Consider the following 42929-nt stretch of genomic DNA (forward strand, 5'->3'; position numbering starts at 1 on the left):
GAATTTTGAAAAGGCCTTTGAATATCACAAACTGGCGCAGCGTTACGATAGGGAAATTTCCAAAGAGCGAAACATGCGCTATGTGAACGATATGATCGTACGCTACGAGGCGGAGAAGAAGACCAACCAGATCGAGGTGTTGGCCATGGAGAACGAAAACGTTAAGCTGAAATTGCGCAAAAACGAGACCTTGATCTTGATCAGTGGTATCGCCCTGGCATTGCTGGCCGGTATCTTTTACATTTTATACCGCCAGTATCAGTTAAAGAACGAAAAGAAAGTGCTCACCTTGGAGCAGAGCATGCTCCGCAGTCAAATGAACCCCCATTTTCTTTTCAATTCGCTGAATTCCATTAAGTTGTATATCATTAACAACGAGCAAAAAAATGCGGTGCACTATTTGAACAAGTTTTCAAAGCTGGTGCGCAAAATTTTAGAGGCGTCCTCGGTCAAGGAAATTCCCTTGGCAGAGGAGTTGGAAACGGTATCGTTGTACATGAACATTGAAGATATCCGATTTTCCAACGAAATCGATTTTCAGATCAAGGTGGAGGAGGGTATCGATACCCAGCAGGTGAAAATCCCTTCGCTAATTTTGCAGCCGTTTTTGGAGAACGCGCTTTGGCACGGTCTTTCCTCAAAAGAAGGATCTAAGGAAATTTTGTTGCACGTTCGCCGCGACGGGGAGGCCTTCATCATTATCGAAATCCGCGACAACGGTGTAGGCCGCGAGGCCGCCGCAAAAATTAAGGAAGGTAGGGTACTGAAAAGAAAATCGGTGGGCATCGATATCACCAAGGAGCGTCTGGCCAACTTTTCCAAAGATTTTGAGCACTCTTTCGAAATTGCCTTCGTAGACCTTTACGATGCCGAAGATCGGGCCGCAGGTACCAAGGTGGTACTCCGCATCCCTACGATTTAAGGTGTTCTTCGGCCACTTGCTCCAGTTCTTGGTACCAGGCTTTTCCGAACTTCCGTTCCAGGGCCTCTTTCACAAATTTATAGATCGGTACCTTTAGCTCCGTACCCAAACTACAGGCAGGGTCGCATATTTCCCATCGGTGGTAGTTTACCGCGGTCAGTTCGGTATATTCCCGAACGCGGACGGGATACAAATGGCAAGAGATCGGTTTTTTCCATGATGTGGCGCCCTTTTCGTAGGCTTCTTCCAAACCACATTTTGCCGTGCCGTTTTCGGAAAAGATAACATAGGCGCATTCACTATCGTTGACCAAGGGTGTTTCCCATTCCCCATCTTCCCCTTTCACGAAGGTCCCTTGCTCCGCAATGGCCGCTTTTCCCTCTTCGCGCAAAAAGGGTTTTACCTTCTCGTAAATATCCAAAAGAATTTCGGTCTCCCCATCTTCCAAAGGTGCGCCGGCGTTTCCGTCCACGCAACACGCTCCTTTACAAGCGTTGAGGTTACATACAAAATCGGTATCGATAATTTCCTCCGAAACAATGGTTTTTCCTAACTGAAACATAGCGTTGTATTACAAGTTCAAAGATACTTTTTTAGTGCATTTCCCAGGAGCATCATTTCTGATAAAAAGCACTGAAAACACCGTTTGAAACTGTAATTTTACAAAAAAAAAGAGATGGATCTTCACTTTGATCTAAGGGAAATCACAACGGCCACTATGGTGCTGTTCGCGGTTATCGATATTTTGGGCAGTATCCCTATTGTTATCGGCCTTCGCAATAAAGTAGGGCATATACAATCGGAGAAGGCTTCGATCGTTGCAGCATGTTTGATGGTCGCCTTTCTATTTTTGGGGGAAGAAATTTTAAAGCTTATCGGTATCGATGTCAATTCCTTTGCGGTTGCCGGGGCGTTTATCATTTTCTTTCTGGCCATAGAAATGATCTTGGGTATTTCCCTTTACAAGGACGATGAGGCCGAGAGCGCTTCGGTAGTGCCCATTGCATTTCCGCTTATTGCCGGTGCGGGAACGCTCACCTCCTTGCTTTCCTTGCGGGCCGAGTACCATGTGGAGAATATCATTGTTGCCATCATCTTGAACATTATTTTTGTGTATCTTGTATTGAAGTCGTCCGTACGATTGGAAAAGGTATTGGGAAAGAACGGTGTAAGCGTTATCCGTAAGGTTTTTGGGGTCATTTTGATGGCCATTGCGGTGAAGCTGTTCACGACCAATATCAGCGGACTCTTAAATTAATAAATTTCAATTTATCCTATGAGCAAAGCCCTTTCCATTATACTAATGATCTTGGCCATTGCCTTAATTTCGTACAACGTTACCCTTTTGGATTTCGATAACCTTTTGGAGGGCGATAGTGTAGTCGCTTTGATCGGTATCGTCGCCTCGTTGTGCGCAATGGTCTTGCTGCTTATTTTTATGACCTCAAGAAAAATCCAGAAAAAGGTAAACGAAGATTAATCTTCTTCGGTAAAGGTTTCCCCCTCCTTCGCTACGGCCCTTTCCAACGTTATAATTTTTTGGAGCATGGCATCGTCCTCGCCGATAATTTTGGCATGCAGGTTCGAATCGAACAGTTGGTCCGCGATGGCCGCTTTCAAATAACGCTTTATTTTGTCCTCAAATCCATAAAAGTCCATCTGAAAACCTTGCTGTAGGCAAAAATCGATAAACTTCTCGAAAAGAATATCATCCGGTGTAAAATCGTTCAAAAACGTCTTTTTGGTATAATCGCGGTACCGTGAGCGATCTTCGTCCAAATGGCCAAAAGCGAAATAAGAGAAGAGTCCCGAACTTTCCCGAACATTGATCACCTCTTCCTCGTTCTTTCCAATGGGTACGAACACGTCCGGTATAATTCCACCACCGCCATACACTATCTTTCCTTTGGGGGTAGTGAATTTGAGGGAATCGGCTACTTTGATGCTGTCCACCGAAATGAGCTCTCCGTTATGGTAGCGGTCGGTAAATTTTTGATAATAGTCCTTATGGCCGTTCTTGTACGATTTTTGAATGGAACGTCCCGTAGGGGTGTAATATCTAGAAACGGTAAGCCGTACCGCGGACCCATCGCCAAGTTCCATTTCGCGTTGTACCAAGCCTTTTCCGAACGAACGGCGGCCCACGATGGTACCAACATCATTGTCCTGCAGAGCGCCCGCAATAATTTCGCTTGCGGAGGCGGAGCGACCGTTGATGAGCACATAAATGGGTTGGTCTTCAAAAGTGCCCTTTTCAGTGGCATACACCTTGTCTATCTTCCCTTTTTTGTTCTTGGTGAAAAGAATCAATTTGCCGTCTTTTAGAAATTCATCGGCCATTCGCTCGGCAATATTTAAATACCCTCCAGGATTGTCCCGAAGGTCCAAGGCAAGTTTTTTGGCTCCTTTGGACTGAAGCTCCTTCAGGGCCTTTTTAAACTCTTTATAGGTAGACTCCGCAAAACGGTTTACCTTGATATAACCGATGTCGTCGTTCAGCATAAAATAGGATGAAACGCTTTTGATGGGGACCACATCCCGGGTGACGGTTACCGAAAAGGTGCGGTCTTCCGATTTTCGATACACTTTTAGGCGTACGGAGCTTCCTTTTTTTCCTTTCAGTTTTTTTATGATGGCCTCGTTGCCCATATCCTTTCCGTACAGGGTGTCCTTGTCCGCCATTAAAATACGGTCCCCTGCCAATATGCCCTTTTTAAAACTGGGGCCTTTGGGAATGGTTCGGATTACCGCAATGGTATCCTTTATCGGGTAAAAATTGATGCCAATGCCCACAAAATCGCCTTTCATGTTTTCGGACACCTGCGACATTTCCCTTTCGGGAATGTATACCGAATGGGGGTCTAGCTTTTCCAGAATATTGTTCACGGTGACATCGACAATACTGTCGGTATCGATTTCATCGACATATTCGTAATCGATATAGTCGATCAAACGGTTCAATTTGTCCTTTTTGGAATTGGTGGTGAACAATTTTTCCGGGGAGTCGTTAAAATTGAGCTTGCCCCCCAAAAAAATACCCAGCCCCAATGCGGCGGCAATAACGGTAGGCCAGAGAAATCGAGCTATTTTATTCATATGTTAACGCTTTGGGGCTAGACTTTCGATATCGGGCATGGCCACGAGCGATACGCCGGCTTTTTCTAAAAAGGCCAATCCGGAAGTATCTTTGTACGCCGTTTTATATACTACACGTTTTATGCCACATTGGTGGATCAACTTACTACATTCCTTGCAGGGCGATAACGTAATGTATAGGGTTGCCCCTTCGCAGGATTGCGTGGAGGCCGCTACTTTGCTGATCGCATTGGCCTCTGCATGCAATACGTACCATTTGGTGTAGCCCTCATCGTCCTCACAGTAGTTTTCAAATCCGGTCGGCGTACCGTTGTACCCGTCGGAGATGATCATACGGTCCTTTACAATGATGGCACCCACTTGTTTTCGCTTGCAGTACGACAATTTTCCCCATTCCTGTGCCATCCGCAAATAGGCCTTGTCGTATTTTGTTTGCTTGCTCTCGTTCATATGCGATCCCTTGGAACTTTTGATTTCCCGAAGAACCACTAATATACCCGCTTTACCAAATTCCTACAACGAAAATGGGTTAATATTGCGTGAAATGCTACCCGGGAAAGGTCGAGATCATCATCGGAATGGTCAAAAAGATAATGAAAATGGAGGCCACCACCGTAAAAATCGGATGTCTGACCTTTCCGATCGATTGAACGGCCCATGAGAAGAGTAAAACCGTTAGTACGATCAACACCTGTGAAACTTCAATACCTGATGCAAAACCGAACAAAGGCGATAATTTGTCGGTTTCTTCGGCCATCAGCATTTTAAAATAGTTGCTAAAGCCGAAACCGTGGATCAATCCAAAAAATACGGTAGCAATACCATGCAGCACCAGGCTTTTTTGACTTTTATCGGCTTTGGCGTACGACAGGTTAAAGAGGGCGGTAAGCGCGATGGTCACCGGAATTAAAAATTCGATCCAGGCCACGTCCATCACCAGCACATCGTAAACCGATAAGGCCAGGGACGAACAGTGAGCAATGGTAAAAAGTGTGGCCAATACCAAAACGGGTTTCCAATGTTTGAAGGTAAAGGGTACCGCTAGGGCCGATAAAAATAAAATATGGTCATAGGCGTTGAAATCGAGAACGTGTTGTAGCCCAAGGGTCAGATAGAAGAAAAAATCCTGCATGTATACCGTTTTAGCGAAAACCCCTCAAAGATACAGTGAAAATTGAACCGGCAGGAAACATCCCTTCGATAATTTGTGGGAGCGGAAGCATTTTTCGGGCGGATGGCCTGGTTTTTGATTGGTGTTGGTGGCCCTGTCCAAGGGAACCATTTGCGCGGATCGCTAGGGTAATACCAGAAATGGTATAAGGCACTTGTTCCCCGAGGGGGCACGCCCGAACGGACCCTACGGATAATGGGCGGTTTGGAGTTCAAATGGTATTAGTATCTTTAATACCAGATATGGAACTCATTTAGACTTTTTTAATTGGCTAAAAAATTGTCCTTTACAGCCCTGTTTTTGCCTTTTTTTCCTCTCGTAGCCCTGCTATGAAACTCAAAAAAGTCTTCAACAGGCCTTTAAATCACTAATTTTCGCTTCAATCCAAAAAGTCTAAATGAGTTCATGGTATACTAAGTTAAATTGGTTCAATTTGTTTACAAAGTTCTCTTTACGGTCGCGGATCTTTATCTCCATGATCCTGCTGGTGTTGATCGCTTCGGTATTGATCGCGGGGATTACCGTATACCAATACCACGAACAAAACCGAGACTACCACGATAACCGTCTGGAGCGAAAGGAAGATCAAATAAAGCAGAGCATCAACTACACCTTAAAAAAAACGACCTATCCCCCAACCACCGAAAACCTGGAATATATTTTTAAGGATGAGATCTATGAAATTGCCGATGTACAAAACGTAAACTTCAATATATACGATTTGGACGGGGAGTTGATCAAAAGTTCGCGACCAAAATTCGAGAACGATTCCATTTCCAACTGTTTGGATGCCGAAATCCTCAATAATTTGGCGCAAAGTGCCCGCAACCGTTATGTGGAAGAAAATTCGGCGGCCGGGGATCGCTATCAGGCCTCCTACACCTATATTACCGATGCCAAATTTAAGCCGATAGGAATTTTGAATTTGCCCTATTTCGAGGACAATACCTTTAACGATAGGGAGCTTCGGGAGTTTTTGATGCGCTTGGTAGGAGTGTATTTTTTGATGCTGTTGCTGGCAATCGCACTGGCCTACTTTATTTCAAAGTACATTACCCGATCGTTGCACACCATTTCGGATATGCTGGACAAAACAGATCTGACCGGGAGAAACGAAAAAATATTTATTTCAGAACCGGGAGAGGAAATCGGAAAGCTCGTAAAGTCGTACAATAACATGATCGACGAGTTGCAGCAAAGTGCCGCAAAGCTGGCCCGGAGTGAAAGGGAGCAGGCTTGGCGGGAGATGGCAAAGCAGGTGGCGCACGAAATTAAAAACCCGCTTACGCCCATGCGGTTGAGCGTGCAGAGTTTTGAGCGAAGGTTCGACTCCGATGATCCCGATATCGATAAAAAAATGGCCGAGTTTTCGGATACCTTGATACAGCAGATTGATACCATGAGCAATATTGCTTCCGCTTTTTCCAACTTTGCAAAAATGCCCGCACAACAGAACGAGACCCTGAACGTGGTAAAAATAGTGCGCTTGGCCCTGGACATTTTTAATGAGGACTATATTCATTTTATCAGCGAGGAGGAAGAGATCATTGCCAAACTGGACCGAACACAACTCATCCGGGTGTTGACCAATTTGGTGAAAAATGCCATTCAGGCCGTTCCCGAAGTTCCCTCGCCGCGTATTTTGGTATCGGTGGCATCCGAAGGGGCATACGTAAAAATTTCGGTGGCCGATAATGGAATAGGCATTGCGGATAAGCATAAAGAAAAGATCTTTGAGCCTAAGTTTACAACCAAATCCAGCGGTATGGGACTAGGGCTGGGAATGGTAAAAAATATTGTGGAAACCTATAACGGTCAAATCGATTTTACCTCAAAAGAAGGCAAGGGAACGGTGTTTACCGTTCTTTTTCCAAGGGAGACCACGGAAAGCGGTCAGTTGCCCAAAATTGCTTAATGTAGGTGCCGCTGTTGTGGCAATGGCTTGGTTCTGCTTATCATCTTCTTAGGATATCTTGTAATTCGTTTAAACCTTTCCGAAAACCCATCTTTCCCAGCAATTCACGCTATAACAGCGCTCGGTTTACCGACCTGAACACGGTTTCGGTAAGGACCTTTGAGCAATTTATTGCCTACAAATTTGCGTAACTAAAAAGTTACGCATATATTTGTAACCTAAAAGTTACATAAAAACAATCGACATGGCATTAGGACCAAAACAAATGGGGGAGGCCATCCTCCAAAATTTAGAACGTAAAACTGGCAAGGATATCTCCGCTTGGACGACAATCGTGGCTAAAAGTGGTTTGGAAGCAAAAAAGGAAATCATAGGGTTTTTAAAGGTCGAGCACCAACTAGGTCATTTTCAGGCCCAAAAAGTGTATGAGGTGTTTTCCGACAAGGACCCTTATTCGGGGGCATCGAACTTTGAAAAGGACCTTTTTACATCCGAAAACGCAAGGAACATCTATGAAACCTTAAAAACCGCACTTGGCAAATTGGGGAAGGACGTAGTGGTGCGGCCCTGCAAAACCTATATTCCCTTTTACCGCAACAATCGGTTTGCGATTACCAAAGGAAAAGGGGAGGCGGTGATCGTTGCCATCAATTTAACTACCCCGGCACCGGGTTTTACCGCCGCAACAAGCTTTAAAGGGTCCGAACGAATGAATTTTGAAACGGTACTTCGGTCCACTTCCGATGTGAACGATGCCCTAATGGCGACCATTAAAAAATCATATCTCCTAAACTGATGAAAGATCACATTACATTAAAACGCACCTATGCCTGTACCGTGGATCGGCTATGGCGGGCACTCACCGATCCCGAGGCCATGAGCCAATGGCTGATGCCCTGCGATATTGCACCTGTAATCGGGCACAAATTTCAGTTCAGGACCGAACCCCAAAGGGGTTTCGACGGTATTGTGCATTGTGAGGTGCTTGAGGTATTACCCAAGAAAAGATTGGTGTTCAGCTGGTGCAATGGTAAGTTGGATACCAAGGTCAGCTTTGAACTGAAGGATAAGGGCGACACGGTGGATCTTTATTTTAAACATTCCGGGTTTAGCGGCATTTTTGAGCGGGTATTTGTCCGCCAAATTTTGGCGAACGGATGGCGAAAGAAGATTTTAACAAAGAACCTGGTAACTTATTTACGATCATAATGGATGTATTTAAAGCGATTGCCGACCCTACAAGGAGGAGTATTATCGATTTGGTGGCGCGTGAACCGGTAAACATCAATGCCATAGCGGAAAATTTTGATATGAGCCGCCCTGCGGTATCCAAACACATAAAAGTATTGCTCGACAGTGGTTTGGTGGGTGTGGATCAGCAGGGAAGGGATCGTTTTTTATACCTACAGCTCAAGGCCCTGAAAGAAGTACAATTTTGGTTGAAAAAGTATGAGTATTTTTGGAACGATAACTTAGACCGTTTGGGCGAATTTTTGGAGCAATAAGCGGTTTCCAAAACAGCAATGATGCAATTCAACACCTTACTGATGGCCCAAGAAGGGCATACCTCCGTTATAACCATTAACCGGCCGAGCAAACTCAATGCGCTCAATCGGGAAACCATTCAAGAACTGCACGAAGCCTTCAAACAGCTAAATGCCGATGCCCGGGTAAAAACGATCATTCTTACCGGAAGTGGGGACAAGGCCTTTGTAGCGGGGGCCGATATTTCGGAGTTCGCCAATTTTTCGACGGAGCAGGGGAGTGAATTGGCCGCCAAGGGACAGGCACAATTGTTCGATTATGTGGAAAACTTGGCTACCCCGGTAATCGCGGCGATCAATGGGTTCGCGCTCGGTGGCGGACTGGAACTGGCGATGGCCTGCCATTTTAGGGTGGCCTCCCAAAATGCCCGTATGGGGCTGCCCGAAGTCTCGTTGGGGGTAATACCGGGTTATGGCGGTACCCAACGATTGCCACAGTTGATCGGTAAGGGCCGCGCTATGGAACTGATCATGACGGCCGGAATGATCGAGGCCGACCGGGCCCTGGATTACGGTTTGGTAAACCATGTAGTGCCGCAAGCGGACCTTTTGGCCCGCTGTAAAAAAATAGCGGCCAAAATAGCGAATAATTCTACCGTTGCCATTGCTCAGGCAATAAAAGCGGTAAATGCCGGTTTTAAGAGTACTAGTAACGGATACGAGGCCGAGATCGAAGCTTTTGGTGCCTGTTTTGGCACTGCGGATTTTAAGGAGGGCACTACTGCTTTTCTGGAAAAACGCAAAGCGGATTTCCCCGGCAATTAGCGTATCCCAAAAACCTACTTATGAGATTTCAAAAGCGCCATGCCCTGTTGCTCTTTTGGTTGGTCGCCCTGTGCGGCAACGCCCAAGAAATGCCCATCCATTACGACCTGGGCGAGAATTATTCCGACCGGTATAAGTTCTCCACCGTACTATCTATCAATGGTTCCGACGAAAAAACCGTAATGGTCCGCACCTATTATGGAGGAATGCCGCTACGGCCCAAGGGGCATTTTATAGCGGTATACAATGCCGATATGAACCTCGAAACCGACTACAATTACAAGTATGCCGGAAAGCATATGGTAGATGGTTTTGTGCGTAACGGGCAGCTATACCTTTTGGAACTCAAGTACGATGATCGCTCCGAGGCCTATACCTATGTAGTGCACCAAAGCCCGCTGCACGATTTTAATTTTACCGAGCGCACCATACTTTCAGTGCCCTCCAAAGCGGTGTTGAACCCCCTGGCGGTAAACAAATACAATCGAAATTTTGGAAACGGTTTTTCAACGGCCACCTTCTTTAACGACGACCGTTCGGCCTTCGCCATTACCGTTCACCATCGGGAAGGCAAAGCGGAGAAATACCATATGTATCTCTACGGTACCGATTTAAAGCAACAAATGGTCTATGATTTTTCAGATCAGATTGTAGAAAAAAACTATGCCTTTGAAAATATTGCGGTTTCCAAGGATTTGAAAACGCTTTATCTAATGGGAAAGGCCTACTTCAAAAAAAGGCGATTCGATGCAAAGGAACGTCGTTTTCAATACGAATTGGTACGGGTGACCAATAGCGGGCACCAAACCCAGGAATTCAATGAGGGAGGGCGTTTTCCCGAGGCCTTGAAACCGCTATTGAGCGATGGGGAGCTTACCGCGGTAGGCTTTTACGCCGACCGTAAGGACAAGCGTTACAACGGGCTGGTGTATTTTAAGTTGGATGCCAAAACCCTTGCGCTGCAAACAAAAAAGTATAATCCGTTCTCCGAGCAGTTTATGTTGGACAAGTTTGGCCGAGAAGTGAACGCCGAAATAAAAAACCTCATTTTTAAGGATGTACATATCACCGAAAAAAAAGAGATACTGTTCAGTGCCGAAGAGTATTTTGTTACTACCGGAAACGACATTGGCGACAGCAGTACCCGAAAAGTGGAAAACTACCATTACAATGATATTGTTTGTGCCAAGTTGGCCGCCGACGGCACCATGGAATGGGCCCGTAACATCAATAAAACCGAAGTGACCCGTGGCGATGAGGCCTACGCCTCCTATACGGCCTTTGGTAAGGACGATTCCATGTACTTTTTTATCAACTCCGGGGAGCACCCACAAAAGCTGGGCAGAAACCGAATTATATTCAAACAGGGATACAGTAAAAATCCGAACATGTTCGTCATTCGGCTCAACGGTTCCGGAGAAATGGATTACCAAAAGCTCATAGATGACAAGGAGGTGCGCTTGCCCATCATGGTTTCCAGGCCGTTGATCGATAAAGAGCGCGGGCAGTTGTTGTTCTATGCCAAAAGAGGAAGTAAAAAACAGCTGGTGAAGGTTGGTTTTGGTGTTCCCAAAACGACCAAAGAAGGCAAATAGGAAGCAACATTCCTATGTCCGTTATCCTTTTTAGCATTTTAACTTTGAAATAGCACGACTAAATGGTCCCTTTTCCTCACCCAAACGGCCGTTTGCCTCATTTAGGGTTTTACCGTTGTACGGACCGCGTTAGTTTAGCAGTATAAAATAGATATCATGCGTTACAAGATTACGATACCGACCCCTTGCCACGAAGATTGGAATACGATGACGGCCACCGAAAAAGGGGCTTTTTGTAGTAGCTGCTCCAAAGAAGTGGTCGATTTTACCGCTAGCTCCAAAACGGAGCTGGCCCAAAAAATAGCCAAAGGAGCCAAATTGTGCGGGCGTTTTACCCCCGAACAGTTGAACGTTCCGCTGCCTTCGGTGTCCCGAAACCAATTTAGAAGAAGTGCGTTCCTTCTGGGGTTTACCTCGGTATTGGCCCTTGCCAATCCTGTAATGGCGCAAGAAAAGCCTGAGAGAAAACCTAGGGTCGAAGTACCCCGGACCGACGTACTTCTTGGAAGGATTGCGACGCCGCAGGTGGCCGAAGAAACGACTTTGATCAAAGGAAAGGTGCTGGAAATGAACCATCCCGTGTCCGGAGCCCATATTGTAGTAAAAGACACCGATATAAAGGTGGTTACGGACGAACAAGGGAATTTTTCCATTGCCGTACCCACAAAACTGTTCGACAACCCGCAAAGCCTATTGGCATCCCGCATCGGATACGAAACTTCGGAAACGAGCATTTGTGTGGATACCGCTTATATTGAGGTACAACTGATTTCCAACGAACACATTCTGGGAGAAATTGCCGTGGAACCCTATTAACCGGAGTTCAGGGCAGTGGATGCCATTTTAACTTTAAAATGGTATCAATTGAATTCCAGCAGTCCTTTATACTATGAAGATGGTTTGTCGGTGGAACAACTGGTTATCGGGTATCGATACCGCTTCGAAATGCTCCCCTATATTTCTTTGTTTTCGTAAAACGATGATTCGCTGATTTTAATACGCTATGGCTTGGATCCCGTGCAGCAGTTCCCATCCCCATTGTAACAAATAGGGGAAATTTGCTACCCATAAATAAACTAGAATTTATGGGCTATGCAGGACAACCGATGAAGAGTGTTAAGGCCAATAGGGCCTTGCTCAAAAAAAGAAAACGAAAAAATATACAGGAATTGTTATTGGAAAACGGAGATACTACCGAAGTGGATTTTAAAACGTTTACGGCGGAACAGGTGGCGCGGGCAAAGGCCCGTATTCGGGCCAAGGCACGGCGCAATAGGCTGTTCAACTATCTGTTCTATGCCTTTTGTTTGTTTTTGGTACTATGGAGCTTTTATTGGATGTTTTCTCCAGGTATTTTTTAGGTTGAAACAAATGCAATGCCTTGATCGGCCCCCTTGCCGGTGGGGTGTTATCAGGGGTATACCACAAGTGGTTGTAACGGAAGCCCTTTTTTTACTACCAATACTATAAACGATTCAAATGACACAGACCAAGGAATTGACCATTGAGGACGAACTCGCGCTAATGAACGCCAAACGCAAAATGGAACAGGTGCATTGGACCATGCAGGGACTCAATAAGCTTGGAAATGTTATTGAAAACCGTATTGCACTCTTGCCCAAAAAACAACAGCAGTGGCTACAAAAACTCAGTTATAAGGTATTGCACGGGGTGGTAAAGGCCAATTTGGCCTCCATGAAAAAAAATGACGGCCCCCCGGCCCCATTGAACAAGACCTATAAGGCCTTGGTTACCTCTTCCGGTTTTATTGGTGGTGCCCTAGGGGTTTCCGCTTTTGCAGTGGATCTTACCCTAGCCACCAAGCTGATGATGCGGTCCATTATGGACATCGCCCGCAATCATGGCGAGGACTTGTCCGAACTCGATACCCAACTGGCCTGTTTACAGGTATTCGCCCTGGGCGGTAATACCAAACACGACGACAGTTTGGAAACGGGTTATTATGCTTCGCGGGTGGCCCTCGGTTCCACCATCAAAGGCGGGACAAAAGCCTTGGAAGGGTTGCTCAGGGGAAGTGCCAATCCGGTACTGCAATTTATCGCTTCCATAGCGGCCCGTTTTAGCATTCAGGTGTCCGAAAAATTTGTGGCCCAGGCCGTCCCGATTTTGGGTGCGGCGGGCGGGGCATCCATCAACTTGGCCTTTATCCACCATTTTCAAAATATGGCCGAGGCACACTTCTCCATTCGAAGGCTGGAACGCCAATACGGGGCCAAAAGGGTACAACGGGCATACGACGGCCTGTAAACCGTTTACTGCTGTGAGGGCCCGCCCTTGTCAGGCCGAAGACTGACGTCTGTTTGTAAATGGGGTACGGGAACGGCACGAAAAAAATTTCACCGAAAAGATTGCCAAACGTTTTACAATTGGAGATCTTTCATTTACATTTGTTAGGTACGGTAGGCGTTTGTAGGAAAATCCTACAAGTGTTGATATGTGTTGTATATGTTTCACTAGCACTCGTTGAACGGCATGGGTAGGACTATAAATTTGGGGCGTTAAAAACCTTAAATTTTATAGTTATGAAGTTACAAAAGTTAGTGTTTACCCTAGTGGCAACAGGTATGATGGTATTGGGAAGTTCTTGTACAAAAAGTGATATTGCGGAGGAAGACATAATCGTAGATTCAATTGGCACAGAAGAAATGGATGAAGACGACACTTAAAGAATTGCTGGTTGTGGTCGGCATCATTTTGGTGTCGACCATGCCCTATTTTCACGATGTCATTACGGCAAAGGCGGTAGGTGTAAGACCTTGGATTCCTCAAGTTGGATTACAAGAATTGTTGACCAATTCGAACGGAAGGGTAGCAGGCTTTAGTTCTTACAGAGTATTTTTATACAACTTGTTCATCCATTTGTTTGCGCATATAGGATTTTTGGGCTGGATGATGGACGCCAAAGGGAAGTACTATCGCATAGCGCTTCTAGTGCCGGTCATCTTAAGCGGATACACTATTTCGATATTTTTGTTGAACGCAAAGGTAACGGACTATAATGATACTAGTACAAAGTTTTACATTACCATAGCGGCGACAATCGGCGTTTTTGTATATTATTTTTTAGACAGGAGAAACAAGTTGAATAGTGAAAAAAGCAAACAGTTAAATGAAGGTGCTTCGGGGGATTTTTAAAATGTTGGGCAAGGCAAAGGAAGGGTTATGGGACTTTTTCGATGCGTTTAACGAGGATCGGTTACATGTGGTAAAACCGTCCGATGTATTACAGAAATACGTGGATTTCAACATTGACGATATTGAGGAATTTGCCGCTACCTACACCTACGATTATCACGATACCCATCGTATTTTGGACAACAAGAAAAGCAAGTCCAAAATGTACCAAGAGGTTTATACCATGATGAAACTGCTCGAAGATCGCGGAAGCTTGGACCGCTAGAGCACGTCTACATATTTTTCCATTTCATTACCGGACTTAAAAATACGCTTGCGCAGCAATATGGGCTCTTGATTGCTGGTTTCCGGTTCTTTCAAATATTCCAACTCTACAAAAAAGGTGTGTATCGAATACAGCGCGAAGGAGCTGGTTTTGGTGTGCAAATGGGTAACTAGGGTACCGCTGACCATAATTTTGGCCATCTGTTCCTTGGTGTCCAACATTAAAAAATCGTACAAGGTCATCTGCAACAACATTAGCAAGATAGGGAAACAAAAGTAGGGGAAAATTTACATGTCGCAAATTTTATCGTTACAATGCAGTTCTTTTTTTTAGAAGGCTTCTTTTAGGGGGTATTCTCCTTAAATACTACCCCATAAAACACCCCTTACAATCGTGTAGTTGTCCTGAGGGTTTTGACCAGTGGGACCGATTATAGGTTCGGCCCGGTATTATACGACCGGTACGTTCAAGGTCCTTTTTATTTCCCTTCGCAAATAAAAGCCCGTTACCAGGGTGGCCAGCACATCGGCAATGGCAAAGGAGGTCCATACCCCAAGTTCACCGTAATACTTGGGTAGGATAAGGATCAAGGGAATAAAAAAGAATCCCTGCCTCGTAAGAGTAAGTAGCAGCGCCGGAACGGCTTTCCCGATAGCTTGAAAATAGGCGGCCCCGATCAGTTGTAAAGCAATTATGGGCGTTGCCGCAAAAACCCAGCGCATGGCCAAGGGAGTATGTTCCAGTACAAAGGCGTTAATGGCCAGTTCGCTTTCGGGCAGGCCCTCCTTGGAACTCAGAAAGAGCGAGGCGATTTCCGCAGGAAATGTAAAAAGCCCGACAAACACTACGGTTGCCAACAGGGCGGCATATAAAATGGCCATATTGATGGTTTTGCGCACCCGATCATATTTTTTTGCCCCATAATTGAACCCGGCGATGGGCAGAAAACCTTGGGTAACCCCAAATACCGGAAACAGGGCAAACATGAGCATTCGACCGATAATGGCGTATACGGCCACCATTGCCTCGCCACCAAGTCCGAACAAAATATTGTTCATTAATAGATACACCACACTGGTAGTCGCTTGGCGCGAAAGGGTAACGAACCCCAACGCGCCGATTTCCTTGATAATGGAAAAACGCAGCACAAAACAGTTCGGGCCTAATTTTAGTTCGGAATGTTTCGACCTAAAAAAGTAGAAGATGTAGCTGAAGCATAGCACATACCCAATAGTGGTCGCCCAGGCCGCACCTTCCATACCCCAGTCGAAGAGGTAGATAAAAACATAGTCCATAAGAAGGTTGCCCACGGACGGGATGATCATGGCGATCATGGCGAACCTGGGTTTGCCTTCGGCGCGGATAACGGTATTCCCCATCATGCACAACGCTAAAAAAGGAATCCCATAGAGCACGATAACATAATAGATCTTCGCCGGTGCAAAAATATCGCCCTTGCCCCCAAATGCGGGAATAAGGGAATCAACAAAAAAAAGGCCCAATACCACCATGGAAATGGTTACCAAGAGGGTAAGGGTTATTTGGTTCCCAAAGGTATTTACCGCCTTTGCCCTGTCGTTCGCCCCGAGCGCACGGGAAATAATGCTGGACCCCCCGATGCCGATGGCCATGCCGAGCGCACCAATAAAAAAGGAGACGGGCAGCACCACGTTGATTGCGGCAATGGCGATACTTCCGATCCAATTGCCTACAAAAATGGAATCGACCAGTACGTTTAGCGACATGACCAATATCCCGATCGAGGCGGGAACGGCCTGTTTAACCAAGAGCTTCCCTATGGGTTCCGAACCTAGTGCTGTTGCCGAAACGTTGGCCATTTTTAAAGGTTTAAGGTGTAGGTCGCCCAAAGAAATTTTGAACAACGAGGACAAAGGTACTCCGTTCCTTTGGGAATAGATGCAAAGCGACCGTTGAAAAGGACGACATTACCTTTTCCGGAACAAGCTGTAGCGTATGTTCAAGGGTTTGATACCGATTACCAGTTAAAATGGTATAAGGCAAATTTTAACTAATAATTGATGTAAAAGGTGAAACGTTTAACGAAATGAAAAAAAAACCGAAAAAAGGAGCAATATTTTTTTCATTTTAAATTATTGAAAAACAGCTAATTAGAATTTAGACTAAGAAAAATTTAAAAAAAGCGTCTTTTTTTTCAGGAGTTTATGAAGATGGATTGTTTTATATACAGATACCAAATCTATAATACCAAAAACCTATGAAAAATACCAAAACGACCCCCGCCCTACCTTTAGACCATAATATGGAAATAGAGAAATTATATTCCAATCAGGCCACATTACTATATAGCCTTATGGTCCTTACATCGACTATTTTTGCAAGTTTGCTCATAATTGTATAGTTTAATGTTCCAAATCTTTAGTACCTACTTAAGAAACTGCGCTTTTCCCCCGAAAGCGCAGTTTTTTGTTTTTAATGATCTTGCGAAACGACGGTAGCCTTCAATCGATCTGAAACCGTAAAGAGAAGTTGGGTGTGAGGCCCAGCGATAGTTGTTCACGCCGTATGGGAGTATCGGCACTGTTGGCCGCAAAGGTGGTATTCAGCACATTTTTACGGTTCAGCACGTTCCAAATTGAAAATGCCAAGCGCAGGGAGCCGATTTCTTTGATATCCATTTTGTAGCTGGTGGAGATATCCGTTCTAAAAAAGGGCTTTTGGCGTTCCTCATTGGCCGCATTATAGTTCAAGCTGCCGTCCGTTACCGGTTCCGTTTCATTTAGTCCGGTAAACGGTTTTCCCGAGCGATAATTCATGCTGCCCGCCAAACGAAATTTGCCTATTTCCTTGTTTGCACCCAGGCAAAGGGTATTGGTAATATTGAAATTACTTTGGAATTCCGTTTCCGGTAGTTCGTCAAAAAAATAGGTGCTGTTCAAAAAGGTATAGCATGCCCAAACCGCACTTTTTTTGAATTCTTTACGCAATAGTACATCCGCACCATAGGAAGCATAATCCCCTGAAGTTCTGGCAAACTGGTACAGGTCGGTAAACCCTTGGCTCTGTGTGGTGATGCCGTAAACCTTTTTGTAATAGCCGGCAGTACTGGCCAACCAGCCACGGTCGTTAAAATTGAGGCCCAGAGATACCTGTCTACTGGTAATTACGGGTACCGATACTTCATCGGCAAGCTGCCATCGGCGTTTTTCCAGACCCAAAAAGTCGGTTTGAAAATTGATCAGTTGCGAGGTACTTTGGTGTTTGAACTCCCCAAGCAATTCTGCATCAAATTTTTTGGATATTTTGTGATTGATTCCGATCCGAGGTTCTATCAGCTGTTTTTGAAACTTGTCCAAATAATTGTAGCGAAGGCCTATATTGGCGCGGGTCTGTTTGTTGGGGGGAAGGAGCGACAGTTCCGACCACAGGGCATACGTGCGTAATACATTCCCTTGAAGGTCTATAAAGCGGGGTTCGTCCACATCGTCCAGGTTGGTGACCTTGGTTTCGAACAACTGTACCCCGTTCGAAAAACGGGAGTTTTCGCCCAGCGCCGATGATATGGAAAGTTTGGCGCCGGTTTCCGACACCGTATTTTCCTGAAGGAAACGTTGGTTTCTTTCCACGTTCGCATTCACCGCGCGCAAACGGTAATCGGTATTATAGATTTCGATATCGGTATGTACGGACCGGTTCCATTGCCGGGTGTAAAAAAGGCCAAAACCTAGGCTGTTCTGTTCGGCCATACTCTCCCTTCCCTGTCCAAAACTGGAGGTCATCGGGTTTTCGGTAAAGTTCAATTCGTTGCTCACGTAGATTACATTGGCCCTTATTCGATCTTTTTCCGATGGCCTGTAGAGCAAACGCAACGCGGTATCATAATAATCGAAGCCGATATCGGATTCTCCGGAAGCGTTTTCTTCGGCATTGGATACTTCCGTATTTTGTGCAATGCGATCAAAATAGGATGAAAAGGTTGGGGTGTCCACAAAATCACTGATCGATTTGCGGGCCGCTACCTTTAGGGAACTTTTAGAAGATAGGGCAATATTGGAAAAACCCGCGGCATCCAAAAGATTGATGGAAATACCGCCCTTGGTGTCCGGATCGATATAATTTTCGGTAGCCATGGCGATGGTGCCGGAAACCCCATCGGTCATCCCGGCCGAGCTTCCATTTTTTTTGAGGGATACGTTTTTGGTGATGTACGGATTGTACATGGAGATGAGACCAAAGAAATGTCCCGATTGGTACATTTTAATGCCGTCCCAAAGAAACAGGTTTTGATCGTTGCTCCCTCCCCTGATGTTGATGTTGGACACCGTTTCGTCCACACTCTGTATGCCGGGAAGTACTTGTACCGTTTGCAGTACATCGTCATCGATGAGTCCGGGAAGCAGTCCCATTCGCTTAAAATCGATATCATAGGACCCTTCGCTCGATTTGGCCATACCCCGTATAATATAATCGTAAATAATGACCTCTTCCAGCTCCTCGGGTCGAGCGATCAGATAGAGGTCCGCACAATCGTTTTTGCTCAGGAAGGCGGTACTTCGGTAAAGACTTCGATGTCCGATATGGTGTACCTGCAGTTGACGTGCCGTTTTGGGAAGCTCCATTTCAAAGTACCCCCCCTCATCGGTAATCGTACCTTTTTTCTCGGTCTGCACCGTAGCATAGGGAAGCGGCTCCCCGGTATTCTTGTCCAGAATGCGTCCACAGATCGTTGTTTTTCTAAAGATGGAAATGACCGTTGGCGAAAGAAATTCAAATCGAAGGTTGAGTTTTTTTTCAAGATATTCTAAGGACGGCCGTAATTTTAAATCGCTGTCAGGGGCTGCCAGTACTGTATTTTCGGCAAGTTCCGAGGCATAATTGAACTGTACTTCAAAGCGGTTTTGTAAGTCTTGTATGATAGCACTAAAATCCCTTTCTTCTCCAGATTGGGAGAAGAGGGATGGAACAATGAAGCATATAAGTAAGGCTTTTAGTACGTTCTTTTTACTCACGAGTACTTAAACGTACCATATCGGGCTTTAGTATTTCATACTCGAGGTCCAACGGTAGCGTTACGGCCTTCAGTGCCGTTTCAAGATCATTGTGATCGAAGCCTCCGGTGAAGCGCATTTCGGAATCGATGGCATCATGATCGATGGAAACCCCGAACTGACGTTCCATTTCGGCAAATACGACCGTTGCCTTGGTGCGTTCAAAAACACTTTTGTTTTGTGTCCATTCCGGTGTGGTGGCCGTATGGTTTCCAAGAACGGCCTTGGTACCGGTAAGCTGTACGTTATGGCCAACCTGCAAAATTTCGGTGACCGCACCGCGTTGTACCCTTACGGAACCTTCATAGCAACGTACCTCAAGAATGCCTTCCCTTAAGCGCACATTGAACTCCGTTCCCAGTACACTAACGGTACCGTTTTCGGTAACCACATCGAACTTGGAACCTTTTTCAACATCAAAATATGCCTCTCCGGTAAGGGTTACCGATCTTTCGGTGTCCCAATCATTTTCGTTGAACGCCAATGAGGAACCGGCATTCAAGGATGCGATACTGCCATCGGGCAAGGTGATTTCGGTTTTTTCGGCCATTCCGGTAGCGATATCAGTGCCGTTGTTTATGAGGAATAGGTAATAGAGGCCAAAAAGAATGACGAATACGCCGGCAATGCGCAAGAACCGTCCTCTCCAAAGAGATCTAACCGGTGTCGGTGCCGCCTGTGGCATTCGCGTTTTCTTGAAACTGGCAAAATCGGGAGTCTCAGAAAAATCGGCCGCCTTAAAGGCAGCGGCATCCTTTACGATGTTTTCGTAAAAGTCGGCATCCTCTAAAGCATGGAACGCTTTGGCCTCAGTTTCTTCCAACGTTTCTAAAAGCCACTTTTTTTCTAAGTCTTCCTGATTCATAATTCGGTTACTTTGATATAGAACAACCTAAACTTGAAAACTCCTGATTATTTTACACGAAAATTTTCAAGATCTTTTTTCAATAACGCAAAAGCCGAGTAAATACGGTACTCCACCACCTTTTTGGTGACGCCCAACATTTCGGCAATTTCGCTATGTTTTTTTCCCTCTACCTTACTTAAGAGAAATGCGGTGCGCTGTTCCTCGCTCATTTTGGCGAGGCAATCTCGATACTTTTTATAGTATTCTTGTTGCTGCAACAGGTACTCCGGATTTTCATTGGTACGGTCGTTAGTGGGTATTTTTTTATGGGCCAACACAACTTTTTGGTGCTTTACCTCGTTCAACATCATATTATTGGCAACGGTAAACAGGTATGATTTGGCTTTTTCGAAGGTGACTTTGGAGCAGTTTTCCCAAAGTTTTACAAATGCTTCCTGCATCTTGTCGGCAGGGTTGAGGTTGTTACCGTATTTATAATACAGGAAATCCTGAAGGTTACGGGCGTGTTGGTTGTATACTTTTTCGAAAAGCGCCTCTTGGCAAATATCGGTGTACAGGGGTTTTTCCAAAATGGTGGTAATTTCCTTCAAAAGTACGGAATGCGGGATTTCAAATTAAATTATCGGGATTTTTTTTAGTTCGGTTGTTCTATAGGTGACAACCGATAAATAACAAAACATGATCAAATTTTTACAATTGCTGCGAAACCTGTGTTTCCTTCTACTATTGGTCCATGTTTCCTGTAGACAGGAAGAAACGATTTATGAAGGAACGGAACCCGAAGAACGTTTGGTCGCCGATTCCAATGTTGCCCGTTTGCTTACGGCCATTGCCGCTCCCGATACCGTTTCGGACGATATTCTTGACGGCTCTTCCTGTATTTCGATCGTACTCCCGATCTCGATAAAGGTAAATTCCGAACATTTGACCATTTCGGAACCATCGGATTATGACCGCATTCAGGAGCTGCTCGACTTTTCCGATGATGATGAAGATATCATTCTTATCGATTTTCCAATTAACGTTATGGTGTCCAACCTGTTAACAAGAAGTGTGGAGAACCAAACTGCCTTTGACAATATCGTTGTTGACTGTAACGAAGAAACTGCCGCTGCGGAAAGGATAACCTGTGTGGACATCCAATACCCGATAACGTTCAAGGTGTTCAATCGGCTTACCGAAAACCTTACCGATATCGGTATTCAAAACGATGCAGACCTACTGAGCTTTATCGCAAAAATCAACGAAGATCAAATTGTAGAACCGGTTTTTCCCCAAATTTTTGAAATAGGGGAGGACACCGAATTTGAAGCGAACAGTTTGGAAGAAACGGAAAAGTTTATCACGGAAAACCAAGATGTCTGCCAGGATGAATTATTGGAAGACGAGTATGACGACGATTACGAATAAGTTGGATTAACGGCCCCGATACCGCCCTGCCCGGCTTGTATTTTTTGCGATAAGCGCTACCACCTGTCCCAAGTCCCAAGTTCCGAACAAACCCTCGTTATTTAAGGTAATAACACTTCGCTCCGTTGCCATTCGTTTACCCAATTGGCCATAACGGACACCCAAGCGTCGCTATCGTTAAGGCAAGAAATATGTTTATAGGATTCGCCACCGGCCTCCATAAACTGTTCTTTGCCTTCCATGGCAATTTCTTCCAAGGTTTCCAAACAATCACTGACAAAGGCTGCCGTGACCACTGCCAGCCGTTTTTTTCCTTCTTTGGCCAGCCGTTCAAATTCATAGTCCGTATACGGTTTTAACCATGGGTCTCCCGCCAAACGGGACTGAAAGGAAGTACTCGTTTTTTCATCGGACAATCCCAAATGTTCCTTTACCAAAGCGGTGGTTTCATATACCTGATGTCGGTAACAGGTATTGTGCGCTACTGAGTTGATGCTGCAACAACTCCCGTCTATTTTACAATGAAAGCGGGTAGGGTCCGATTTGCGGATATGTCTTTCCGGAATACCATGGTAGGAAAACAAAATATGGTCGTATTCGAAATCTTTTAGCCCTTCCGCTATACTTTCCGAAAGTACTTTTATATAATCGGCATTTTTGTAAAAGGCCGGCAAGGTGGTAATTTTCAGTTGTGGGAAGTGTTTTTGGGATACTTCCATGGCCTTGACCACTACGGTTTCGTAGCTCGACATGGCATAATGCGGATATAGGGGCACCAACAGTACTTCATCCACATTTTTCTGTTGTAGCTCCTCGAATGCCTTGTGGATCGACATGCTACCGTACCGCATTCCCAAAGCGACCGGCATTTCGGTATGCTGGCGCAGTTTTTCCGTAAAACGTTCCGACAACACTACCAAGGGAGAACCTTCGTCCCACCAAATTTTGGCGTAGGCCTTGGCCGATTTTTTGGGACGCGTTTGTAAAATGATTCCGCGAACCAGTAGGTTGCGCAACAGCACCGGAACGTCGATGACCCGTTCGTCCATTAAAAACTCGTCCAAATATGGTTTAACGTCCTTTGCCGTAGGACTGTCCGGCGAACCTAAATTTACAAGTAATACCCCTTTCATGCACAACGTCGTTTTGAAATGCAAAAATAAGCCTTAGACACCTTTTCGAATATGGATTATGGAAAATAGTTTTCAATGACGGTATAGTTTGTATCAATGTAATGAACGGATGCTCGGAAAACTATGGCAACTACTTTTTATAGGAGTTTGTTGTGGTGTCGTATAAAAATAGCGTTCCTTAAAAAATATGATGGTCATTCTATCGTTATACCAAGAACCCTATGGCATTTTAACGGAAAATAGGGAGTGCCGATACTTCTTTTTTGGTGTTCTTTGTATACCTTGATTCCTTTAAAACTAGTCGGAACAGAATGATATTGATGCGTACATTACAACTCCTTCTCCTTTTTATTTTTTGCGGTAGCATCACTGCCCAAGAAACCAATAGCCTACTTTGGGAAATTTCAGGAAACGGACTCGACCAAACCTCTTACTTGTATGGCACTATGCACGTGAGCAGGCGTATCGCATTTCGTTTGGACGATGTGTTCTACGAGGCCTTGGACAAAAGTGAGGTGGTCGCCCTGGAGTCGGATCCCGGCACTTGGTTGGAAAACGACGACCTTATGGGGCTGGGCGGTTATGGTTCCCAAAACGGTTTTTATACCAAGGGCTTTTACATGTATCCCTTTCGCGTCGAGAACCCTAGAAAGGACGAAATGGCGGCCTATTTGGCGTTCAACGATAGCCGGGTCAACGGCATTTTGTACCGGAGCAATTCGTACGCACAGGATTTTGAGGAGGAAACCTATTTGGACATGTTCATTTACCAGTCCGGCAAAAAATTCGAGAAAGCTATCGTAGCCCTTGAAGATTTGGAAGAATCGGCAACCCTGGTGGGAAGGGCCAGCATGAATCCAATGAAGCAAAAGCCCGACGAATGGTTGCAGAAAAAAATGCAACAGCAAGACTTTACCACGCTGTTACAGGATGCGTATCGGGACCGGAACATTAACCTGCTCGACTCCATCGATAAGGGAATGTACACCGAACATTACTTGGAGAACATGCTTTTCAAGCGAAACCGGAATATGGCAAAACGCCTCGACTCTACCATACGGAAGGCAAAAACCTTTACCGGTATCGGCGCGGCACATTTGCCCGGGGAACAGGGCGTGATCGCCTTGCTTCGGGATATGGGGTATACCGTAAAACCGTTGGGTTCCAAATCGACATCGAAAGGCAAACAAATCAAGGAAAAGCTGGAAACGACCCTGCGGAACAACGAATACGGCACCGAAACGGTCGACGACGCATTTTTTAGCGTGTTGTTGCCCAATAAGCTGTATCCGGCCTCCGAAAAACCGACCACGAGCTATATTTCGCCCGATCTTGCGAACGGAAGTTATGTAATGGTAAACCGGATTCCGACTTTTTCTTATCTAAAAAAAGACACCTCTTTCGATATCGAAACACTCGACCAAATGTTGTTCGAGAATATTCCGGGCACCATATTGGAAAAAGAGCGGATCAAAAGAAATGGTTTTGACGGACTGGATATTAAGAATCGATTGAAAAATGGGGACCATCAACGGTACCACGTGTATGTTACCCCCTTGGAAATCATCATTTTTAAAATGGGAGGTGATGGCGATTATGTAGCACGCCATGCAGATACCATTTTCAATAGTATCCGTTTTAAGACCACCAATGCCGAACCTTTGGTGTTGTGTTCCGAGTTTGACGATTTTGAGATCCGAATGCCATCGTTGCATAGTTTTCCCAATCGAAGTAGAAAGGGTGCGCGTTTGGTTCAGGGGTTCGACCCTGCTTCGGAAAGTTATTACTTTTTGCAGAAAGCGACCTTGAACGATGTCAATTTTATCGAACAGGATTCCTTTGAACTGAAACAGATCCAAAAGCGTTTTTACCAGGACCTCGATATTGTTCCACAATACGACGCCTTCAAGGGAAGCACGCTCACCTCGCAAGCGCTGATCGATACTGTCGCACAAAAACGCCTGTATTTAAAAACGGCCTTCAAAGGAGGGGACTATTACCTTATGGGATGTGTGACCGATACGGAATCCGTGGCGGGCGACTATTTTGATTCGTTCAAGATAAAAACACCTTCCTATACCAAAGCATTTCAAACCGTGGTCGATACGGCCATGTTCTTTCGAACAAAAAGTACGGTAAAGCCGCCCAAATTTGTGGAGAACAGCAGCCAGTATCTGAAGGGAAGAAACCGACCGAAACCCTATGCGGCCTTCAACAAAAAAACCATATACCAGAACAAGAACAACGAGGCCATTTCGGTGGTGTTGAACAAGTCCCACGACTTTATGATGTTTCCCGACATCGATTCCGTTTGGGCCCTGCGCAAGAAATTCTATTCCAACGAACTCTTTGTAGTGTCGAAAGAAAAAAGAAACGCTTTTGATGACGGCCGTTACGAATTGGAGCTCACCTTGACCGATACGGCAAGTACCCGTGGTATTTTGATTAAAAATGTACTGAAAAACGGGCTGCTTTATGAAATAAAGGCCAAAGTGGATACCGTTCATGCCCCGAGCCGTTTTGTACAGACCTTTTTTGATCATTTTGAACTGACCGACACCATTATCGGAAAGAACATCATAAGGGATAAGACCCCCGATTTTTTTAAGGCCCTCCAAAAAAATGACAGTATCGTAATCAATGGTTTTAGCTTTATCAATTTTAAGGAAAAGCATGTTGATTCCCTAAAGCATTACATTGCCAATTTCGAATATCCAGATGATAAAAAACACATTCAGGCATACCTCATCCAACAACTGGGGAAACTGGAACATCCCGACGTGGTTCCTTTCCTAAAAGCGTTTTATGGGCGTTCGTATAACAATTCCGACGCGCAGACCAAAATATTGCAGGCGTTGAGCGGCAAGGCGGATAAGGCGTCCACGGCATTGTTGTTGGAACTATTGTCAAAAGACCTGCCCTTGGTGTCCAATACCTTTGAGATACGCCGTATTTTTCGGCCCTATAAGGACAGTTTGCCCTTGGCAAAGGAGCTTTTTCCAGAGTTGCTGGATTACAGTGGCATAAAAGAATACAAGCCATGGATCTTTTCGTTGCTGGCCCGTTTGCAGACCAAGGGACTGATAAAGCCCAAAAGCTATAAAAAGTATCGAAAGCAGTTGTTGAACGATGCCAAAATGCAGCTAAAAAGGGAACTCGGAAATGCCGCTGATACCGGTCAGAACGAGTACTATCCCGATGTACAGAATAATGGCAAAAGAGTTTTGGAAGATGCCGCGGTACTGCTGTATCCGTTTCGAAACGAAAAGGACGTACAGTTGTTCTTTGATCGTTTATGGCAAATAAAGGACCGTCGCATACGGACCACCTATGCCGCTTTGGTCGCCAAGGCCGAAATGCCGATGCCCAAGGGGACCATAGATGATCTTGCGGCAGACGTCAACAGCAGGGCCATGCTCTATGGGAAGCTAAAACAGATCGGGAAGACCAAACTGTTTCCCGAGACCTTTAAAACACAACGTCATTTGGCCGAATCGGTGCTCTTTGAAAATGGGTATTTCAACCCTAAAAAAGATTCCCTACAATTTGTGAAAAGCAAGGAGATGGTCTACCAAGGAAAAAAGGTGGAAGGGTTTTATTTTAAGACCAGAAAAGACAGCGATTACGATAGCAATCATAGCATGAACCTGGTCGTATTCGCCAAGGATGGCGGTCTTGGCATCAAACCGATGTATAAAAAAGCGTCCGTTCGCATCGAAGATACCGATACCGAAGCAGATGCCATACGCTATATTACCGAAGAGTTTTTGCTACAGGACCACCAACGGGCCGAAGTATACCGTAACAATGGCTATGGCGGTTATGGATTTCATGGTTATTAACACCAAAAATGGTATAAGATGGGCCCTGCTATCGATCCTGCTACACGATACCGTTTTCCAAGCTGAAGCAAGCCTTTTTCCCAAGAGTTCCCAGCTACAATTTTTAACATGTCGGCAACCGCATTTGGCGGTCGGCAATTTTACGGATTACAACAGAGCTTATTGCTGTTTCATGCGATGCTGAAAAAGAGTTTCACTCGATAATCGAGATTTAAAATGCTGCGACGCTTGCGTCGAAATCAATGGTAATTTTCGTTATAATGCCTCGTGGGCTTGCCCCGAGGTTATTTACTCTTTTCCTATAAGCCAATACCTCTACTTTTCAAAGTTAATACGTTTTACATCCATAACGGTTTGATTTTTCTTTGGGCCAAAAGTCCGTTTACGGTACTGTTTTTAACTCGGGCAACCGCTGTTTTCGCATACTGGTATCGCTACTTTTTCCTTACTTTTAGGAAGACTAATCTTGAAATGGAAAAAATGAGAAATCGAATACCCCTAGTATGTTTTTTGCTGGCACTTTTAATGGTGTCCCCAAGCCTTTTTTCACAACGGAATCGGAAGGCGAAAGCACCCAAGACCACGTATCCAAAGGCGTTGTATTCCAGTGTGGAATATCGTTCCATCGGGCCGCACCGCGGGGGGCGTTCCGCGGCAGTGGCCGGGGTTCCCGGTAGTCCGAACCTCTTTTATTTTGGTGCTGCCGGTGGCGGCGTTTGGAAAACGACCGATGGTGGGCGTACATGGGGCAATATCTCGGACGGATATTTTGGCGGTAGTATTGGCGCCGTTTCCATAGCGGAAAGCGATAATAATGTAATTTATGTAGGCGGTGGCGAAAAGACGCTGCGCGGAAACGTTTCCTCCGGATATGGCATCTGGAAAACGGAAGATGCCGGAAAAACATGGTCGTCGGCCGGTTTAAAAAATAGCCGTCACGTACCCCGTATCCGAATCCACCCCACGGACCATAATATTGTATATGCGGCGGTATTGGGAAATATCTATAAATCGTCCCAAGAGCGGGGCGTATACAAAAGTGTGGACGGGGGCAAAAATTGGAAAAAAGTACTGTTCGTCAACGACAATGCCGGGGCGGTAGACCTGACATTCGACCCGAACAATCCCCGTATTTTATACGCATCTACCTGGCGCGCACGCCGGACACCATATAGCCTGAGCAGTGGTGGCGACGGATCTGGACTTTGGAAAAGTAGCGACAGTGGGGCTACATGGACCGAAATTTCTAAAAATAAGGGTTTCCCTAAAGACACTTTGGGAATTATAGGGGTTACCGTATCGCCTAAAAATTCGGAACGTGTATGGGCCATTGTAGAAAACAAGGAAAAGGGAGGGCTTTACAGAAGTGACGATGGCGGAAAAACTTGGGACCGCATCAACGAAGAACGGAAGTTACGGCAACGGGCCTGGTACTATACCCGAGTGTATGCCGATACCGAAGATGAGGATGTAGTGTACGTGCTGAACGTACGGTACCATAAAAGTACCGATGGTGGAAAAAGCTTTAATACCTTTAATGCGCCCCATGGCGACCATCATGATTTGTGGATCGCCCCTGAAAATAGCCAACGGATGATTATCGGCGATGATGGGGGAGCGCAAATTTCTTATGATGGCGGTGAAACATGGAGTACATATTACAACCAGCCCACGGCACAGTTTTATAGGGTAACTACCGATAATGCCTTTCCATACCGTATTTATGTGGCACAGCAGGACAATTCTACCATACGGATCAACCACCGCAGCGATGGGAACAGTATATCGGAGGCCGATTGGGAACCCACTGCCGGTGGGGAGTCGGCCCATATCGCCGTGGACCCCTCCGATAACGATGTGGTATATGGGGGCAGCTATGGCGGGTTCCTTACCAGAAAGAACCATAAGACCAATACGGTACGTGGCATCAACGTATGGCCCGACAATCCCATGGGATACGGGGCCGAAGGGATGAAGTATCGTTTTCAATGGAATTTCCCGATTATTTTTAGCAAGCACGATCCCAAAAAATTATACACCTTTTCAAACCATGTGCACCGGAGTACCAACGAAGGACAACGTTGGGAACTGCTTAGCGGAGACCTTACCCGAAACGATTCGGAAAAATTGGTCAGTAGTGGTGGGCCCATCACGCAGGACAACACCGGTGTAGAGTATTACTGTACCATTTTTGCCGCGGACGAAAGCCCCTTAAAAGAAGGACTCCTATGGGTGGGCAGTGATGATGGTCTGGTGCACCTTACCCAAGATGGCGGGAAAACATGGGAAAATGTTACACCCCAGGGATTACCGGAGTGGAGCATGATCAACAGTGTAGCGCCATCGGCCTTCGATGCCGGTACCTGTTATATTGCGGCGACCCGTTACAAACTAGGGGACTTTGCACCTTACCTGTACAAAACCACCGACTACGGCAAAAGCTGGACCAAAATCGTAGACGGTATCGCCAGTGAACATTTTACCAGAGTGGTCCGGGAAGATCCAAAACGACAGGGACTATTGTACGCGGGAACGGAAACGGGAATGTACGTTTCCTTTGATCAGGGGAACCAATGGAGCCCCTTTCAGCAAAACCTTCCCATTGTGCCCATTACCGACCTTACCATAAAGGAAGATAATTTAATCGTAGCTACCCAAGGTCGTGGATTGTGGATTGTGGACGACCTAACCGTATTGCATCAGCTGGATGCCGGGAAAAAGGGCGAAAATGCAATTCTTTTTCGTCCGAAGGACAGCTACAGAACTAAGGGAAGCACCACCGAAAAACCCAGTAAAACGGAAGGGCAGAACCATCCTAATGGGGTGGTCACCCATTTTTACTTGAGCACCTTGACGGAAAAGGACAGTATTCGGTTGACCTATACCAATGTTGCCGGAGATACCTTGGCCTCATTTAGTAATAGCGCCAAAGAAAAAAATAAAAAGCTGGCCCTAAAAAAAGGCGGGAATACCCACGTTTGGGATACCCGCGGAAAAGGAGCCAAAAAACTCAAAGGAATGATTTTATGGTGGGCCAATCTTAGTGGCCCCAAAGCAGTGCCGGGCGAGTATCGGGTGCATCTGAACGTAAACGGTACCACCCTATCGGAATCCCTTAAAATACTTCCTGACCCGAGAGCGGAGGTTTCCGTGGCCGATATGCAAGAGCAGTACGATTTTGTTGGCGACATCAATGCTACCGTGAACAAGGCCCACGAATCGATAAAGGCCATACGCAAAATCAACACCCAGTTGGATGCTTTTGTAAAACAATATAAAGACGATGCCGCAACGGCGGCCTTGGTCGACAAGGCAAAAGCAATGAAAAAACGCTTTGAAACCGTGGAGAAAGCCTTGTACCAAACAAAAAACCGTAGCAATCAAGATCCTTTGAACTTTCCGATCCGGCTCACCAATAAATTGGGGCATTTGAACAGTTTGGTCATGTTGGACGATTTTCCGCCGACAGACCAGGATGTTGCGGTGAAAAAGGAGCTCTGCGAAAAAATAGAACAACAATTAAAAGCGTTCGATGATCTGGTTTCCGGTGAGATCGACACCTTTAACAAGGAGTTCAATGCGCTTGGGTTACAGTATTTATCCGTAGAGGAACAAACGAAAAAGTAGGTATTGCCAAGGAGGGACCGAAGACTGGTATAGAATGAACTCGTTTTTAAACGAGTTCATTGTTTTTTTGATATTGTAAAGGACTGGTACCGGTGAATTTTTTAAACTGCCGATAGAAAAAAGGAAGACTTTCGTAGCCGCAGGCATATGCCACTTGGGCTACCTGTTGTTGCCTGGTTGCCAACAGTGCACACGCCGTTTGTATTTTATATTCGTTGAGGAAGGCGAAAAATGTTTTTCCGAAAATACGTTTGAAAAACCGACAAAAAGCGGCTTCCGACATATGTGTTAAGGTCGCCATTTCGCCCAAGGTAATTTTTCTTTGATAGTGTTGCGTTACGAAGTTTTGAATGGTATCGATGCGACGGCTTGCCGTGGCATCCAAACGGCCGGCGATGGTTCTAGGGGATAACGAACGATATTTTTTAGTACCGGCCAGAGTCTTTAACAGCTTTAAAAATGCGATATAGCGCGCTAAACCATGGCTCCCCAAAATCCTTTTTAGTTCTGGAAGCAACCGATCGACCAGCTCGGAATCAAATTGGATGCCGCACACGTTGCGCTCCAAAAGTTCGGCGATAGGGGCAAACTCTATCTTTTGTTGCCACCCCTTACCGAATACATCGGCCTGCCACTGTATAACGATCGCTTCCGACGGCCGTGGGTCCCCGGCCGTATTTTTCCAACAATGCGGAACGTTCGGGGGAATCAGTACAAGATCGCCCGGAACGAAACGTTCCACATGGTTCCCTACATACCGAATACCCTTACTTTTTTGGATAAGTGTAAGCTCATATTCCGGATGAAAATGCCAAGGAGCATCGAACTCCTTTTTTTGATAGCGATAGGCTTTGAAAGAGCTGGTAACGGAAGTCGTTATTTTTTCGAACGTTGGTTCCATGATGGATTCTTTTTGAGGGTATGACCGCTACTGAAAAGGTATTATTAGATGTCTATTTTGTAATTGAAAACGAAAAAATGCCATAATCAAGGTCAATATAGGGTATTATTTGAGCAAAATGCGCAATGGACAAAAAAAAGGGAACGCTTAATTTTGTTTCAAACATCTACTATTATGGCCCACGTTCAAGACCTTTCCAGAATTCACCATCCGATAGGAACCCTGTTCCAAATGCCCAAAACTCCTGAGGAATGGGAACCGTATCGCTTGTCGGAGGAACAGGTGGCACATTTTCATGAGTTTGGGTATGTATCCGGCATCAAACTTTTAGAGCCGGACCAGGTGTCGGTCCTAAATCGGGAACTGGCCGAAATTATGGATCCGGAGCACCCCGGAAATGCGTTGTTCCATGAATTTCATACCAATGAATCAAACGACCCCGATTCCGTATTGTTTCACTCCCTTGGGCACTGGCGTATATCGGAAGCCTTTCACGATGTGTTGTGGAACCCCGCTTTTTTAATGGCGGCAAGCCAGCTTTTGGAGGACAAGGCGGTCCGTTTTTGGCACGACCAGCTTTTTTGCAAACCGGCCCAACATGGCGGTGTGGTGGCTTGGCATCAGGATTATTCGTATTGGACGCGGACCATTGCCATGCAGCATTTGACCTGTTGGACCGGGCTTGATGATGCTTCTACTGAAAATGGATGTCTGCACTATATTCCAAAGAGCCATACTTGGGGGCTATTGGAAAAACCCGAGCTCGCCGGAAATATGGAAGGTTTGATGGACTATCTGTCCGAGGAACAGAAAGCGGCATTTGAACCGGTGCCCGTTCCCTTGAAGAAGGGGTATGCCACGTTTCATCACCCGCTTATGGTACACGGATCCTATGAAAATCGTTCCGACCGACGCAGAAGGGCATTTGTGCTCAACGTTTTTGCCGATGGTACGGTAAGCAATACCAACGACCCCTTATTGCCGGGAGTGCCACCCATACCAAAGGGCGAAAAAATTTCGGGAAGCTTTTTTCCGCTGCTTTTGCCCCGATAGCCCACTCTTGCCGAAGACCAATAAAAAGGAACGGTTTTACTCGATAATCGAGATTTAAAATGCTCCGACGTTTGCGTCGAAATCAATGTTAATTTTCGTTCTAATGCCTCGTGGGCTTGCCTCGGGGTTATTTACCGACGCATATCATTTTAAAGGTAAATTGGTATTATGTACCTTTGGCCAACGCTTATACTCCTTTTATGGAGTTGGGCACCGTACCCTTATACCTAAGTATTCCATACCGTGTACAACTACATTAAAGCCCTTCATTTAGTTTTTGTGATTACGTGGTTCGCAGGGCTCTTTTACATTCCCCGATTGTTCATCTACCATATTGAAGCTTCTAAAAAACCGTCACCGGATAAAGAAATATTGGTAAAACAGCTCCAGTTGATGACGAAACGGCTTTGGTACATTATCACCTGGCCCTCGGCGGTACTTTGTACCTTTTTTGCGGTATGGATGCTACTGTTGATGCCCTCATGGCTTAGCCAACCTTGGATGCACATAAAACTGGGATTTGTAGGATTGCTTATCGCCTATCACATCAAAAACCACCTAATTTTTAAGCAACTGCAGCGGAACGAAGTCCGCTATACCAGCAACTACATGCGCATTTGGAACGAGGTAGCTACGATCATCCTCTTTGCGGTGGTTTTTCTGGTCATCATAAGGACTAAAATGAGTTGGGCCTTTGGAGTTGGTGGTATTATCGTATTGGGATTGCTATTGCTATTGGGCATACGGCTGTATAAAAAAATCCGGAAAAAGAATCCGGAAGCCTAATACCATTTCAAAGTTAAAATGGTATAGGCACTACCCTATTCCGAACAAAATGGAATTTGACCTATAACCCCCGTTCGGACTGTATAATTTCGTAGGCTTTTTGTACTTCCTTGAACTTTTCCTCGGCCCCTTTCTTAATAGCCTCGTCTTGGGTGTTTACACGGTCGGGATGGTATTTTTTGGCCATATTTCTATAGGCTTTTTTTACTTCGTTATCCGTAGCCGTCTTATCGATCTCCAAAATTTTATAGGCATTGTTGGCCGCTTTTACGAACATGGCCTGAATACTGTCAAAATCACGGGAAGACACCCGAAAGTAGCCCGCAATTTCTTGAATTTTTCGAATTTCGGCCTTGCTTACGGTGCCATCGGCCTGTGCAATTCCGAAAAGGAAGTGTAAGAGTTGCAAACGCACCTCGTACCGTGTGCGTTGGTTGAGGTAAGTACAAACCCGTTGAGCGGAGATTTCACGTTTTTTATTGATCTCGTTGAACGTTCGAAAGATGGCATTGGCCTTGTCCTTTCCGTACGTCTGTACAAAGTACTGGCGTACATAGTCCATTTCGGTCTTGCTCACCGTACCGTCCGCTTTAATAACCAAGGAGCAGAGCGATAACAGATTGAGTTCAAAATCGGCGGGAGAGACCGTTTGGCGGGTCATGTCCTTCAAAATTGTTTGTGCCTTACCTCCTTTGGTGCTGGCGCTATCGATAAGGCTCCCTACCAAAAAGCCGAGAACGGCACCCGGTAGACGAAAAAGATAGTATCCTAAAAATGCCCCGACCCATTTGATCATATGACCTTCGATTTTCGGCCAAAGATAGGATTTTGCCGAGAAACCGCTTTCGCACTTGGCATCAAATTCAAACCGTAACGGAAATACGGCGCAATAGAAATGGTATTGCCGTTTGCAGGGCTGTTGTTGTTTTGTTAAGGCAACGAAAAAACAAGACAAATTTGGTATATTTGAACCTTTAAATAAAAAATGAGACTATGTATCCTGCAGAATTAGTAAAACCTATGAGAGAAGACTTGGCCACCGCCGGGTTTGAAGAGTTATATACGGCCGAAGCGGTCGAAAAAGCGATTTCCCAAGAGGGAACCGTTTTGGTTGTGGTCAACTCGGTTTGTGGCTGTGCCGCCGCCAATGCCCGACCTGCCGCAAAAATGAGTTTGCAGAACGATAAAAAGCCCGATCATACCGTAACCGTTTTTGCCGGGGTAGATACCGAAGCGGTAGATGCGGCCAGGAATTTGATGGTTCCGTTTCCACCCTCTTCGCCGAGCATGGCGCTGTTTAAAGATGGAGAGTTGGTACACATGATCGAACGACATCATATCGAAGGGCGTCCCGCGGAAATGATCGCGGAAAACCTTAAAGGTGCCTTTGACGAGTTTTGTGCCTAAAAGGTGTTGCCAAGGAGCGAACCTACAACCATAGCGTTCGGTTTCTAGGCGAAAAGATAATTGACATTACAACTGAAAAGATCATTTCTTACCGGAAATGGTCTTTTTTATTGAAGTGGTTTTACCAAAAATCAGATGATACCATTTTAAAGCTAAAATAATACAAGGTAGGGGCGCGGCGATTAAAAAGACAGCATATGCTGACGAAAAATAGGGCTTTTCCGACCAATTGGGAAAGTTTACTGGTGTTCCGTTAGGTTAGGGTCGTTTTTTGTATTTTGAAGTAGAATAGAATCTTATTTTTGCGTTATGCGAAAAATAGTGGCGTACCCTTTAAGTGGGGTATATCTTTTTTTCTTTGGGTTGTGCCTTTTGGTGTTTCATCCGGTGCAATGGCTCTGCTTTAATTTGTTCGGTTATGGTCCACATCGTGCAAGTGTCGCCCTGCTGAACTGGTCGTTGATGCGTTGTACCCATTTGTTGGGCACTACCTATCGCTTTAACAACCCGCATAAAATTCCCAAAGATCGCCCCACCATATTGGTGCTGAACCACCAGAGCATGCATGACATTCCACCGATCATTTGGTTCATGCGACGGCAAGAACCCAAATTTGTGAGTAAAAAAGAGTTGGGCAAGGGAATCCCGAGCGTATCGTACAATCTCAGGTATGGCGGTTCTGCGTTGATCGACCGAAAGGACAGCAAACAGGCGCTCCGCGAAATCGCCAAATTGGGAGAATATATCGAAAACAATGCGCGGGGAGCCGTTATTTTTCCCGAAGGTACCCGGAGCCGTACCGGGCATCCCAAGCCTTTTAAGACAACTGGACTTAAAATACTCTTGAAAAAAGCACCTTCGGCACTGATCGTTCCCATAAGCATCAACGATTCCTGGAAAATGCTGCGCTACGGAAAGTTTCCCAACGGCATTGGTAACCGTATTACTTTTGATGTGCACGAGCCCATTAAAAATGAAGGGGACTTGGATGCGCTCTTAACAAAAATCGAAGCAAAAGTAGTTTCGGGAATAACTTCTTTCAAATGAACGGACCACAATTGATCGAGGACACTATTGCGTTTGTAAAACATACTTTAAAAGGCGCTGAAGGGGGGCACGATTGGTTTCATATACAACGTGTTTTTAACAACGCCAAAAGCATCGCAAAACAGGAACCGGTCGATCCGCTCATTGTTGCCTTGGGGGCTTTATTGCACGATATCGCGGATGCAAAATTTCATGATGGCGACGAGACGGTAGGCCCGAAGGTGGCAAGTACTTTTTTAAGGTCGAAAGCCGTTGCCGATCCGGTATTGACCCATGTGGTAAAGATTGTCGAGAACATCTCCTTTAAAAATAGCTTGGAAACTACGGCCGTTGCCCCATTTAGGTCATTGGAACTGCAGGTGGTGCAGGATGCCGACCGGTTAGATGCCATAGGGGCGATAGGGATTGCGCGGGCCTTTAATTATGGGGGATTTAAAAATCGGGTTTTGTACGACCCTGAAATAGCGCCCGATCTACAGTTGACCAAGGAAGCGTATAAAGCTGCAAAAAGCCCTACAATAAATCACTTTTACGAGAAGTTGCTACTACTTAAAGACCAGATGAACACGCCTACCGGTAAACAAATGGCGGAGGAAAGGCATCAATTTATGTTGGATTATTTGAACCAGTTCTATAAAGAATGGGAAGGCTGATCGAACTTTGTCATTCGGATACCATTTCAAAGTTAAAAGGGATTAATAATCGGGTGTAGGTTTCTTAATGGTGGAATAGTATTACCGCATACTACTTTTAGGGTATTCTCGAAAGCATTTTTTTGTATCTTCAAACACGCCTATAAAACCGGGCTTGGCAAGGGTTTAATCATTTTTGCGTTTCACGAAGTCCTTTTTATGAGCGGTCAATGCTATTTGGAATATTATAAAATGACAAAATAGACATACCGGCGCTCGGAATACTTTGGGCGACCAAAACCAATTCAACAACATGCAAAGAAGAAAGTTCATTAAAAAAACAGCAGCGGCGTCGACCGTTTTTTCCATCGTTCCCAGTTTTGTAATGGGAAAACAACATATTGCGCCGAGCGATACCTTGTATGTTGCCGCTTTTGGAGTAGGCGGCCGGGGTGCCGGTGTAATTCGCGGTATGACGGAAACACAGCAGGTGAAGTTCGTAGCGCTCTGTGATGTGGACGACCGTAGCGCAGCGGAAACCTATGCCAATTATCCCGAAGCCAAGCGCTACAAGGACTTTAGAAAGGTCTATGATAAAGAGCTAAAAAAAATCGATGCGGTTATGGTGGCCACTCCGGATCATACCCATGCTACGATCGCTTTGCCGTTTATGAAGGCAAAAAAGCACGCTTACGTGGAAAAACCCCTCACCCATAATATAAACGAGGCCAGAATGATGACGCAGGTTGCCAAGGAAAACGGTATTGTTACCCAAATGGGCAACCAGGGCGCTTCCAGCGATGGAAGCCGGGAGGCCAAGGAATGGATCCAGTCCGGAATTATCGGCAAGGTATATAAGGTCGACTGTTGGACGAACCGTCCGGTTTGGCCACAGGGCGTTCCGGTGCCCAAAGGGAAAGATCCCATACCGAAAGGCCTGGATTGGGACCTATGGTTGGGACCGGCCAAAATGAGGGATTATAACGATTCCTACTTGCCTTTCAAGTGGAGGGGTTTTTGGGATTTTGGAACTGGGGCATTGGGCGACATGGGCTGCCATATTATGGAAACACCGTTCGGGGTGCTCGATCTGGGTTATCCTACCGAGGCCGAAGCAAGTTGCACCACCAATTGGGTGGGCGATTTTATCGAGGCCGATTATAGTGCTTCCTGTCCCGCTTCTTCCATTGTCCGCCTAAAGTTCAATACTGCCGAGCATGGTGATATTGCCTTGAATTGGTATGATGGAGGGCTTTTGCCCGACTTGCCGGACGAGTTGAAGGATTCCGAAAAAATCGGTGATAGCGGTGGAGGATCTATTTTTTATGGAACCCGTGGTATTTTGGTCTGCGATACCTATTCGCGAAATGCACGTTTGCTACCCTCCGAAACCATGAAACTGCTCAACCCGCCTACACCCTATTTAAAACGCATCGAAGGGGATACGGGAGGACATCAAAAAAACTTTGTGGACGCCTGTTTGAACGGCGGGGAAACCTCATCCGATTTTAAACGGTCGGGCCCACTGACCGAAGCGGTTTTAATGGGGAACCTTGCCATAAAGGCATTTCAGTACAAAAGGCTTAAAGAAGGTAAAAAACTGGGCGATTGGGATCCTTTTGAGTACCCGGGCCGTAGAAAGATCTTGTGGGATGGCGATCAAATGAAAGTCACCAATTGGGATATGGCCAACGAATGGGTAAAGGGTAGCTACCGGAAGGGGTGGGAGTTGTCCTGACAATTAAGGGGGTTTTAGGTAAAAAACTTGTTTTGAATTATTCCGTTTGTGGTATGATTTGTGGTGAGGTCTTTTTATGAAAAATTACGTTTGGGTACTTTTTGTTTCTTTTCCTTTTTTGAGCGGTGCGCAAAGCAATGGTCCCCGCGTTTCCGCATCTTTAGGAGTATTTTATGAAAACGAATTCAACTCAAACTACTATTTGAGCATTGGTGCAGCGAGCGAACTGTTTGCATATAAATTCATAGCTCCCGAAATAGGGGTGGACTATTATATTGGCGGTAAACGTATTGAAGATGTTGGTTTTGGTGAAGCGGGAACACCCAATTACAAAGCTGTTCTTGACAACGATTTTTACAGTATTGTATACTACGTTGCTCCAAAACTTTTCTATGAGAATGATGGTTTACGCTTTCTTTTAATTCCTTCCTATCATTTTGGTAGAACCACTGCGGATGGGTTGTTTCTAGATTCCAACGATGTTAGTATGGAACAGAAGAAACGAGCAAGAAATTATTTTTGGTCGTTCTCTTTAGGTTTAGAAGACAATCGGAACCCCATACATTATGGCCTGTACCTTACTTACACAGGTTTTAATGGTGACAAGGCTTTGAATAAACTGGATTTTACGGAAATAGGATTTTCTGAAAACGATTTTAATACTGGAAATATCGGTTTGTTGTTTAAGGTCGGGTTCGGGTTTAAAAGGAGACAAAACCTTTAAAACAACCGAAACTGTCCATCCTTATGTTGGCGGTGCAGGGATTTGTTCAAACCGGGAAAGTGTTTGTCCTTAAAATAGCGACGTCGGGCCAAACGCACCATACTATGGATTTGTTCCGCAATTTTCCCCTCGCCCCTGTTTCGCAATCCGAAGCGGCTATCGTTTAGGGTGCCGCCATGACATTCCTGAATTTGATGCAGTACCTTGTCGGCTTTGTCCGGAAGGGTCTTTTGTAGCCATTGTGTAAAAATTTGACCGATGGCACCGTTGAGCCGAACTATGGTGATCCCAAAAGAACAGGCGCCGTTTTCGGAGACCGCTCTGGCCAAATTCATGATTTCATGGCTGTTTATTCCGGGAATGATCGGGGCCAGCATGGCATTAACGGGAATACCGTTTTCCGATAGTACCCGTATGGTCTCCAACCTTTTTTTAATGGAAGCCGTACGGGGTTCCAAAATACGGCGGGTCTCTTCCAGAAGGGAAGTCACCGAAACGTTGACCCCGACCAGTCCATCCTCATGCAAGGCTTTTAACAACTCCAGATCGCGGAGGATCAAACTGTTTTTGGTGATGATTCCCACGGGATGTTTGTACTTTAAAAACACCTCAAGGCATTCCCGGGTTATCCCGTACTTTTTTTCTGCCGGCTGGTAACAGTCGGTATTGCCCGATAGTACTATGGTCTTGGCCTCCCAGTGTTTACTTTTCAGCTTTTTTTCAAGCAGTTGTGCGGCCTGTTTTTTAACCAATATCTTACGCTCAAAATCGAGACCGGCGCTATACCCCCAAAACTCATGGGTGTTTCGCGCATAACAGTAGATGCACCCATGCTCACACCCTTGATAGGGGTTCATGGAATATTCCATGCCCACATCTGGGCTGGTAACCTTGTTTACAATGGTTTTTGGAAAAATGGGAAGGTATTGGGTATGGTTATTATCCGCTTGCTCCCCGTCAACACGGCAAAATTCCAAAAAGTCGTCCCGTGTCTCGTGGCGGAACTCCAGAAATCTATTAAAGGTGTTTTCTTGTGCTCCCCGTCCCTTAAGATACTTGTCCGACATAAAATTTGATTATTGGAATTAATCCAAAAATATGGATTAATTCCAATAATTGTTTCGTGCCTATGTTAAAGATTCATAGATGTGCCTTACCAGCGTCCATTTAGTACCAAATGGTAACAGCGGTCGAAAAATGGACCAATAGCTTTGTAGCCTAATGCGTAAGTAAAAATCATGCGAATAGTAACGCTGTTAAGTCTGATTGTTATTGCAACAACATTTGTAAAAGCTCAGGGCAAAAATTATCCGGAAACGGTCGTTTCAGTCGATATCGAAAGTACATTATCTCCAAAAGAAACGTTTGAATACATTGTTCCCATTCCCTTGGAACATATTTTCCAACCGTATAAGAACATACCGGGAATTGACAGTACGAGCAATAAAGAACCCTGGTATCGATCGGGGATGCGCAGGACCGTTTACTTTGATGATGGAACCTCTTCCGAAGAAACGCTTCTAAGTGTAACACCGCACACCGGTTTTACGTACAAAGTGAATGGTTTTACCAATTCTCTTAAAGGATTGATAAAACAAATTAATGGCAGTTGGACATTTACCGAAACCGAAGTGGGTAAAATTCATATTCGTTGGACCTACCAATTTGTTCCAAAGAATTTTTTTGCTCGGTTGCTGATCCATACAATTGTAAAGAAACGAATGAAAACGCCAATGACCAATGCCTTGACCAAAATGAAAGATGAGTTGGAAAGTGGCAATCTGTACCGTTACGAAAGAAGCGTAGGAAATTGGTAATTTAGCCGTAATGGAGAGCCTGATCAACTATTTGTTACAATACGGACAACTAAATGCACAACAGGTCGAGTTGATTGAAAACTCGGTCAAATCGGTAACATTAGGTATTGGAGACTATTTTTCGGAGGCAGGGAAAACAGCCGATCAAGTTGCTTTCGTGCAAAAAGGAATTTTACGGGTATGCTATTACAACAAAGAGGGTCAAGAAATTACCCGTTACTTTATTGAAGAAAATAATTTTGCGGTCGACTTGAATAGTTTTGATCTTCAAATTCCATCAGGGGAGTATATTCAGGCCATTGTTCCTACACAATTAATTGTTTTTAACCGGGAACAACTCAAAAATCTTACGGATACGATCGTAACTTGGGACAAGATCATTGGCAAAATAACCAACAAAGCATTGATGGAAAAAGTAAATAGAATAAGTCCAATGCTTGCGGAAGATGCAAAAACCAGATATACCGAATTCCATAATCGTTTCCCAACCTTGGTCAACCGCATCCCATTGAAATACTTGGCTTCGTATATCGGTATCACAAAAAATTCTTTGAGTAGAATTCGCAAGGAATTGACAAAATAGAACACTACCAAACATGCTGTTCCGCAATATACTTGTATGCCCTTTAGCGCGGATTAGGATTTAAAAAAGATACCGGAATCGAATACAAAATCAAAAAAAAGAGCTTACTCTTCCAAGTTCAGTGTGTCTTTGGGAATTTCGGGAACCGGGGTTGCAGTGGTGTCGATTAGAACACTGTCCAGAACTTGGGTCGGCTTCATATCCAGGTCGTCCGTTTTGTCAGGATACAGTTCTGCATCCGTAATACCTTCGGAAGCTTTCCAGGTTTCGCCCAGTTGATGGAGAATGGTACTGGTCCATTGGGAAGGGTGTTTGGCATCGATCCAGATGACATCGCGATATTCGGCGTCTACAAGCGCAAGGTCGGGTGTGGCCGCTCCATCGAACTGTTTGCTGTTCGTATCGCGGATGGCCGCAATGGTGCCCAGCACAAAAAGCCTTTTTTTACCGGCAAGCTCCTTAATAAAAGGACGAAATTCTACCGGTCGGTTTGCCGACCAATCGTACTCTTTTCGCGATTCCACCACTTTTAACGGCATGGCGGATACTCCGGCCAATCCCTCCTTTTTCTTGGCGTGGTCGTAATAGTATAATTTGTTGGTGCCATCCGCGGGAATTAATACGCTAAAGGCAAGACTGGTTCGCTCGTCACCAATGGGCTCCAGCCCGAACCAATGGTGTAGGCCGTTTGAGGCATCGACCTTCATTCCTTCAAAATTGAAGTCCGTCACGTAGGGCTGCTGATTTTGATCTTGGGGCAATTCCGGTATTTTGACTGCGGTTTTCATATTCCATGGCAGCGGATCGGTGAAACCACCCAAAAATTGAAGCGATTGCGCCTGTATGCGCGATATTTTTTCGGCCAGCGTGTTCTGCCCTTTTAAGTAGGGATGGTTTTTGATTTCCGATTGTGGAATATAGGTGCCCTTTCCGATAGTGACCCGTTCTACATAATCGTTGAGGTCATGTACCCCGGCGTCGATGACCATAACACCCCCATAGGTAGGATACGGAAAAAAGAAACCCTTCCATTTGATCAGGTTGACTACCTGTACCCATTTCCCATCATCGTTTTTCATGTAAAAAACATCACTGGGCTCCATGGTGAACAATTGAAATAAGTTGAAGCGCTGTACTACGGCATTATAGGTGTTGCGGCTAAAGGCCAGGGACTCTCCAATGGAAAATGTTACCGGAATACGGTTTTCGTTCGAAAAACGGGGAAACGGCGAGGTGCTCTCTACGGTAAATAGCTCCTCTGTATTGTCGTTCATGCGCTGCCAGGTGTACTCCTTGGCCGGTTGTACCGCCATGGTCCATTGGTTGGTACTGTCCAAACGTACCAACTGGGGCAGGGATACCTCTTGTGTTTCGCCTATGGACTCGTAGGCCATGGTAACGATGTTGTTGAAAGGCTGGATCCGTTCGTTCTGGGTCAACGGAAGTTCGTCAAGCGCTATCAGGTTCAAGTTTTTGTACACGTTATAGGTTTGCATATACTGGTAGAGGTTCAGCTTAAACCCCGCGAACCACAGACTGGCAAAAAAAGCAACGATTCCGGTCAGGATCAACACCCGCCTTCCCGCGCCTATCGCATTTCTAAATTTGGATAGCGTAAACCAAAGGAAGCCTGCGGACAGGAGGAGGATGAAAATATACTTGCGCAAAAACAATAGCGCCGGTTGGTAATCGTCCCTTAGGAAAAATAGTAACCCTACCAGAACGATACCGATCAGCACGATAATGCGTTTTTGTTTTTTTCCTTTTTGCCAAAATTTCTTGATCATGTTTTTAGTTTTAAATACTGCGTATTTAGTAGTAAGTATGTAGTCAATAGTGTCCGGTTGTAACTAAAAGATTTTCAATTGGTTGCAATTGTCGTTCTTTGAAATTTGAAATTCGTTC

Annotated in this window: 41 protein-coding genes (1 of these 41 cut by a window edge); 27 read left to right on the top strand and 14 right to left on the bottom strand. The window is 45.3% G+C overall.

Annotated features, from left to right (window positions below; translation table 11 throughout):
* Positions 1 to 922, top strand: the 3' portion of a protein-coding gene (locus ACRD7P_RS09280; RefSeq protein ID WP_430907273.1) for a tetratricopeptide repeat protein. Its footprint begins 992 nt before the window's first position; the window shows 922 of its 1914 coding nt (coding positions 993-1914); its start codon lies off the left edge, out of view; the stop codon is at positions 920 to 922.
* Here ACRD7P_RS09280 and ACRD7P_RS09285 read toward each other — a convergent pair.
* Positions 912 to 1484, bottom strand: coding sequence for a DUF3109 family protein (locus ACRD7P_RS09285; RefSeq protein ID WP_430907274.1), 573 nt, complete (start codon positions 1482 to 1484; stop codon positions 912 to 914). The genes ACRD7P_RS09280 and ACRD7P_RS09285 overlap by 11 nt on opposite strands.
* A gap of 114 nt (positions 1485 to 1598) precedes the next feature.
* On the opposite strand from ACRD7P_RS09285, the gene ACRD7P_RS09290 reads away from it, so the two are divergent.
* Positions 1599 to 2180 (top strand): MarC family protein, encoded by a 582-nt coding sequence (locus ACRD7P_RS09290; RefSeq protein WP_430907275.1) that lies wholly within the window; start codon positions 1599 to 1601, stop codon positions 2178 to 2180.
* Between the two features lie 18 nt (positions 2181 to 2198).
* Complete coding sequence (locus ACRD7P_RS09295; RefSeq protein WP_430907276.1) at positions 2199 to 2402, top strand: hypothetical protein; 204 nt, start codon at positions 2199 to 2201, stop codon at positions 2400 to 2402.
* On the opposite strand, the gene ACRD7P_RS09300 is transcribed toward ACRD7P_RS09295, so the two are convergent.
* From ACRD7P_RS09300 to ACRD7P_RS09310, 3 genes are all read right to left on the bottom strand, one after another.
* Positions 2399 to 4018 (bottom strand): S41 family peptidase, encoded by a 1620-nt coding sequence (locus ACRD7P_RS09300; protein ID WP_430907277.1) that lies wholly within the window; start codon positions 4016 to 4018, stop codon positions 2399 to 2401. The two genes, ACRD7P_RS09295 and ACRD7P_RS09300, sit on opposite strands and share 4 nt — an antisense overlap.
* A gap of 3 nt (positions 4019 to 4021) precedes the next feature.
* Positions 4022 to 4468, bottom strand: a complete 447-nt coding sequence (locus ACRD7P_RS09305) for a deoxycytidylate deaminase (RefSeq protein ID WP_430907278.1) — start codon at positions 4466 to 4468, stop codon at positions 4022 to 4024.
* A gap of 97 nt (positions 4469 to 4565) precedes the next feature.
* Positions 4566 to 5150 carry a HupE/UreJ family protein gene (locus tag ACRD7P_RS09310; RefSeq protein WP_430907279.1) on the bottom strand — a complete coding sequence of 195 codons (585 nt, stop codon included), beginning with the start codon at positions 5148 to 5150 and terminating at the stop codon, positions 4566 to 4568.
* Between the two features lie 514 nt (positions 5151 to 5664).
* On the opposite strand from ACRD7P_RS09310, the gene ACRD7P_RS09315 reads away from it, so the two are divergent.
* From ACRD7P_RS09315 to ACRD7P_RS09370, 12 genes are all read left to right on the top strand, one after another.
* On the top strand, positions 5665 to 7104 hold the full coding sequence (locus ACRD7P_RS09315; protein WP_430907313.1) for an ATP-binding protein: 1440 nt from the start codon (positions 5665 to 5667) through the stop codon (positions 7102 to 7104).
* A gap of 244 nt (positions 7105 to 7348) precedes the next feature.
* The gene (locus ACRD7P_RS09320) at positions 7349 to 7900 is read left to right on the top strand and encodes a DUF5655 domain-containing protein (RefSeq protein WP_430907280.1); all 552 of its coding nucleotides are present in this window, start codon (positions 7349 to 7351) and stop codon (positions 7898 to 7900) included.
* The gene (locus ACRD7P_RS09325) at positions 7900 to 8313 is read left to right on the top strand and encodes an SRPBCC family protein (RefSeq protein ID WP_430907281.1); all 414 of its coding nucleotides are present in this window, start codon (positions 7900 to 7902) and stop codon (positions 8311 to 8313) included. The genes ACRD7P_RS09320 and ACRD7P_RS09325 overlap by 1 nt, the downstream gene beginning before the upstream one ends.
* On the top strand, positions 8313 to 8609 hold the full coding sequence (locus ACRD7P_RS09330; protein WP_430907282.1) for an ArsR/SmtB family transcription factor: 297 nt from the start codon (positions 8313 to 8315) through the stop codon (positions 8607 to 8609). The genes ACRD7P_RS09325 and ACRD7P_RS09330 overlap by 1 nt, the downstream gene beginning before the upstream one ends.
* 21 nt (positions 8610 to 8630) lie before the next feature.
* On the top strand, positions 8631 to 9413 hold the full coding sequence (locus ACRD7P_RS09335; RefSeq protein WP_430907314.1) for an enoyl-CoA hydratase/isomerase family protein: 783 nt from the start codon (positions 8631 to 8633) through the stop codon (positions 9411 to 9413).
* A 20-nt stretch (positions 9414 to 9433) separates the two neighbouring features.
* Positions 9434 to 11008 carry a hypothetical protein gene (locus tag ACRD7P_RS09340; RefSeq protein WP_430907283.1) on the top strand — a complete coding sequence of 525 codons (1575 nt, stop codon included), beginning with the start codon at positions 9434 to 9436 and terminating at the stop codon, positions 11006 to 11008.
* A 156-nt stretch (positions 11009 to 11164) separates the two neighbouring features.
* Positions 11165 to 11824 (top strand): carboxypeptidase-like regulatory domain-containing protein, encoded by a 660-nt coding sequence (locus ACRD7P_RS09345; protein ID WP_430907284.1) that lies wholly within the window; start codon positions 11165 to 11167, stop codon positions 11822 to 11824.
* 269 nt (positions 11825 to 12093) lie between these two features.
* Positions 12094 to 12369, top strand: a complete 276-nt coding sequence (locus ACRD7P_RS09350) for a hypothetical protein (protein ID WP_430907285.1) — start codon at positions 12094 to 12096, stop codon at positions 12367 to 12369.
* 118 nt (positions 12370 to 12487) lie between these two features.
* Positions 12488 to 13276: an EcsC family protein gene (locus ACRD7P_RS09355; protein ID WP_430907286.1), complete on the top strand. Its 789-nt coding sequence runs from the start codon at positions 12488 to 12490 to the stop codon at positions 13274 to 13276.
* 275 nt (positions 13277 to 13551) lie between these two features.
* Positions 13552 to 13695, top strand: a complete 144-nt coding sequence (locus ACRD7P_RS09360; RefSeq protein WP_430907287.1) for a hypothetical protein — start codon at positions 13552 to 13554, stop codon at positions 13693 to 13695.
* Positions 13679 to 14164 (top strand): hypothetical protein, encoded by a 486-nt coding sequence (locus ACRD7P_RS09365; protein ID WP_430907288.1) that lies wholly within the window; start codon positions 13679 to 13681, stop codon positions 14162 to 14164. Before ACRD7P_RS09360 ends, ACRD7P_RS09365 begins: the two co-directional genes overlap by 17 nt.
* Entirely contained in the window at positions 14139 to 14429 is a 291-nt protein-coding gene (locus tag ACRD7P_RS09370; RefSeq protein WP_430907289.1) for a hypothetical protein, read from the top strand. The genes ACRD7P_RS09365 and ACRD7P_RS09370 overlap by 26 nt, the downstream gene beginning before the upstream one ends.
* Here the strand turns inward: ACRD7P_RS09370 and ACRD7P_RS09375 are convergent.
* From ACRD7P_RS09375 to ACRD7P_RS09395, 5 genes are all read right to left on the bottom strand, one after another.
* The gene (locus tag ACRD7P_RS09375) at positions 14426 to 14671 is read right to left on the bottom strand and encodes a hypothetical protein (protein WP_430907290.1); all 246 of its coding nucleotides are present in this window, start codon (positions 14669 to 14671) and stop codon (positions 14426 to 14428) included. The two genes, ACRD7P_RS09370 and ACRD7P_RS09375, sit on opposite strands and share 4 nt — an antisense overlap.
* Positions 14672 to 14878: 207 nt before the next feature.
* Entirely contained in the window at positions 14879 to 16267 is a 1389-nt protein-coding gene (locus tag ACRD7P_RS09380; protein WP_430907291.1) for an MATE family efflux transporter, read from the bottom strand.
* 642 nt (positions 16268 to 16909) lie between these two features.
* Positions 16910 to 19417 (bottom strand): TonB-dependent receptor, encoded by a 2508-nt coding sequence (locus tag ACRD7P_RS09385; RefSeq protein WP_430907292.1) that lies wholly within the window; start codon positions 19415 to 19417, stop codon positions 16910 to 16912.
* Positions 19410 to 20321 carry a FecR family protein gene (locus tag ACRD7P_RS09390; RefSeq protein ID WP_430907293.1) on the bottom strand — a complete coding sequence of 304 codons (912 nt, stop codon included), beginning with the start codon at positions 20319 to 20321 and terminating at the stop codon, positions 19410 to 19412. Before ACRD7P_RS09390 ends, ACRD7P_RS09385 begins: the two co-directional genes overlap by 8 nt.
* Positions 20322 to 20368: 47 nt before the next feature.
* Complete coding sequence (locus tag ACRD7P_RS09395; protein ID WP_430907294.1) at positions 20369 to 20914, bottom strand: RNA polymerase sigma factor; 546 nt, start codon at positions 20912 to 20914, stop codon at positions 20369 to 20371.
* An 88-nt stretch (positions 20915 to 21002) separates the two neighbouring features.
* Between ACRD7P_RS09395 and ACRD7P_RS09400 the strand changes: the two genes are divergently transcribed.
* On the top strand, positions 21003 to 21734 hold the full coding sequence (locus ACRD7P_RS09400; protein ID WP_430907295.1) for a hypothetical protein: 732 nt from the start codon (positions 21003 to 21005) through the stop codon (positions 21732 to 21734).
* Positions 21735 to 21835: 101 nt separating this feature from the next.
* Here ACRD7P_RS09400 and hemH read toward each other — a convergent pair whose 3' ends face one another.
* Entirely contained in the window at positions 21836 to 22867 is a 1032-nt protein-coding gene (gene hemH / locus ACRD7P_RS09405; RefSeq protein WP_430907296.1) for a ferrochelatase, read from the bottom strand.
* Between the two features lie 311 nt (positions 22868 to 23178).
* Between hemH and ACRD7P_RS09410 the strand changes: the two genes are divergently transcribed.
* Positions 23179 to 26709, top strand: a complete 3531-nt coding sequence (locus ACRD7P_RS09410; RefSeq protein ID WP_430907297.1) for a TraB/GumN family protein — start codon at positions 23179 to 23181, stop codon at positions 26707 to 26709.
* Between the two features lie 525 nt (positions 26710 to 27234).
* Positions 27235 to 30336 (top strand): WD40/YVTN/BNR-like repeat-containing protein, encoded by a 3102-nt coding sequence (locus ACRD7P_RS09415; RefSeq protein ID WP_430907315.1) that lies wholly within the window; start codon positions 27235 to 27237, stop codon positions 30334 to 30336.
* A 46-nt stretch (positions 30337 to 30382) separates the two neighbouring features.
* Here the strand turns inward: ACRD7P_RS09415 and ACRD7P_RS09420 are convergent, their stop codons facing one another.
* Complete coding sequence (locus tag ACRD7P_RS09420; RefSeq protein ID WP_430907298.1) at positions 30383 to 31237, bottom strand: AraC family transcriptional regulator; 855 nt, start codon at positions 31235 to 31237, stop codon at positions 30383 to 30385.
* Between the two features lie 174 nt (positions 31238 to 31411).
* Between ACRD7P_RS09420 and ACRD7P_RS09425 the strand changes: the two genes are divergently transcribed.
* Together ACRD7P_RS09425 and ACRD7P_RS09430 are read left to right on the top strand one after the other, a co-directional pair.
* Positions 31412 to 32290, top strand: coding sequence for a phytanoyl-CoA dioxygenase family protein (locus ACRD7P_RS09425; RefSeq protein ID WP_430907299.1), 879 nt, complete (start codon positions 31412 to 31414; stop codon positions 32288 to 32290).
* A 243-nt stretch (positions 32291 to 32533) separates the two neighbouring features.
* Complete coding sequence (locus ACRD7P_RS09430; RefSeq protein WP_430907300.1) at positions 32534 to 33076, top strand: CopD family protein; 543 nt, start codon at positions 32534 to 32536, stop codon at positions 33074 to 33076.
* Between the two features lie 61 nt (positions 33077 to 33137).
* Here ACRD7P_RS09430 and ACRD7P_RS09435 read toward each other — a convergent pair whose 3' ends face one another.
* Positions 33138 to 33872: a TerB family tellurite resistance protein gene (locus tag ACRD7P_RS09435; protein WP_430907301.1), complete on the bottom strand. Its 735-nt coding sequence runs from the start codon at positions 33870 to 33872 to the stop codon at positions 33138 to 33140.
* Between the two features lie 197 nt (positions 33873 to 34069).
* On the opposite strand from ACRD7P_RS09435, the gene ACRD7P_RS09440 reads away from it, so the two are divergent.
* From ACRD7P_RS09440 to ACRD7P_RS09460, 5 genes are all read left to right on the top strand, one after another.
* The gene (locus ACRD7P_RS09440; RefSeq protein ID WP_430907302.1) at positions 34070 to 34483 is read left to right on the top strand and encodes a BrxA/BrxB family bacilliredoxin; all 414 of its coding nucleotides are present in this window, start codon (positions 34070 to 34072) and stop codon (positions 34481 to 34483) included.
* A 309-nt stretch (positions 34484 to 34792) separates the two neighbouring features.
* Positions 34793 to 35530, top strand: coding sequence for a lysophospholipid acyltransferase family protein (locus ACRD7P_RS09445; RefSeq protein ID WP_430907303.1), 738 nt, complete (start codon positions 34793 to 34795; stop codon positions 35528 to 35530).
* Complete coding sequence (locus ACRD7P_RS09450) at positions 35527 to 36183, top strand: HD domain-containing protein (protein WP_430907304.1); 657 nt, start codon at positions 35527 to 35529, stop codon at positions 36181 to 36183. Before ACRD7P_RS09445 ends, ACRD7P_RS09450 begins: the two co-directional genes overlap by 4 nt.
* A gap of 292 nt (positions 36184 to 36475) precedes the next feature.
* Positions 36476 to 37900 (top strand): Gfo/Idh/MocA family protein, encoded by a 1425-nt coding sequence (locus ACRD7P_RS09455; protein WP_430907305.1) that lies wholly within the window; start codon positions 36476 to 36478, stop codon positions 37898 to 37900.
* 76 nt (positions 37901 to 37976) lie between these two features.
* Positions 37977 to 38624 carry a hypothetical protein gene (locus tag ACRD7P_RS09460; RefSeq protein ID WP_430907306.1) on the top strand — a complete coding sequence of 216 codons (648 nt, stop codon included), beginning with the start codon at positions 37977 to 37979 and terminating at the stop codon, positions 38622 to 38624.
* Here ACRD7P_RS09460 and ACRD7P_RS09465 read toward each other — a convergent pair.
* On the bottom strand, positions 38621 to 39691 hold the full coding sequence (locus ACRD7P_RS09465) for a PA0069 family radical SAM protein (RefSeq protein ID WP_430907307.1): 1071 nt from the start codon (positions 39689 to 39691) through the stop codon (positions 38621 to 38623). The genes ACRD7P_RS09460 and ACRD7P_RS09465 overlap by 4 nt on opposite strands.
* 171 nt (positions 39692 to 39862) lie before the next feature.
* Between ACRD7P_RS09465 and ACRD7P_RS09470 the strand changes: the two genes are divergently transcribed.
* Together ACRD7P_RS09470 and ACRD7P_RS09475 are read left to right on the top strand one after the other, a co-directional pair.
* Positions 39863 to 40441 (top strand): SRPBCC family protein, encoded by a 579-nt coding sequence (locus ACRD7P_RS09470; protein WP_430907308.1) that lies wholly within the window; start codon positions 39863 to 39865, stop codon positions 40439 to 40441.
* 10 nt (positions 40442 to 40451) lie between these two features.
* Positions 40452 to 41024: a Crp/Fnr family transcriptional regulator gene (locus ACRD7P_RS09475; RefSeq protein ID WP_430907309.1), complete on the top strand. Its 573-nt coding sequence runs from the start codon at positions 40452 to 40454 to the stop codon at positions 41022 to 41024.
* A gap of 104 nt (positions 41025 to 41128) precedes the next feature.
* Here ACRD7P_RS09475 and ACRD7P_RS09480 read toward each other — a convergent pair whose 3' ends face one another.
* Positions 41129 to 42811 carry a hypothetical protein gene (locus ACRD7P_RS09480; protein ID WP_430907310.1) on the bottom strand — a complete coding sequence of 561 codons (1683 nt, stop codon included), beginning with the start codon at positions 42809 to 42811 and terminating at the stop codon, positions 41129 to 41131.
* Positions 42812 to 42929: the final 118 nt, after the last annotated feature.

Origin of the sequence: Maribacter sp. 2-571 (assembly GCF_050589625.1) — a bacterium.
Lineage (GTDB): Bacteria > Bacteroidota > Bacteroidia > Flavobacteriales > Flavobacteriaceae > Pelagihabitans.

Bases quoted from the DNA above. Each gene is read 5' to 3' on its own strand.
- ACRD7P_RS09475 (WP_430907309.1), top strand. From the start codon at position 40,452: ATGGAGAGCCTGATCAACTATTTGTTACAATACGGACAACTAAATGCA.
- ACRD7P_RS09465 (WP_430907307.1), bottom strand. From the start codon at position 39,691: ATGTCGGACAAGTATCTTAAGGGACGGGGAGCACAAGAAAACACCTTT.
- ACRD7P_RS09445 (WP_430907303.1), top strand. From the start codon at position 34,793: ATGCGAAAAATAGTGGCGTACCCTTTAAGTGGGGTATATCTTTTTTTC.
- ACRD7P_RS09435 (WP_430907301.1), bottom strand. From the start codon at position 33,872: ATGATCAAATGGGTCGGGGCATTTTTAGGATACTATCTTTTTCGTCTA.
- ACRD7P_RS09300 (WP_430907277.1), bottom strand. From the start codon at position 4,018: ATGAATAAAATAGCTCGATTTCTCTGGCCTACCGTTATTGCCGCCGCA.
- ACRD7P_RS09415 (WP_430907315.1), top strand. From the start codon at position 27,235: ATGGTGTCCCCAAGCCTTTTTTCACAACGGAATCGGAAGGCGAAAGCA.
- ACRD7P_RS09365 (WP_430907288.1), top strand. From the start codon at position 13,679: ATGAAGACGACACTTAAAGAATTGCTGGTTGTGGTCGGCATCATTTTG.
- ACRD7P_RS09460 (WP_430907306.1), top strand. From the start codon at position 37,977: ATGAAAAATTACGTTTGGGTACTTTTTGTTTCTTTTCCTTTTTTGAGC.
- ACRD7P_RS09345 (WP_430907284.1), top strand. From the start codon at position 11,165: ATGCGTTACAAGATTACGATACCGACCCCTTGCCACGAAGATTGGAAT.
- ACRD7P_RS09335 (WP_430907314.1), top strand. From the start codon at position 8,631: ATGCAATTCAACACCTTACTGATGGCCCAAGAAGGGCATACCTCCGTT.
- ACRD7P_RS09425 (WP_430907299.1), top strand. From the start codon at position 31,412: ATGGCCCACGTTCAAGACCTTTCCAGAATTCACCATCCGATAGGAACC.
- ACRD7P_RS09305 (WP_430907278.1), bottom strand. From the start codon at position 4,468: ATGAACGAGAGCAAGCAAACAAAATACGACAAGGCCTATTTGCGGATG.
- ACRD7P_RS09370 (WP_430907289.1), top strand. From the start codon at position 14,139: ATGAAGGTGCTTCGGGGGATTTTTAAAATGTTGGGCAAGGCAAAGGAA.
- ACRD7P_RS09330 (WP_430907282.1), top strand. From the start codon at position 8,313: ATGGATGTATTTAAAGCGATTGCCGACCCTACAAGGAGGAGTATTATC.
- ACRD7P_RS09420 (WP_430907298.1), bottom strand. From the start codon at position 31,237: ATGGAACCAACGTTCGAAAAAATAACGACTTCCGTTACCAGCTCTTTC.
- ACRD7P_RS09290 (WP_430907275.1), top strand. From the start codon at position 1,599: ATGGATCTTCACTTTGATCTAAGGGAAATCACAACGGCCACTATGGTG.
- ACRD7P_RS09360 (WP_430907287.1), top strand. From the start codon at position 13,552: ATGAAGTTACAAAAGTTAGTGTTTACCCTAGTGGCAACAGGTATGATG.
- ACRD7P_RS09455 (WP_430907305.1), top strand. From the start codon at position 36,476: ATGCAAAGAAGAAAGTTCATTAAAAAAACAGCAGCGGCGTCGACCGTT.
- ACRD7P_RS09470 (WP_430907308.1), top strand. From the start codon at position 39,863: ATGCGAATAGTAACGCTGTTAAGTCTGATTGTTATTGCAACAACATTT.
- ACRD7P_RS09450 (WP_430907304.1), top strand. From the start codon at position 35,527: ATGAACGGACCACAATTGATCGAGGACACTATTGCGTTTGTAAAACAT.
- ACRD7P_RS09325 (WP_430907281.1), top strand. From the start codon at position 7,900: ATGAAAGATCACATTACATTAAAACGCACCTATGCCTGTACCGTGGAT.
- ACRD7P_RS09440 (WP_430907302.1), top strand. From the start codon at position 34,070: ATGTATCCTGCAGAATTAGTAAAACCTATGAGAGAAGACTTGGCCACC.
- ACRD7P_RS09380 (WP_430907291.1), bottom strand. From the start codon at position 16,267: ATGGCCAACGTTTCGGCAACAGCACTAGGTTCGGAACCCATAGGGAAG.
- ACRD7P_RS09410 (WP_430907297.1), top strand. From the start codon at position 23,179: ATGATATTGATGCGTACATTACAACTCCTTCTCCTTTTTATTTTTTGC.
- ACRD7P_RS09315 (WP_430907313.1), top strand. From the start codon at position 5,665: ATGATCCTGCTGGTGTTGATCGCTTCGGTATTGATCGCGGGGATTACC.
- hemH (WP_430907296.1), bottom strand. From the start codon at position 22,867: ATGAAAGGGGTATTACTTGTAAATTTAGGTTCGCCGGACAGTCCTACG.
- ACRD7P_RS09340 (WP_430907283.1), top strand. From the start codon at position 9,434: ATGAGATTTCAAAAGCGCCATGCCCTGTTGCTCTTTTGGTTGGTCGCC.
- ACRD7P_RS09400 (WP_430907295.1), top strand. From the start codon at position 21,003: ATGATCAAATTTTTACAATTGCTGCGAAACCTGTGTTTCCTTCTACTA.
- ACRD7P_RS09320 (WP_430907280.1), top strand. From the start codon at position 7,349: ATGGCATTAGGACCAAAACAAATGGGGGAGGCCATCCTCCAAAATTTA.
- ACRD7P_RS09375 (WP_430907290.1), bottom strand. From the start codon at position 14,671: ATGACCTTGTACGATTTTTTAATGTTGGACACCAAGGAACAGATGGCC.
- ACRD7P_RS09390 (WP_430907293.1), bottom strand. From the start codon at position 20,321: ATGAATCAGGAAGACTTAGAAAAAAAGTGGCTTTTAGAAACGTTGGAA.
- ACRD7P_RS09355 (WP_430907286.1), top strand. From the start codon at position 12,488: ATGACACAGACCAAGGAATTGACCATTGAGGACGAACTCGCGCTAATG.
- ACRD7P_RS09285 (WP_430907274.1), bottom strand. From the start codon at position 1,484: ATGTTTCAGTTAGGAAAAACCATTGTTTCGGAGGAAATTATCGATACC.
- ACRD7P_RS09480 (WP_430907310.1), bottom strand. From the start codon at position 42,811: ATGATCAAGAAATTTTGGCAAAAAGGAAAAAAACAAAAACGCATTATC.
- ACRD7P_RS09295 (WP_430907276.1), top strand. From the start codon at position 2,199: ATGAGCAAAGCCCTTTCCATTATACTAATGATCTTGGCCATTGCCTTA.
- ACRD7P_RS09350 (WP_430907285.1), top strand. From the start codon at position 12,094: ATGGGCTATGCAGGACAACCGATGAAGAGTGTTAAGGCCAATAGGGCC.
- ACRD7P_RS09310 (WP_430907279.1), bottom strand. From the start codon at position 5,150: ATGCAGGATTTTTTCTTCTATCTGACCCTTGGGCTACAACACGTTCTC.